Below are 41,428 nucleotides of genomic sequence, written 5' to 3'. Positions count from 1 at the left end.
CTGATCCTGCGCTTACGGCAGAATAATATTGATCTAGAATGTACATGCGTTATAATCCTCCACAGGCCGCAGCCTGATTTGTGATCCCCTGATATCTGTCTCTTCCGCCAAGATGTAGTCAGATTTCAGGGGATTTTGCATATAAGGCCCGCCAATTTCGCTACCTTATGTACCCTGAGCATTTAAGGATATGCTCTATCCAATCACAGAAAGCAGACTAATGCTTTCCACGTTTTAATTCCTTATGTGCCATATCAAATTTTGAAAAATTAAGCACGATGGTTGCAAATACTACCGTATTTTTGATTACTTGCAACAAATGGATCGTTAAGGATTTTTCTTTTGAACAATATCTCGTTTATCAATCCTAACAGTAGACTAATTGACATTTTCCACTACTCCGCCACTTATAGTCAAGAAATCTAAAACAAATAAATCAGATCAAAAAGCAATCAATCCAGTGAAGATCAAGATAAAAAATCATCTATTTGCTCTTTAACCTACCAAGTTAAGCTCAAAAAGCAATCAAGTGAAAAACGATTAACAAAAGTTAATTATTCTGTATTTTTATTACCACCATTTAATTGATCTGCCTAAGCCACATTTTAAAGGCATTTAAATCTCTAAATTAACTTAAACAGAGCTTAATAACTGTTTTAAGTGATTTTACGAAATTTATAATTTCAATAAATCATTTTACAACACATTAAATAGCAAATACTATTCTATACGTAAATAAACACATGTTGGCTCGGATAGTAAATTCGTTAATTTCTACGCTTCAATACAGTGTCTAATTACTTTAGCCCGGACTGTACCTGATATTTAAAACTGTCGGATACATTCCAGGCTAAAGTGCAGTCATCGTTACGGAGAAATCAATGCTTGTCTCCTAACATTCAATGCTCGTTAGTTGTGCCTTTTGGGTGCAATTTTGGCGGAGCTTACCCACCATACAATACTGCGCTTTATTATTCTTCTTCAAATACTCTTCTTCAGCTCATCATCGAGGGACATCATGGAACGCTGGTATCTCGCTTGTCATAAAGCCGGTAAAGACAACATATTCAAAGCCCAGATGAGTCTGGAACGAATGAATGTTATGGCTTTTAGCCCCGTAATTCGTAGTCGTCGGCCACGAGCAGATAGACCAGGTCAATTCCGACAAGTAATGGAACAACTCTTTCCAGGGTATCTGTTTATTTTCTTTGATCCTGAAATACAACATACGTCAAAGATCGAACTTTGCCCCGGTATAAGCCATCTGGTTCGTTTCACTGGCGAAATAACTCCTATCCGTGATTCAGTCGTAGATGAAATTATGCAATTACCCGTTTGTAGCCAAGCATTTCGCACTAATCATCCAGGTAAAAATAATTGGGGAAGAAAAATAACACCATTGAATAATCAACAAAGAAAGCAAATTCAATCTCTCGTTGAGGAAAATAATGGATTAACCCGTAATGCCATGTTCTTCGCATTTGCAGAAGCATTACGTTAATAGCCAAGATCACCCGCTTACAAACTTCTGTATTACTCTATTGCCAGTGAAAAATTTAATTAGAACGATTCTGCCACTATGAGAAGTGGCACTATGTTTCTCACACTAATACCCCTCTTTCCAATTTTCCTATGAACTGTCAGCGCATACTGACTTTTAACCTTCTAGTCATCTGGACGGTATTTCAATATTTACGCAACTGCGTAATCGAGGTGATTTTAATGATCCAAAGACAGTCAAAGAATTATTACTTGAGCGCTAATAACCATGTACTTCTTAACGAGCACGCTGTTAATTTAACACTCATGCTAAACCAACCTGTTTCTTGCCGAAATGTACTTGAAGCACTAGTCGAATTATTACCAACTTTAGACAGCACTGTGCTAGCCCAAAAAGTTCTAGATAGTGCCCAAACTCCCCGACGCAGACGGAACTCTACAAACGAGGGAAAGAAAAAATGAAAAAACTCATCACTATCACCTTAGCGCCGGTGATGTTGAATGGGTGTGCAGGAACGGTGCAAACTCCTCCTCCTCCTGTTCCAGCCCAAAAGTTTGTCACGACCCTAATTCAAGAACAATTTCCAATAATAAAACAAGCGCACAGCGAACTCGCTCAAGTCAGTCGAATACAACTTAAACCTAAAACTCCATCTGTTTCTTTAGCTAACAATAAAGTGACAAAGGGCACACCAAATATATCAGCATCTTCATCATTGACAGCAAGACCAGCGGCGGGATTGCAAGCTATGCGTTATATAGGCGTTCCCCCTAAACTACTTGTGCCGGCGAGCGCTGGAAAATCTGAAACTCTTAATCAAGCAGTTATGCTGATACTTCCTGTACACTGGCAACAAAATTATGGGAAAAACATCAAATCAGAATTACATGAATCATTACAATGGGAAAGTAATTCCCAATGGACTTATGTACTCAATCAGCTAATGATGAAGAAAGGCTTAATTGCTACAATAGATTGGACGACTAAACGGGTATCAATTTCAGACACAAAATCATCAGAGCAAAAGATCTCAACATCAACTGAAAAAGCCGCTGCAAAAGACCACACTTTACCGATTCAAAAAGCTAATCAAGAAACGTCTGGCAAAGCCCAGATGCTAAAAACTGTAATCGCACCTAAGCCTATAGTTCATCAAAAAGTATGGCGCATCGAAACCGGAAGTACCTTAAAAGACACTGTATTCAATTGGTCAGCCAATGAGAAATGCGCTACTCCGGGTATAAGCCATTGGACAGTAGCTTGGATAACCTCGGTCAATTATCGTATTGATGCACCTCTTCAATTTGAAGGTAGCTATCGTGATGCTCTTAACAGTTTGTTCACGTTATACGGTACAGCAAAAGTTCCTCTATACGCTGGTATTCGTAATGAACAATGCGTTCTGAGCGTTGATGATAAGGAGGTTCATTAATGTTTTACTGGTTGTTGTCTTTCTTTATTGGTTTTCTCGTAATAGGGGATATTTCAAACAATCTTCCTGCGGAGTTTCAACGACAAGAGAGCAATCTTAACCAGCGTGCAATTCAAACTGTACGTTACATTAATGAGATAAATGATTGGCGTTATAGAAATCCGACTCAAACCGAAGGGACTATCCCTGATAGCAGCTTAAGTTGGGTGACTGTCCCACAATTACACAATGTATTACAAGCCAATCGCATATTTGTATATCAAGAAAATCAACCCGGCTTAATGGCGGCATTACAAACTCAAACAAACAATTCAGCATTAGTTGGTAAAGTTATTAACCGCCGTTTAATTGACAATTTGGGTAATGATATGCAAATCACTGTCCCTACCATTATTGCCGATGGCAGTTTAGTATACTTAAACTAACTTCGAATCTTGTTCCTGCCTTCTTCATTCTAATTCAGAGAACCCTATGAAAAATCGACTTTCCCTGACAGGGATAGCGGCAGCTTTGTGCCTGCTGTTATCCGGTTGTGCGCCATTGGAGCGTATAGACAAAATTGATAACAAAGTAATGTCAGATGAAAAACAAATTGATAAGAACTTACAGACAATAAAAAATGGCTCCGTCGTTCGCAATCTGACGACACAGTGGATCAATCCTTATCCTATAAACGCACAATCAGACGGTAATACACCGATCCCACCTTGTGCTGTTTCAATCAATCGCCCTGGCAATATTACCTTAGCTGAGGTCAGTGCTTTTATTAGTAAACAGTGCCATTTATCAGTAATAGTAACCCCTGACGCCAGAGCCATGCTTACACCAAAAAGCAGTGGTAAAACTGAGCGTATTAGTGGTCCAATACCAGTACCTGATCCAAATGGAATACTACCTCTTTCAATAATTGGGGGAGAAAGTTCTCAACCAATTCAGTCCACTCATGATTCTTCTTCTCTTCGTAGTTTATTTTGGCAAGGTGAGTTAGGAGGGATGTTAGATAATGTCACAACTCGGCTTGGTTTATCCTGGCGTTACGAACAAGGTCGAATTACTATTTTTTACTTGGATACACGCACCTTCCCTGTAAATTTTATGGATAGTAAAGCAGCCTTTGGATCTAAAACTGTTAGTGGAACAACATCATCAGTAGGAGCCACCGGTGATGGTGGTAATGGCGGGCTAAGTGGTGATTCAAATACATCTCAATCTACAGAGATGGAAATTAAATCCAATCTATATGAAGACATCGCCAACACAATAAAATCGATGTTAACACCAAGTGTAGGCCGAATGCATATGTCTGCCGGTGTACTCGTGGTCACGGATACACCAAGAGTACTAGAACAAATCGGTCGTTATTTAGATGATCGTAACAAGCAATTAAACCGGCAAGTTGTGCTGAATGTTCAAGTATATAGTGTTGAAAAACGCCAACAAGACCAGCTAGGTATCGATTGGAAATCCATACTTAATACAAACAGTGTCGGAATGTCCTTAAGCAATGCATTTACTGGTGCAGCTTCCGGATCTTTAAGTGGCGGCATCTCTATTCTGGATGGTAAAGGCGAAGGTTCAACAGCATTTATTAAAGCACTTTCAGAACAGGCCAACGTCAGCGTAATGACCGAAGCCTCAAGCATGACCACAAACTTGTCAGCAGTGCCTATTCAGGTTGCATTACAACAAGACTATGCCTCAAGTGTTACAACTGAAAATACTCCTAACGTTGGTTCATCTAGTAGTATCACAAAATCAACCATTACCACCGGTTTCAACATGACTGTATTGCCATTTTTGATGCCTGACTCATCAAAGATGCAACTGCAGTTTGCTATCAATATGTCTGATGATCCTACGATGCGAACATTTACCAGTGAAAAAACATCGGTAGAACTCATGAGAACTCGTCTCAAAACTTTTACTCAACGAGTGATCATGAAATCAGGTCAAACTTTGATATTGAGTGGTTATCAGTCATTGAGTAATACAGCTAATCGCCAAGGAGTAGGAAGTTTCCGCTTCTTCGGGTTAGGTGGAGGGAGTAAAGGTGAAGACAGTAAAACTATGTTAGTCATTCTCATTACACCAGTTATTTTGGGGTAAAATATGACTCAACAAAACATACCAACATACTACCTGTTACAAACAGACAATGCTTGGTTAATAGCTGGTCTACAATGGCAGTACTTATCTATACGCGGGCGGAGAAACATGCGCCTACGTGCTAAAGAAAAGAAAGCTAATTATTGGTCAGCACGAGCAGCCGGAGATAGCCAAGCACAAGGAACATTATTGGGTACAGTGAATATCACTGATACACAACCCATAAAAAAAAGTGGCCATATCCTTTCATCCATGGCACTCACTGTTCTACCTAATTTACCAGACAATTGTTACGCTGTTTTTCAGCTTTCTGATGAGCGATATTGGTTTATCGCAGTCATTGACAAAAAACTATCCTCGCTTGGTGATGTAGTTGGTGACAAAAGTTCTATTTTGGCGGCAGTAAAAATATTTCTACAAGTAACTCCACCGCCCGAGAATGGGTGGTCAATATATGCACCCTCTAATTTTTTCCACGACATACTTGCAGAAGAATTAGAACTCTCCCCGTTACTCACCAATAAAATCAACATTCGTCGGGCTCGTCTTTATAAAACACATAATCAGCAATCATTGTGGATTTTAGGGAGTACTGCGCTCATTTTATGTGGGGGATACTTCGTCAACAATGCTTGGCAAGTCCATCAATCACAAATGCGCATTGAGGCAGCTCAAGCTGCTCTATTAGCACAGCAGGCTAGCAGAGAAAATCAGCAGAAAATAACCGACAATCTGAAACCATGGAGTTCACTTCCTTCATTTCCCGACATGATGGAAGCCTGTAGCAAAGTTTGGGAAAAAGCCCCTATATCTATAGCTGGATGGATTTTCGACTCAAGCACTTGCAACAATTCAGGGAGCATTACACTGAATTATTCATTGCCACGCGGGGGAACAATAGGTGATTTTACTGTCCGACTTCCTTTGTTCTATAGCGAAATAAAATCAACTTTCAACATACTTGGAGGAGCGAACTCAGCATCATTCACACTGCCATTTTCTCTTGTTCCGCCAGCACACCCTGAATCTTTATTATCCGGGGATCAACAAATCCAAAATTTAACCAGCTATGCGCAACGCATTAACGCGCAACTAAGACTAAGTGAAAGTACCGTCACAATTCAGCCAAACCCAGATGAAGCTAATAACGTGCCGTTTCAGTTTCGCACCTATAATTTTGAATTTATCACTGATATACCTCCGGATCGATTGTTTGCACATTCCCGTTTTAATAGCAATGGGATTAGAGCAATGAGCATAAGGACGTTGCTTAAAAACAACCGATTGGAATACAACATTGAAGGAGTTCTGTATGCAGAACATTAAAATCTGGCTATTAAGTATGGTGCTGATAACTCCAGCAGTGAATGCAACCCCAGATACTGATTCACCATCTTCATCAACAGTTATCAGTGAGCCCACAGAATCCTCTATAACCACACCGACTCAAACTTTAACAACATTCAACCGAACAGAAGCTGGCCGCGCTTTAAATTTGGGGCAGCTTGAATCAATTCAAGCTGAGACTGTTCTTTACGAAGCTCAATTAGCCCGAGCCAAGGCTTTCAGCGAACTACAAAAAAATGGTTATGACCGTTCGTTTGAACTTCCATTTAATCCTGTTTCACCAATACAAGACAGTAATCAAACAGATATTAAGGGAGCAACTCAAGGCACAACCCTACCACAGGTGATTGAAATTTCTGGCAAAGGAAAAAATTTCACCGCATTACTTACTTTAAATAATGGTAATCAGATCACCATCCAGACAGGAAGCCAAATACCGGGTACTGACTATGTTGTTCGCCGTATTAATATCAACGAAGTCATAATAACAGCGCCTAATAAGTCACTAATTTCTCTATCTTTCGCGAGGTAACAATAATGTCCATTGGATATGGTGGAGAACATTTTTACCTAGACAAATCAAATCCAGAACAACCTGTAATTTATGTATCTGAGAGTCATAGAGGTGATCACCGGCTACAATCAACACTTGCTGAAAAGCGCAATAATTATCCAAATTTACTCATTGAGCTAGTTCAACTCGATACACTCAAAGAAATTCAACAAAAACAACCAGTAAAGAATGATAAAGCATCTACTCCTCAAGCAAGAGTCATTGAATACTTTCGAAAAGCGAAGGAATTAGGGGCCAGTGATATCCATTTTCTGATTGGTATGAATAAGATCACCTTAGTACAATTTCGTATACATGGAGACTTAGAAACAATCGACAAATTGGATGAAGATGAAGGTAAAACACTGGCATCCACAATAGTAATGTCCATGTGCGATGTAGCAGAAAAAAGTTTCAATGCAAACAGACCACAAGATGCCCGTATACGTAAAGAATTTCTTCAAACTGCAAAATTATTTGGTGCGCGTTACGCGCATACTCCAGCAGAATTCGGCCTTTATGTAGTCATGCGCGTATTGCCTGATGAAGGGAAGGCACCTCCAACACTTGATGAGCTGGGCTTCCTACCTGAACAACAACTTCTAATTCGCCGTATGCTTTCAACACCAGAAGGAGTCGTCATTCTTTCTGGGCCTACAGGTTCGGGGAAAAGTACCTCCTTACGAACTTTCAGTGAGATCTATCTTAGTTTCACTAACCATCGTAAGCGATTATTAACGTTAGAAGATCCTCCAGAAGGTCTTATTAGGGGCGCTGTCCAGACACCGATTATTGCCGATAAAAATAATCCTGAAATGGTCAGTCGAGCTTGGGTTAGGTCTATCTCAGCATCATTGCGGCTAGACCCTGATGCAATGATTGTCGGCGAAATGAGGGATTCTCACTCGGTGCAATCAGGACTAGCCGCAGCTAAATCAGGTCATCTTGTATTGACCACTCTACATGCTAACTGTTCTGTCGGTATTTTAGATAGATTGACAGATACACTGGATATTCCAATAGGACAAATTGCTGATCCTCAGGTGATGATTGGTCTAATATCACAACGGTTAGTACAGCTACTTTGCCCTCACTGCAAAAAATCCTGGCAAGACGTCGAGGAAACCTTGGAACCAGAAAAAAAGGTTCTCTTAGAAAAATTCTGTGATACAGAAAAGCTATTCTTTCAAAATTCTTCAGGATGCGAACACTGCCACAAAGGTGTTACAGGACGTAAGGTTATTGCCGAAATTATTCGCCCTGATGCTAAATTTATGAGTATTTACCGAAACAAAGGCAAACTGGCCGCACGCAGTTATTGGGTTCATGAACTTGGTGGTATTACTCGTGGCCAACATTTACAGAAATACCTCCATGCAGGTTTAGTTGATCCTATCAAAGCTGATTACATTAGCCCATTAGATGAAGATAGCCTTACCTTGTTACCAAGGGAGGAAATATGAGACTTGATTTTTCAGCGTTAAGAAATCTTCTATCGGGTGTAGGTAAACAATCTGATAAGTTCTCAATCAACAATATTAATGACAGGTTGAGTCGTTGGTTGGCTCAAAAAACATTCACAACCTCAGACCGTTTAACGCTCTACGAAGATCTCGCATTCCTTCTGGATAACAATCTTCCTGTTGAGAAAGCCTTAAATGCAATGATCCTCAGTTATGGAACAAAACGCCCGCCTGTTGTTTTTTGTTTAGAAGATGCACTTTCTGCAATTAGTCAAGGAAAATCGGTTGATCAAGGATTGTCTGAATGGGTTCCCAGACAAGAAGCCGCCATTCTTAGTGCCGGTGCACAAGATGGTAACCTTGCTGCTGCACTCTACCGTGCAATTACCGTAGTACAGGGCATGGACGATATGAAATCTGCCCTCATGTCCACGCTAGCTTACCCAATGCTTTTATTGGGAACAACATTTGCCATGATGAAAATGGTAACCGTCTATTTCTTGCCGCGCCTAGAAACTCTATCAGGTAAAGAAAACTGGGGGGGAGCTTTATGGTGGCTAAACTCAATCTCTGAGTTTTTCGTTAATAACGCCCTTTTACTTGGTGCATTCATTCTATTAATTATCGGCTTTGTTACATGGTCCATGCCTAATTTAACAGGCAACGTTCGTAAACATATTCTTGATAAGATAATGCCTTGGAGTATTTATCGGGACGTCTTGGGAGTAGGATTTTTATTGAATTTTAGTGCCTTGATGAGAGCACAAGTAACAACTCAAGACACCATAAATATATTGAGTAATCATGCACAACCTTGGTTATTCGAGCGGTTAGCTGCCACTCAGAACCAAGTAAGCCAAGGTGATCATCTTGGAATAGCATTACGAAATACTGGTTTCGGATTTCCATCACCCCGTGCTATCGATAAATTGGCATTACTTACCGACGGTGATAACGCCGAAAACATTATCGATAATTTTGCACGAAACTGGCTTAAACAAACCGTTGCTAAAATCAAGAAAACAGCGAAATTACTTTCTAATATCGCATTAGGGACTAATGCTGGTTATATGATTCTCATTCTTTTAGCAACTCAAGACCTCAACAACCTAGTTGGCACTCACTAGTCCAACAATCTCACTTCTACATACACTGGAAATAAAAAGGAAATAATATGAAGCTATCTATTAGTTCGCCTCGACGTGCCATTAATAAAGGTGCTATCACACTTCTTGAAGCATCTATCTATATTGTTTTGGCCCTAGTTGTGTTGGCTGTTGCCGTTACACAAGGAGGAGGATTATTTAACCGTAATGATGCTAGCACCGAATACAATAATGCCGCTGAAATATTAAACAACACCCGTGCAATGACAAAAACATCAGGTACATACAATTTTAGCACCGCAGATGCAATGACAGGGGCTCTAATCCAGTTCGGTGGCGCTCCTGCTAATATGACAATAGTGGGAACCAAATCATCTGGCACTGCAAAATTACAAAACTTATGGGGAGGAGCTGTCACCGTTCAACCTGTAACATCAGCCGGTGGCCAAAAGTCCAGCTTTTCTATGACCTACGCTTCTGTTCCTCAGGAGGCCTGTATCACTCTCGCAACTAAATTAAGTGCAGCTCCTTCTATTGTAATTACGCAAGTAAACGGAAAATCCACTAACGGCCCAATAGCAGCAAATGCCATTGGCGCTCAATGTACTCCTGATAATGGTTCTGCTGGGCAAAATACACTGATATTCACCAGTAATACCTGATCCTCCTTGCCGATAGCAAAATTCTATCGGCATCATTTCATCGGAGTGCATTAACATGCTATGTGCTGTACGACGGTTCATGATATTAATTGTATTCACAGGAATGGTACTGTTATTTATGCCAATACATGCTCAAGCATTCTGTTTTAACGAAGCTGGAGCTCGCTACAAAGTAGATCCTTTATTACTACGTTCAATAGCTACTGTGGAAAGTAATCTTAGCCCTAGCGCTATCGGGAAAAACCGTAACAAAGCAGGTCGTATAACTAGTCGTGATTACGGACTCATGCAAATAAATGAAATACATATACCTCAGCTACAAGCTCTAGGCATTATTAATGATAAACAAGAGTTACTAAATAATACCTGTCTCAATGTTCAAATAGGGGCTTGGGTATTAGCCAAACACCTTAAAAAATGCGGAGTGAATTGGGAATGCTTAGGCTCTTATAATGCAGGGTTTGCTGATAATAACAGTAGCCGGAGGATGATTTACGCTCGCAAAGTGTATTCCGTTTACCTAAATCTTTATGGAGGAGCTAATTAAATTGGTCAATTTAATTATTTGGTCCTCACTCTGTATTGCTATCCCTCTATTTATAACATTAGTTGCACTAATACTGGTTGTCCCGGCCAAATTGTTTATACGAACACACCACGGTTTCCCTCTGACACGTTTACAAATAAATAGCGTTGTAATTGCTTTCACATTTGCCAGTACTTCACTACTTATAATGGGATTACTTTCTAATGTGAATCCAATAGGAATAATAAAATGTTGGGTATTATTAGCTTGGGGGATACCACTGGTTCTTCTTGATATACGAAACTTTTGGTTGCCTTTTAGCTTTACCACCGGATTTTGGTTGACCGGTATACTATTTTCTTTGCTACCAGATAACACTATTCAATTTGCAGAATCCGTTATTAGCAGCAGCGTCATGTTTGCTTTCATGCGGTTCTTTCATTACTGCGTTAACAGAAAACACGCCGAAGAAAGATTCGGGTTAGGTGACGTACATTTAATTGCAGCTCTTTGTGCCTGGATTCCGTGGCAGCAAGCCAATCTATTATGTGGTATTGCATTTATTATGTTTATTGCTGGCGCACTTATTACTAAAAAGCATGCTCAGCCGTATGCTCCTTGGTTGTTCGCACTTCTTGTTATCTTGGCCACGTTCCTTCCCCTGCAAACCATACAAGGTGTTTTATGACAGACTATACAGTCCAATCCTCTATTAATCGGGGGTTATCATTAGTTTCCTTGGCGTTGGTTTTGGCCATCGTATTACTCGCAGCCCCTATAGGGATGCAAAAATATGCTGATTATACTGATCAGCGAACTTGGAATGTGACCGCAGAACATCTCACAATTGTTAGCCAAGGTAGTCGGCGGTACATAAAGGACAACTACAGAATTCTGCTAAATCAAGTAAAAGATGGGAAACCTAAATCCATATCAGGTCAAGAACTGCGTGATAAAGGGTATCTACCCCATGGATTTTCTTTAGCGAATAATAATAATCAGACCTACGTCCTATCTGTAGCCAAAAACCCAGCAAAAAAAGAGAGCATGGTTGCATTTATTCTCACTACTGGAGGTAGTGAAATTCCATTCAAAGGGTTGCGTTTTATTTCCACAGGAATAACAGGACTCGGCGGCTATATTTACCCTGATAATATTGCGAACGGCGCAGGCGGAGGCTGGCAAGTGAATTTATCTAATTTCGGCCTCAAAGGTCAGAGTGGCCACATTGTCTCTTATCTGTCCTCCGAAGTATTAGGTACAGACGCAGAAGAAAGAGATCGTCTTTATCGTTTTAAAGTTAATGGCAGACCAGATTTGAATCGGATGCATACGTCAATTGATTTAAATAATAATGACATTAACAACGGTGGGAAAATTAATGCCCAGAAAGGTAATTTTAATGATGATTTGACTGTAAATAACGATATCAAAAGCAATAATGGATGGATAATCACACATGGTAATAAAGGCTGGATGAATGGCACTCATGATGGCGGTTTTTATATGTCGGATGGAAACTGGATTCGAAGTTGGAAGGACAAAGGTATTTATACTGGCGGCCAAGTCAAAGCGGGCAGTATTGAATCCGATGGCAAAATTCATTCTAAGGGACGAATTTCGACTGATGAATTTTTACAGTTAGGTGTAGCACAAGTTAATAAAAGCTGTAATTCCAACGGCCTTGTCGGTAGGGATTCCGATGGCAATATACTTTCCTGTAAATCTGGAACTTGGCAGTCTACATCACAACTCAACGATGCAGTTTTCTTCTCAAAATCTGCATGGGATGGCGAAACCGTAAATCTTGGAAAACATAAATTTTGTGCGCTTCATCGCGCAGTTTATGATTATACCAACTATCGTGGTTGCCTTGTGTCTCGAAACAACAATGGAGACTGGATATTACAGTCTATAGTCGGTGGTAATGGAGAGGCCAGCTGTGCCGCCGCCTGTATTTAGAGAGAAATAGATCTTAGCAAGAATAACCTACACTAACAATCATTGGTTACTGGAAGTAATCCCTTCAAAAACAATCTCTTCCTTTCTACTTTTATCTGGAACAACTCCAACCTCTACTTGCATATGCAGTAAAATAGGAATACTTCAATGATGAATCGACTGATTATCTTTATTACTTTATCTGTGATATTAGCCGGATGTCAGCAAAAACAAATAGTTTCTCAACACCAAACACCATCTTCACTAACTATCTCAATCCAGCAATTGCAAAAACTGCGTCAGGAATTACACCAAAAAGGGGTTTTAGAAAAAACTAATACTCAGTTCCCTACAAAAATTAACTCTAACTCTCAACTCATTACCGTAAATTGGAGTGGAGATGCTATTGAACTTCTCAGTCAACTTGCTCACCAACGCGGTTTAACATTCGCTTATATCGGTGTTCGATTGCCACTCCCTATCACTGTCAATGAAGAAAACATCTCTTTTGAGCATTTATTGCGTGTCATTAGCACCCAAATAGATTGGAGAGCCAGACTAGAACAAAATCCCGTTGAGTTGCGTCTTTACTTTATGCTGCCGCTGAAAAAAGGAATATTAGCATGACACTAAAAGCACTGCCCCTGTGTCTAGCACTTGTTGCCATGCCAACAATTGGGGCGACAATGGGTACTGCACCACCTGATATCAACGCTTACCTATATCCTCAATCAATTGATAAATATGGTGTGAATGATACGTTATGGCAATTATTGAATGATGCTGGCCAAACAGTTGGATTTAGAGGAGGAAAAGCTCAACGAGCTTGGGAACTACAACAAGAGTTGAATAACCAAAATGATATCCTCAACCGTCTCTATGAGTTTGCTCCATTAATAAACCGACAAGGTTGGTTACCTCCTGTCATAGTAGTATCGGAAGATTTAGCACACATTACCGATAAACAAATTCGCACAGCGAACAAAGTCTACAACATCTTAGTACCAGAACGTTTCGTCAGTAACCCCCCAACTTGGCGACAATATTTACTCTCAGGGCTCACTATCAGTATTGATGTTTCCTCAGAAATAAAACCTAAAAACAGCGCTGAAGAAAAAGTATGGCGTGAAGCGATTAGAAAAGGTTGGCAAGATGGACGTGAAAGTGCAGACCGTGTTTTAGAAAGTAATTTCCATCGATTAACCCGAGATTATGCCGGAATGGTACGTTATTCAACGTTGATTCAACAAGGCATGATCTCACCACCAGTAATCAGCGAAGAACTCCAGTCTGTTACCGGTTCTCGTGACAAATTGATGATAGGCGATAAGGTTCGGGATCTGAAACAACGTGCCGGATTCGAACTGGATAAAAAACGCTGGAAACCTGTTATTACCAACTCTCAGAAGTAACTCACAGGACGAACAATGACTCCTTTAACACACTACGATTTCAGTCGAGGTGGGTTGAACGCTGATAATCTACGAGGCTTCTTTGTTCATTGCTACCGTCACGGTGTATCTGATATCCATATACAAAGTGGTAATCCTCTCATTGCAGATCACTATGGCCGCAAAGTCATTTTAAGCCAATTTAGATTAGAACATTCCAATCTGATACGACTCATTGATGAAATTTATTCTCCTGAAATAAAAGCACAAATACAAAGCGGAAATGGTGTTGACAGAGCTCTACAGCTGGAAGGTGACAGTAACGGTCGATATCAATTAGCTCGAGGTGAGCGCGTCAGATTCCGTTCTAACTTCATACAAGGCACAATTGGTAACCTCAATACTGCAATCGCCCTAACACTCCGAGTTATTCCCTCTTTAATTCCAACACTTGATAGTCTGGACTTAGAAGAAGATCTGCAAAAAAGTCTTCTACCTCTGAACGGCCTTGGATTAGTTTGTGGTGAAACAGGCTCTGGAAAATCAACACTTTTAGCATCGACCTATCAGCATTACGGGGAAACACATCCTGACGGGAAAGTTGTGACTTATGAAGATCCCGTTGAGTATTTACTTGGTGGGCCTAAGTGGGTTTTACAGCCTCAACAATGCCAAATAGGTCGGGATGTTAAGAGTTTTGCCGATGGATTGCGCTTATCATTGCGCCAAGCACCAACTGTTATTGGTATCGGAGAAATTCGTGACTTAGAAACATTGCAAGCAGCAATGACATGTGCGCAATTCGGTCAGTTAGCACTCAGTACCCTTCACGCTTTTTCGCCTGGTCATGCATTTTCACGTTGTTGCATCATGGCTCCCGAAGATTCCCGAGAACAAATTGCATTCGATTTACTCAATGCTCTTCGTTATATCGTTGTGCAACGTTTGATACCAACTACAGACGGAAAACGCACGGCAGTACGCGAATACGTAATATTTGACGACGAATGGCGGAGATCATTATCTCAACACCACTACACTCGCTGGCCTGAAATGATTAACTCAAGTTTACGCGACAGTAATAGCCGAATTGTTGATCGGACATGGCAATTGTTCGTCAACAATCACATTGATGCACAAACTGCAGAGAAAATCATGGGATGGCGGGAATTTTCGGATAAACAAAAGGCTGCATAATGAAAAATGATTACAGTGATTGGTTAGATGCGGGAAGACCAGTCACCATTTATGGCATTCCCGTTTTAGCCTTTCTAGTTTTTCTATTGTTATTCATATGGCCAACGCAAATTACCTTTTTCATCTGCTGTTCTCTGATCATTTTATACAAGGTACTCGCCATATTCGGTTACACCCCAGCTGTGTTATTCCAGAGGGTTCACCACTGGCTACGTGGAAGAAAAATCACGGGACGTCCTTGGTGGTATCGAAAATTCTTTGAATAGGACATGTAATGAAAGCAACTGAACCTACCTATCTAGTAATTCCTATAGAACAACTTCCAGAAGCAAAAAGAACAGCTGGAAAACTGGAAAATGGCCAAAATGCTCTAGAATTCGATGTCAAAAGAAGACTGTGGTTAGCTCGTACTGGGGCAGATCTTGATAAATTATCGAAATGGCATGTAGACACCACGTTAGTTGCAGAAAGTGATCCTAGACAAGATTTTGGAGACTTCATTCGTGCACATGGAGGCGAACTAAAAGGCGATCCTGTCATGAATGGAAAAATACAACGAATTAGTATGTTTGATGATAAAAAGGGGGCAAAATCAGGTGTCTATGTAGGACATGAAGATGGTTTCCCAAACGGATGGTTTACTAACCATCGCGGTGATCAAGAGCGAAAGACATGGTCCCCAAAATCAGCTAGGCCTGACCCTACAACACTCGCACACCAAAGAGCCATCGCTGCTCAGGAACAGTTAGTTCGAGACAGAGAAAAACGTATTCAACAAAACTACAAATCCAAAGAAGTTACTGCTCTGTATAACAAACTCTCTCAGGCTGGACACAATCATCCTTATCTATTACGTAAAGGAGTCAAGGCTGAAAAAGGGGTATATCAGGACACCAAAAATAGTCTAATTATCCCTCTTTCAAATGTCGAGGGTAATATCCGAACACTACAAACTATCTACCCTGACGGAAATAAACGCCTCACAACAGGTGGAGAAAAAGAAGGTAATTTCTTTGTAGTTGGCGGCACCTTAAAAAATGGCTCGCCTATCATATTTGCCGAAGGCTATTCAACCGCAGCAAGTGCTGCAATGGCGATTCAGCATCCGGTAGTTATGGCCGTTGACTCCGGTAACTTAGTTAAAGTTGCTCAAGCTATACATGAACGTTATCCCGACAGCCCAAAATGGTTTCTAGCCGATGATGATATCCCAAAACCTACACGCCCCGGTAATCCAGGCAGGGAAAAAGCATCTCAAGCCGCTGAATTAACTGGGGGGCATTATATTCTTCCCGCATTTACGGACGAAGAACGCCAAAAAGGTCTTACAGATTTTAATGATCTTCATAAATCTAGAGGGATTAATGCTCTAAAACATCAGTTGCAGCCTGTAATTACTGCTATACAAGCCTCTTCTCGCATGGAGCCAATAAAAATGGTTGATACCCCGACAGAAAACCAATCCGAATCAACAAAAATACAGAACGAAATATTAGAATCAGATAATTCAGAATCCCCTCCAAACATTGATATTGCGCCTGAGTCTTCCATCTCCAACGATGATTATGCAGATTATAGCCACATCATCGAAAATGTTATGGAACAGGAACAGCAAGAACACCAATTCGAAAACATCGCATCTGAATTGCCAAAACAAGATGTCTCTGAATCTTCTGAAATGTTAGAGCCGGCAACAGCTGAACTGGTTCCAAATGAGCATGACGCGCCAATTAACGGCGAAAATATTGCAAATATTGCAAATATTGCACCACAAGAAACGCCCCTTGGTGAAAATGAACCATCCAATGTTGTTAGTGAGTTAGTGTCTGCAGACAACAAGCAGGACGTACCACAAACTACTCCAACGGAAATTCAACAAGCCCAGAACGTAGAAACAACAGAGGTTACTGGAGCATCTGAACAACTGCAGCCCGAACTGTATCTCGAGAAAGAAAAAATTGAAGCGGCAGATGAAGACGCTAAAGAATGGTTGAATTCTCGCCGACCTTCAATCGAAGAAATGATATCGGAAGATAAAGCACATTCTCACAATATAATACGGGATTCAAAAATAACAGGTTTGAAAAACCAAGAAACGACAGCTGCAGAGTTAGCAAAAGAAGAGGAAAAATTAGCAACTAATGTAGAACCAGTAAAACAGAATGAACAGTTAGAAAATGCGATTCTTATCGAAACATCACTCCAATTAGCACCAATAGACCTTGATGCTTTAATGCAACAAATCACACATGAAATAGCCAATGATGGCCGTTCTGTAAAATATCTGCTCAGTGGTGAAGATGCATTTGTTGACCATAGTAATCGTATCGTGATGGCAACTGATCAATCTAGTAAAAATGATTCTATGATACTTGCCGCCCTTCTTGTCGCACGGGAGCATTATCGCAGTCGTATCGAATTGACTGGCAGTGATGAATTCAAACAACGAGCCATTAATCTCATCGCAGAATATAACCTCGATGTAAAAATGAAGAATCCGCAGCAACAACTAATGCTGGACGAAGCAATAAAGAACCTTGCTGACGAACCTACTCCAAACGATACACCGATCCCAGTAGGTAGCCCGGTTGCTAGTATTGTTACTGAACCCAACGAAAAATCAGAACCCGTTTCGACTGTTCCATCATCTGGATTATCGCCAGAGTTGCCACTTGAGTTACGCCCAAGTGAACCTTCCCAGGAAAATCTTCAAGATGCCAGCCACAAAACTATTGTTCCATCATCAGAATTACTAGCAGAAATACCACCTGAACTACGCCCGGCAGTTCTTACTCAAGCTCCCCCACAGAATGCCAGCCGTAAAGAAAGTCAGGCTGGTATCACCGGAACTATATTGGGCTATGGTCCTGCCAAATATAATTTTGACCCTTCTGAAAGTAAAAGCTATTACGTGCACCTACGAACTGCACAAGGTGAACGATATATCTGGGGTAAAGACTTAATGAAAGTCATGCCTGAAAGTGGATTAAGTAAAGATGATGTTGCCACGCTTAAATGGCTTGGCAGTGAAGAAGTCACTGTGTTGGCCAAAGTAAAAGACGATCAAGGAAAAGTTGTAGTCGAAAATGGGGTAGAAAAAACACATCAAATTACTACTCATCGTAACCGGTGGGAAATAGCTTCGGCGATTGATTCTAATCTGCTTGTCAGTAATGAGCGCCAATCAGCCCCCCCTGCCAGTCTTATGGCCTATGATATGAATCACTTTAAATCCATACAAGAACAAGTAATTCAGCTGGCTACAAAAGCAGGCGTAACTGTGCCAGACCTACCATCACCAGCAAATGATCTACTGTGGTTTAAATCTAATGGTGAAGGTTCACAGCCTCCGGCAATACGCCCAACCGATATGAAATTACCTGCCCACACTCAAGATGCAGGAACCGTACTTATGAAAGCCATGAATAGTGAAGATCAGCTTAAATTGCTTCTGGTGAAAGGACTGGGCGAATACATACAAGGTGTAGTTCATTATCAAGGTGAATACCATTCCGTTTTAGGGAAGCTGTGCACTCGAGAAAATGGCAGTTGTTATTTATCACTCAATTCAATAACTCCTGATGGCCCAAAAGTCATTGGTTATGGAAATGCGGTCAATCATGAAGCCGGTGCCAATAACGCCTTTGTATTCAGATTAAAAAATGAAAAAGAACATCTTTATGCCCCATTAGTTGATCCAGCAAAGTGTCCCCCGGATCTGCACAAACAACTCGGGTTTACGAATGACTACATTCCACCGTCGCAAACCTCGCAGACCCGGGAAGACATTGTGGAACATGTTGCTAAGCCTACTCCATCAACACCACGACCAGGGGCGTAAAGGAATCATCATGCGATTACACTATTTTATATTGGCCATGACTATGATCAGTTGTTTTTCGCTTCCTGCACAATCTGCAAATTGCCGTGCTGGGGCAGCGGCTCAAGCAGGGGCACAAGCAGGATATGAGCGAGCTAAAAAAGCAGCTGAATCTTGGTCGCAACGAGAAAACCAGATATCCAGAGAGCTGCAACAGTGTTTGGGAAGTATTAGTACTTCAATTACAGTACCTACATTCCCTGATTTGAGCGGAGTTCTAAATGGGATTAAAGATAGAATCTGCCGAGCAGCGCGCGATAAGATCCGGGATTATATTCCCAGTAAAATTGACCCTTGGGGAGATTTACCACCTATTTTAGGCGGCTCTATAAATACACCAGTGGGAAATTTACCTCCACTTGTGGGGAAAGACTCACGTTCAGTAGGGATGGATATAGGGAAAAGTTTTCCACAAAGCTCGTCATTAACTCAAAGAACCTCTGCAACACCAGCTCCGAAGCGTTCCGTTTCTGATTCTTCTGGTGATTCATATCTCTTCACTCGCTAGTTTCCTCCTTTGAGATTACCGAGAAAATATAAAATCTGGATATTCCATGAAAGAAAAAGAACAGGCTACTACTCCGGCAGCTGCGTCTGATCCGTATGCATCGGCTATTGCTCAGCATAACGCGAATCAACTTAATGTAGGATTTACACGTAAATTACTCACTGCCAATGTTTGGTTCGGCGCTAGCACTTTCGTAACAATGATAATAATCGGATGTCTGGTATACGCGGTATTACATCCTCCGGTGAAATATTTTGCGACCCAAGATGGAAGAGTAATCCCGTTACATCCAACAGATACACCAGCTTATAGTAATGCTGATGTAGTTGATTTTGGCAACCAAGTTATTCGAGAAGCTTTTACACTTGATTTTGTTAACTATCGTTCTCAGATGAATAACCTGATACCTCGTTTCTCTGACGATGGCTTTCAGAGCTACTACACCGCCTTAACTCAATCAAATATCTTATCCGCGATAAAAGACAAAAAAATGAATATGTCAGCAATGACATCTTCTGGTGTCGTCGTCAGCAAAGGAAAGTTAGAAAACGGTGCTTATGCTTGGAAAATTCAATATCCCACAAAATTAAAACTCGTTGGCCAAGTTAATTCCTTGCCTGAACAAAGCTTTGTTATCTCACTACTCATTCAACAAGTTGATCCTCGTTTGAAAAACGCAGGTTTAGAAGTTGGTCAGTTAATTACCTATGAGGCTCCATAATGTTAAAAACTCCACTATCTGGTTTAATCCTTCTGGCAACCTTTAGTAGTTACTCTGCGCAAGCAACTTCGGCACCTACAGCAGCTCAAACCTCTACAATTCAACAAGCACCGATTCCATCGGCAATGAACCCTGAACCTAATGCCCCATTGCCATCGCCGGCATTGTCTTATGCACTTAATCAAGTAGCTCCCTTGACACCAAAGGATGTTTCAGAATTACATCAAACATTTGATCAATTACAACGTAGTGAAAGCCGGGCTCCAGTGACTGCAGTACCACGCATTAGCTCACTCACAGTTAACTTATCTCCTGGTGCATCATTACCTTTGTTACGGACTCTTCCTAATTTTCCAAGCACCGTAACATTTACTGATGAAACAGGAGCACCATGGAATATCGGAGAACTTCCGGTTAACGGAAATCAGGCAGGTTTTGAGATCAAATACTTTCCGAAGAGCCCTGCAGCTATAACAGTTCAAGCTAAGCGTGCTTATGACACAGGCAGCGTCACTGTGTATCTTCAAGGGCTACCAGTTCCTATCGTGATTTCACTCTCTAGTGGAGAAGCCGATAACTCAAACAAAGCACAAATAACAGATAGCCGACTTGATTTGCGTATTCCTTTACGAGGCCCTGCTGCCAAACCACTCCCGATCACACGAGAGAAAATTAGTCTCGAAGATCCATTACTGCAGGCATTCTTAGATGGCATTCCTCCCAAAGAAGCTAAACGCCTTAAAACTGGCGGTGATGTACCAATGACCAGCGTTTGGCAAATGGGCGATGACCTCTATATCCGCTCCCGCCATATGATTAGGGACTCTTTTGTGTCTACGTCGTCCTCTGCTGACGGCACCCGTATTTGGAAACTACCTGTCACGCCAGAAGTCGTATTCTCAGTCCAAGGGCGTAATGCGACTCTCAATATCAATCTGGAGTAACTACATGGCCATTGAAAAAGATGTTGCGAGCGATGGTAAGAAATCTGGGTTACTGATCTTATCCGGTGGGGTGCTTATTTTCGGGGGAGTGTTTATCTTATGGGGTTATCTTAACAAACCTGCCCCGACCCCTTCTAATATCAACTTAAGCAAAGTGGCAAACAACGCATCTGTTAAAAGTATTGAAACTAAACAATATCAACAACTACAGAGTCAAGCCAACAAGTTGGGTTCCCAGACGGCGGACGTTAATGGAACTAGTTTTGTTGCCTCATTGAAAATGAGCGATGTTAAATACGAAACATCTTCTATTGCCCCTCAATCTGTAGAACTCAATACACATCCAAGTGAACCTCAACAAGATTCAACGCCAACATCTGATGGTATTTCTGAGGATAAAAAAACAGCCCTTAAAGGTTATTTAAAAGTTCTAAATGAGCGTTGGAAACCAGGGGGAATGCAATTGGCCAGTGTATTTGGTCAAGAAAGCGAAGGAAATGGTTCAAATCAAACCAATACATTTAGCACTTGGACAAGCGGGTTGCCCGGTAATGAACCGTTGGAACCTGCTAAAACAGCAATGGAGAAAAACACACCACAAAATAAGATCATTGTACCGCCAAACACTCGTAGACCCGGTGTTATTGATACTGCTATTGATTCTGACAACCTTAATTCAATTGTTTTAGCCCATATCCCCGCAGGATTCTTAGAAGGTGCAAGGTTCAGCTCCAAAGGGGTTCAACTGGCCGGAAATGGTGTTGTGATTCATCTAACTCACATGACATTAAAGGGGGTTGAATATCAAGTAGATGCGTATGCATTACAAGACGATACACTTCAATCATCAGTTGCAAGTGAAGTTAATAATCGCTATTTCAGCCGTATTATTTTACCAGCGCTTGCTAGCGGGATTGGGGGTGTTGGCCGGCTCTACAAAGATCAAAACACACAAATTCTCTCCACACCAAATGGAACAATCACTGGTGGAACAGGCAAAGTTAATAGTTCTGCTGTTGTCGGAACCGTTATTGGAGGAATTGGTGAACAAGCAGGCCAAGTCATAGCTAGCGATGCTGCCAAACTCCCCATGAAACAAGTTAACGTTCATAAAGGTCAAGTGGTTGCAATCCAATTTATGAAAGGAGTGTATGAGAGTGATCGCGTGAATAAATAACGCCTCCATACTCACTGAACTTAGAATAGCCTCAGGAGAACATTAATGAGCTCTCGTTTCGATTTAGATACCCCCCCGACAACAGCTTTACCGGAAGATGTGAATGTTGAACCGCCTAAAACTTCCCAGCAAGCTAATAAAACTAAATTAATTACTCTACCAATAATAGGAATAAAATTTACTATCATGCAGTTAGTGATGATGGCAGTTATGTTCCTCGGTCTTATTATATACACCCTTTCCAAGGGCTCCCCACAACAAACAAGCAGTACGCCAAAATTTGCTTCGCAAGAATCTGTAGCAGAACAGCCGGTGTCTTCCTCTCCTGAGGAACAACCATTGTCTTCAATACCACAAGTACCTGTTAGCCAGGAGCATTCAACCAATTCCATATCAGAAAACACCCTGATAGGAAAAGAAACAGGAGAAATTAAAGAAAGTATCAACAACCTACAAACTTATAGTGAAAATAATCGAGAAGGAATCAAAGCACTTGATCAACGACTACGCGCACTTGAGCAACAATTTTCAGCTCAACAATCACATCTATCAGCTCCTGTATCGCCAATAAACTCAACAACACCCAAACCAGCTGCCAAGAAAATTTCCCAAACCGGCAGTAAAAAATCTAATTTCCAGGGAGCTACTATAGCCAGCCTTTATCCGGGGCTTGCATGGGTAAATTATAAAGGAAGCACTTGGGCACTACGTCAAGGAGATCGTATCGGAAACGCTACAGTTAAAATAATAGATATACATAAACGTGAGGTGGTAACTACAGTTGGCATCATTCGCTAAGGATATTTATGGATTTGGTTCAAATGATTGCTAATGCAATCAACAATATAAGCCAAGCCGGTATCGCATTAATGTTAATCCTCGGTTCTTTCACCGGGATAATCACTCTCATGGGACACTTTGGCAACATTGCAAGCAAGGCAAGGCGAGGCCAATTGCAAGATGGGCCGGGAAAAATAGTTGGTGTCATTTTAATAGGTGGATGCCTTATCACGCTACATAGCGTAATGAATGCGACTTCTAACCAGCTGGCATTGGGCAATATCACATTCGGTGCTATCGCTTACGTCTCAGAAGGGAAATATGGCCCAGCTGCAGTAGCTATAAATGCAGTCCTCACATTGCTTCAGTGGGTAGGCATTATTTATGCCTACCAAGGACTACTCCGTCTTCGCCGTTCACTGAAAGATGGGCATACAAGTCTGAGTGCTGGAGATGACGTATATAGTGGTATTACACGTGTAATTATCGGAACAATGCTCGCTGTAAATCCACGATTGATTGATACCATTCAAAACACAATTAAATTTCATTGGTAAATAAAAACGTAATTATGAACATTATAAAATTTATGAAAAACTTCCTACTGTTTGTTTCCGTTAAAACTATTCTTATCGCCGAAACAGCCCGACAATATTTGCTCAGTGCTCTTTTAAGCATTGTAGGATTAATATTGTCTCCTGTTGCAAAAGCCGATGATGATATTGCTGGCATGTTCAACAGTTTGGGAAATGGTGTTATTTCAACAAAATCAACAATCTTGGGAGTATCCCAAGTCGTAGGCATAGGCTGCCTTTTCCTTGGTGTTGGTTTGATGTTTGCCAAAAAAAATCCCCAAAACGCCAACATTAAGGCATGGCATATCATTCTTGCATTTGTATGTGGTGTAGCATTTATCGCTATTGAACAAATAGCTACACGCAGCCAAAAACAAATGGGGTTGTCTCCCGTCTCGATTAGTTAATATTGATAGTCGGCCTAATTAGGCCGACTATTTCTTTTATCTTGTATTAATTCCAATCTCGAAAGCAAAACTATCCAGCCATATTTCTTCGAAATATAGGGAATTTATATGTTAATTTTCTCTATTTCCCGTCATATAACGGGACACTCAATACCAGTTAATCAACAAAAAAAACTGAATGATATAGCTCAAAAAGGTGGGCATTATTGCGAATTCTGTGGTTATGAATCACAAAATAATAGTGTCATATTCCGTGATAATAATCCGTTAAATACGCAGCCCAATAACCTCGCTGTTGCAGATCCCCTTTGTCAATCTTGGCGGCAATTAGACACCATCACAGCGGAAGCTGGCGCTATAGTCTATCTCCCTGCATTAAATCCAGAAGATGTTAATCATCTACAACGTGCCATTGTTCAAGCATTGGACTCAAATGATGAATCCTATCAGAAAGACGCTAAAGCGCTACTCAACTGGCTAGCCTCCTATGAAAAGCCTGTCCAACAGATTTGGGGAACATCTCATCCTCAAGCGTTTGGAGAGGCTATCAAACATATAGCAGATGATCACCGACCGACATTATTGGAACGTTGGCGTCATTTAGCTCTTGTGCTACATCCGGCCCAACTTAAAGGCAAGCTAGCCACAACCAAGTTAGAAACTAGTACCACTTGGTGGGGACATCTATATCGTGATTACTGCTTTCGGAACTAAATATGATTATTGATAAAATCGAAGAAGCCTTTGCTTATTTTTCTCGCTATACGTTAGGACGAGACTTCTCACAGTATTGCGATCTACGAACTGTCATTGGATTAACACCAGATGATAAAGTTCGTCATCCATCATTAGATGCACCCTATATCCACGTCACCGAAAACAACGATTATGCCTCCTGCTTTGAAGTATTAGGTGCATTTCGTGAATTCAGTGAAGTTGAACCAACAACATCAAATGAAGCACCTGCCCCTGATAGTTTATTACGATTCATTTTGAAACTGCGTGACAATTTGACAGGTGACTTCAAATCAATGGGGCACAAATTAAGTATCGTGTTTGAAAGGGACCCTACGCGAGGTAAGGAAGAAATTAGCCGATTAGTTGCTCCACAACGTCAATCGTTCCAAAAATTAGGGCTTGCATTGGATGATCTTGTCGATGAACAGATTACTAAAATGACGCCTTATCTCGCACGAGAACGTGTATGGTTAACGGTATACACCGCAATTGCAACACTCCCAAGTGCGGAAAAAAAAGAAGAAATCCAACGTCAAGATAAACAATTTAAAGATCTTCCCGAAGCTCGCTATGGGCAAAACCCTGTTTATGCAGAATTCGAAGGATTGAAACTAAGGCACGATGCTTTTATTGACAAATTGATGACTGATCTTTCTGATGGCAATGAAGGTATTATGGTACGCCTGCTAGACGCACATAAAGCTGGCTATGTCATCCGAGATGAAATTGAACGAACTAGTACAGACAAAACTTGGCAACCATTACTGCCTGCTGATCGCGTTATCCCCCATGGAAAAATGCGCGGTGAAGATATTAGTGCTTGCCTTGCCCCTCACCTCAATTTCCAGTATTGCGACACAGAAATAAAATCCTCAGGAAATATTGTTAAAGTTGATGGGCTATATCATGGCCAACTAGCTATGACGTTGGCCCCCCAACGTCCAGAACCATTCAGCCAGTTATTTAAGAAAGTTCCTCGCCAAATCCCATGGCGTATACGTTTAGATCTTATGCCTGGAGGAGGGAAAATGCTAAGCAATAAGAATAACTTGCTAAGTTTTGTCGCGTTTATTCCTTCCTTACGCAATATTTATCAGTCTATATCTTGGTTGTTGGAACAAGACAAAAAAGATCCCGTTTGCATTATGAGCATTACTGCTAGCACATGGAATGAAGATAAAAGCAGAATGAAGCGTAATCTCACCTTATTACAAAAGGCGGTTCAATCGTGGGGAGTCTCTAGTGTCACTCGAACATTCGGGGACCCTATTAGGGCATGGATGAATACATTGCCATTAGCATCCAGTTTCAGCGCACCTACTCTGATGTTTCCACCATTATCCGAAGGCCTAAAGTTGATGCCACTACAACGGCCCGCAAGCCCTTGGGGGAACGAAGGTAACGTAATATTTCAAACGATTGACGGAAAACCCTATCCGGTGCAATTAGCCAGTAGCATCCAAGAAAAACATACTGAATTATTAGCCGGTGCCCCAGGTTCTGGCAAATCACTATTGGCCAACAGAATGCATGTAGACGGGATATCTGCAGGCAGTACAGAAATTCCATTTATGGCTATGGTTGATAAGGGTTTCACTGCTCAGGGATTCTATGATTTGATGAGGGATAGTTTACCCCCTGATCAATTGGATAAAGTCATTAGCATCATTTTGCGCAATGATGCTGAACATTGCCGTAATCCATTCGATATATCCCTAGGTCTGAAATACCCAATCAGCACAGAACGTGAATACCTGCTGAAAATGTTGAGCAGTTTATGTATTGATCCACAAATCAACATGCCCCCCGATGCTGCCGCTTGCAGGCAAATCATATCTATGGCCATAGATATTGCCTACAAAAAAAATAGCGATACTGAACCAGTACGCTATGGCCCTTCACTAATCCCAGAAGTGGATAATGCATTGAAAGAAAGCGGCTGCCTTTCTGAACATGACTCACAATGGTGGGAATTGGCTACATGGTATGAAGTTCGGGACATGCTGTTTGATAAAAATTATGTGTATGAGGCTTCACTTGCACAAGCCCAAGCAGTACCAGAACTCAATGATTTACAGGGTGCACTTAACACAGAACAAATGCGAACAACATTCGCACAGGTTAATCGCCCAGGTTCTGATGAGTCTATGTTGCATTATATTTCACGTTGTTTCACACAGGCGCTGTCTGATTACCCACTGATTTCTGGTCGTACCCGATTTACTGTCAGCCCTAACACACGAATTCGAGTTGTTGATGTTAACAACGTATCTGGTGATGATTCCCCAGAAGGAAAAATTCGCACAGGTATTATGTATCAATTTGCACGCCATCTTGCCGGTGCAAACGATTTTTACCTACCTCAATACCAAAACGAATTATATGCCAATCTAGATCCTCGCTATGTTTCTCTACACAGAAAACGCATCGAACAACTAGATCAAGAAAGTAAACTCATATTTATGGACGAACTACACAATATCAAAGGAATAGAAACATTGTGGGCCGCTCTGCAAACCGAAGATCGCGAGAAACGTAAATTTGGTGTCCGTACTGTTTTCGCATCTCAATATCTAGATGATTACCCTCAACAGCTTTTGGAGTCGGCTAACTCTTTATACCTCATGCGTGTACGTCCCAGCGATTTCAAGGTATTGGAAGAAACATTCAATGTCCCACGATCAACACTGAATAAGTTACTCAATACTACACGGGGTCCTGCACCAGATGGCAGTGGCACTACATTTCTGGCTGTTTTTCAAACCACAAACGGAAATATTGCTCAGCTTTTAAAAAATACAGTAGGACCACGTCTTTTATGGGCTCTCAACTCTACCCCAAAAAATCGGGCTCTTCGCAACATTCTATATGAAACTCTAGACGGAAAATTAGCTAGAGAACTGCTTGCCACAGCTTTTCCTAGCGGTTCAGCCGAGAAGCATATTGATATGTTAAAGAAAAAAGCCAATCAAGATGATGAAGATGGTGCAATCAGGATGTTAGCTAACGAGTTAATATCCAAAGCTGGATACATTCAGGGCAATTCAATTTAACACCCTAAGGTCAAAACCTTCCTTACTTATCCTGGAAATATAATGAAATACTATCCACCGATCACTCATAGGGTGTCCCTACTCTCTAGTTTGATACTTTATTTTGTCCTACCTAATCAATCCTTGGCATATCCTGTAGAAGTCACGGCCAGTGTCCCCATTGCAACACAAGTTACCCCAGCCCTTGGAACAATGAACGGCACTTTAGGTAAAATCGCCACAACTCAACACCAAATTGGCGCGGCCATTAACCAAAACGGTAGTAAGATTGCTATACAGATTGAGCAATCCGCACAAGCACAGCGTGACCAAGATATTTTTGCTCGTCAGACAGATAAATTAGAGCAAGCACGGCGAACCTATGCCGTTCCAGATAGCATCTGTACTGAGTCTGGTTCAGGTATGGCATCACAAATACAAGGCGGAGCACGAGCACGGCAAAGCTCGTTAGCCAGTGGTAGCGGAATTAGTCACAGCAAAATTCGCCATAGTGTAACCACACCCACACCGGCACAAGGACAAACGCAATTTCGTACAGCTGCCATTCATGCTGATTATTGCGATGCTGTAGACTTTGCTGCCTACGGTGGAACACCGCTATGTAAAATTGTTTCTGAATTACCTGGTGGTGATAAACGCTTAACATCATTATTGGATGGTGCAGGTAAAGATGGAAAATCTCCCGATCTTACTTTTGATCAAAAGCAGACCGATGCGGCCATAGCTTACGTATTGAACAGTACCTCTGCATCAGCCGGCAAGCAATTAAGCAAGGGGGAAGTCAAAACAACCTCAGGGCAACAATACGTGGGATTAATGACACAATATGAAGCTATCAACTCTGCAGCCCGCGAACCAATGCTGGCTATGGTGGCCGCAAGCCAATCCAATGAAGCTACACGCGATGTACTCAAAGAAACGCTTATGTCACCTTCCGCATCTGCATATTTCAATCAAACTGCATCAGGCGAAGCTAAACGTACCGGCTTAATGTCTGAAAGAGAATTTGAACAATTTGAAGTCGGTAGGCGTTATGCCAACACAAACTACCAAACGGACTTGCAGCAGATGGAGGGTGATAATTTAATGCGTGAATCTGTCCGAACCCAATCACTGCAGAATTGGTTGTTGCTGGGTATAAAACAGCAATTGCAGAAAAATAACATTCTACAAGGACAACAACTTTCGCTTAAAGCAACTGAATCCTACCGCCCTCAGTTACAGATGAAGATGCAACAAGTGAATTCAGGAGCTATACGCCCATGACTGATAAAACTGAAAAAAAATCCATTAATTGGGGCCACCGAACTATAAAAGGTATTTATTACTTTTCTAACGTATTCTTACCATTATCTGAGGTACGTTACACTGCGTCAAAAATAGGCCCATCTTTTCTTAATAATATCAAACGAGTAAAATATCTACGCCCTTCTTTTCAACTTGAAAGAAAACTTCGACAACCAATACTTAGCTTTAATGAAGCAATAATCGCCAGCGGTATGACAATTGAAACATTGAAGCAATGTTTTCTGCGTCGTAAAAAGTTATGTTTGTTTTTAGCTGCTATTCCGTCATTGTTAGCCATTAGCATCATTTTTGTGGTGCTGTTCAGTGGGCTATACACGCCATTATTATTGATAAAGACTCTCGTATTAGCTCTAGCCTTACTCTCTCTAGCTGCATTATCGTTTTTGCAAGCGTTGATATGTAGTTGGCGATTATGGCAACTAAGTCAGCATCGGGCATCACCTATTGAACGGGGGGGGGTTTCGGATTTTTTATCTGAAAATTCGTGGATTAAAACAACACTAAGCCTTAAATAATAAACGCTATAACGCCCAACAGTACACATATACATTCTGCCCCCATTCCCAGATATATCAGCTAACATCAGCACCTTATACGAGACTTCTATGAACACCATTCGAAAATTAATGGCTAGCGTATGTCTTTACTTGTTCACTCTCAACGCTTGGGCGAATTCATCGATAAATTTTGACACTATAGAACAAGCGGCCAAGCGTTCCAGTGATCTTTCACGTCAAACCTTAGTCATGATATTTGGTGACGTTGTAACAGATCCGTTTTCAACTAACTCCAGCATGATTGGAGAACTATTCTTTGTTTTTAACGGCATAGTAATGATCCTTGCCGTTGTTTGGTTCATCATCGTAGTATTAAAACATTTAGTAAAAGCGGGGCAACACGGAAAAATATTCAACAATGGAAAGTCTATGGCAGGCCCAGTAACTACTGCTGCTGGCTTCCTCACCTTGGTTCCCACTGTCTCGGGATGGTCAATCGGACAACTAATTTTTTTATGGGCAGCCTCAACAATGGGCATCGGGAGCGCAAACGTTGCTACAGATCGCATTGTTGATTTGCTTGAATCTGGATACTCATTAGTTGTGCAACCTACCGCCCCACAAACATTAAGCTCAGCCCGTGCTATTTATGAAATGAATTTATGCATGTACGGCATCAACAACGAACTAAGCACTATGTATCAGCAGTTTGGGCAAGGAGGCACCCCTCTTATGAGCATAAAAAATACCACAGATGGGTTTGAGATTGGAAATGGTAATGCTCTATGTGGTTCAGCCCGATTACCTGAATCTATAAAAGACAACACCATGAGTTGGCTATTTCCAGCCTCTGTTGATACTGATCGAATTATTGACGCTCAACGTAGCGCAATGAATGAGATGCAAAATAAATTATCACAATCTGCTTCCGAGTTTGTTACCGCTCTGCTTAATAAAAAAATGAATGGTAGTGGCACACTGCCTGATGCAGAGACGAGCATACAAAAAGCAGCACAAACTTATGAAAATCGCATTAATCAAACATTGAAAGCTCAAGGACCATCAGACGAACTAGCTTCTGTATTATCTGCTCAGTTAAAAAAGAATGGTTGGTTGGCTCTGGGTTCGTGGTATCAAACATTTGCTACCGCAAACAATAAAGTTAACGAGGTAGTGCAACTAAAACCGATCATTACCGGTATATCTGGATTAGGTGACTTAGGTGCCGGGGATACCTATAAAAGCATCATGACAGCCTACCAAACACAGTTACAGAATTCACCCTACACACCACCATTGGGCACGCAGAGTCCCAAAAACACACAACAAGCAACTGATGCCTCAGATCCTTCTGCCGTATTTGTTGAAATTTTTAATTCACCAGGGCAAAGACTATCAAACTATATAGTGCAAAATATTGGCAATGGCGATTTTAATCAAAATGGACAGATTAACCCTTTATTAAAAATGAAGAATATAGGTGATTACGTTCTTATTTCCACTGAAAGTATTTATACAATATTTGCCGCAGCAAAGATCGTAAGTGAAACAGCAGGAAATAACTTTCTTTTAAATATTGCATCACTTGGCTTAGTACAGGCTGCACCTGCAATAATGAATTCAATTACTCCATTAGTGCAATTTGTTTGTCTATTATTGTTTGGTATCGGATTCAGCCTATCAATTTACCTGCCATTCATACCTTTCATATATTGGATTGCAGCCTTTGCAAATTGGATCGTTAGTGTATTAGTAGGTGCTACTGGTGGTTCATTATGGAGTGCTACACATATTGGTGTTGGGGATGAAGGTGGCCACCGTTCATCATATGGCTATATATTTCTTATCGATGTTATGATTCGCCCAATGTTAATGGTATTTGGATTTGTTTTTGCCAGTACCGCAATCGTAGCTATTGGAACATTCTTGCATATAATGTTCGGTGCTACGATTGCTAATGTACAGGTGGATTCTATAACTGGGTTAGTTTCGTTGGTTGGTATATTAATGGTCTATGCAAGAATATGTACTACTACTGTTAGTCGAGTTTTTGCATTACAAGTGACTATGCCTGATTATATCATTTCATGGTTAGGCGGCCGAGAAGCAGCTAGCATTCTTGGGGGAATGGCTGAATCCACAAAAAGTATTTTTGCCGGTTTTAATCGTGGACTTGAACGCAGCCCGGATGTAAAATATACAAAAAATAATAATGCCCCAGAAGGGGATGGTATAAAATAAATAATATCATGCCTTATATAGGAGATATCCCATGACATTTATAAATAGCATAAGGAAGTCATACGTTCCTGTGGTATTCGTTTTACATCTAATAATAGCTCCACTCTGTATAGCGATTATTGGTAATTATTTATTCCATATGGATTTTTTTAACCCCATACCTTACTTTGCTGCTATGGTAATAGCTGCTTTTATATTGTCCAATCGTTTTGTTTTTTCAAGAACAGCATCAAAATTAAATAATATAAAAATGTCTTTTGAGGATGAAAAATTCTCTCCACACACAGAGTTAGAATATTTTGATTTAGCCAATGGAAAATACGTTGGCATTGATAAAGAAAATGGAAGAATACTAACTATATCGCTCTATGATAGAGATAAACCAGTATTAACAGGATATGATTTTTATGACTGGGCTGGTTACGATATACAAGGATACAATCTAACGCTAAAGTTCAATAATATTTTTCGGCCATACTTTAACATCAATAGCAATGCTAAAATAAAACCATTCTGCCATAGGTTGGATGTATTATTATCACCATCATTTAGCCCAAAAATAAAAACAGATAGTTCATTCTATGAGCTTGTGCAGAAAAAAACTAAATTCTTTTGATTTTTCTGTAGAAAGCACATTCTTCTAAAAGAACGTTTTATCAGCGTTCTTTTTTATTTTCTGATAATCCATTCTTGGTGTAATTCTACTTTTTCATAGCGTGTAGCTCAGTCTACACGCTATTTCTTCTTCGGAGCGACAATGTATTCAAAAACGACACAGCCGCCACAGCAAGGCCAAGAGCTGGGCCTTATGTTGCTATTAGTCTTTTTCCTATTCTGTTTTTTAATTTGGATATACCAACCCCCTATTATGTACGGATGTTGTTGGCTCCTCTATCAACTTTGGATGCTTTGTGATTTCCCCAGAATTCATGGTTATGTCGCAGAACGGCTTAATTTGTTAGCCTGGGCTTCCAATAGAATTAATGATCTTAGTTGGAGTGAATTTATTAGCATTATGAATAAAACAGCGGGTATTCTGATGCTTCCTTTAAGTGTCATCGTCACCGGTAGTTTGTTTGTAATCCGCAATCATCCAAGTAACCGCACCCGTAGGAACATTGATGTTTATTCACTGCCACATATCATGGCTCAATTTTCACCCTCGATTATTCCTGCTCTTTGCTACGGTGATAAGAAAACACAGCTGCTTAACGTTGATCCTCCTGAACACCGAAGCGCTCAAACTCCTGACGAATTTGCTTTGCAGTACCAACTTATTATTGGAGAGCGTTTAGAGCGAGAGAAGACCCGAGAAGTATTCATGAAACAATTGGGAAATCCATTAACTGGGTTTTCTTCTTTCAATAACTATGAGCGAGCCTTATTTGCAGTATTCGGCCTACAATTTTTTTTGAAGGATCGAAAAGCGGCTGAAAAATTACTGGATGACCTTAATCGCTCTTGTCTAATCAAAAGCCGGCGTGATAACGGAAAGAAAGGTTATCCAATATTAAACCTCGCCAATAGTGCTTTTAGTCGAGTTACACAGCACCCCGAAGCTAACCGTTGGTTGCGCTATTACAGTACTACACGCACAGCGATATTTGCACTTCATGATCAAGATATGCGTTTACCCGGTGCTCGATTTCGCTGGCTAAAAGGCTTAGATAGAACTCTTTGGTATGCTTTAACTTCCTCCGGGCGTCCTAAAGTATTTGTCGAAGGTGCCGGTGTTATTGCCGCTGCTAAATGGGAACGACTCATTTCCGATGTATCCCAGAGATTACAGGTAAGCATACCTCGACCTGAAAATTGTATGGATATAGCTATCGTTGGACTTGAAGAGGATCTTAGAAGTATTGGGGCAATCTTAGAAGAACATATCCCACAGGACAATACAAACACAATAGAACCCGAAGATGAAGACGAAGAGAAAGAAGATCGTGAAATAGTCATACTGCGCTCACACGAACCCATTGAAACTGATACGTCATCCAATTCAATACAACTCAATAGCCAACAAACAGAAAACTCTCCCTCTAAGCAAAGAACTTTTTCTCGCCCGAGAGCTAGACGCCCTTAATCACAGGAACACAATTATGTCGCATTCATATTCTGCATCACTGCAAGGCAATACCCTGTCTGTTATCTCTGATCAGCCATACAAAGATACATCTTTAGTAATTATGGAATTGGGCAAAAACTATCGTTTTTATATCAATGATAGGAATGTTTTTCATGACAATATAAAACAACGCCCAGCAATGATTTATACGGCACAAAGCAACGATGAAGCAAGGATGGTTCTTCATGCTATCAATAAGGAAATAATCCGCAGCAAAAAGCAGGGAGAGAATAGAAGAAAAATCGCTGGTTATAGCTTATTAGTTGGAGCCATAGTTTTAATCATTGCCACTGCGTGGAGAGTAGGAATAACCAAAGGCATTAATCTGGTCCAAAACATTCAACCAATACCTAGTACAGTAGGACAACCTTATTCTACCAGTCCATCTGACAGGCACCCTCCTGTCTCACAACCGGATAATACACTACCAGTTTCTCCAGCCACGTCAAATTTACCAGTAGAACAACCAAAACCGGCAATAAAGACAGAAGAATATGAATACACTGCACAACGATTACGCGCAGCAGCACAAAGCGGGAAATTTACCATCCCTCTATCTTCTGGCCATGCGAAAACATTGTATGTTTTTTCTGATCCGATGTGCCCAAATTGTAAAATCATAGAACCGACTTTAGAAGGATTATCCCGTAATTACAATGTTGAAATATTCCCTGTGTCAATAATAGGTGGCCAGCAAACAGCAAACCTAGTGACACCAATCCTATGCACGCCATCTCAAGAACGTAAATCTTTCTGGAAACAACTATATCAGGCTGATGTTGGTATGAATCCAAATAACCAACAAGCATCCTTAGACTCTTGTGATATAGGAGAACAAGCATTGGCGAAAAACGATGCGGTCTTTAATTTCTATAATCTTCCTGGTACTCCGTCATTTTTGGCCGATGATGGCCGTTATATTCCTCTTAATTCACTGAAAAGTGATGATGCTCTTACGGCTTTTCTCAATTCACCAATCCAATAACACTCACAGAGTTTCCTATGACCAAACCTATTGAGGTCGATTCGCGCCGGGTTCGCCGGCCAATCGGCTATACCTTTATAACTGACGCACTTTTATCTCCACTAGGTATACAACTTTTCATGGTTGCTGGGTTAATTTTTGGCTGGTTGTATCCCATCAGCCTATTACTCAGCATCCCAGGATTACTTCTCCTGATCGTTTTATTTAGCGATCAACCTTTCCGTATGCCATTACGTATGCCCAAAGACATTGGAGGCATGGATTTAACCACAGAACGTGAAATGCCTAAATTTCGCAATGGCGCCTGGGGACTATTCCGCTATGTAGTACGCATACGCAAATATATGCCTGCAGCCGGTATCTTGTGTCTGGGATATGCTCGAGGGAAAGCCCTAGCGCGAGAGCTTTGGTTAACGTTAGATGATTCATTACGACATATGTTACTTTTGGCTGGTACAGGTTCCGGGAAAACAGAAGCCTTGTTATCGGTCTTCTTGAATGCAATCTGTTGGGGAAGAGGGATCTGTTACTCTGATGGTAAAGCTCAGAACACACTAGCATTTTCCATATGGTCACTTGCCCGTCGTTTCGGGAGAGAAGACGATAATTATGTATTGAATTTTATGACTGGCGGTACTGATAAATTCGAAGCTCTTCTAAAGAATACCAAAACGCGGCCACAATCAAACACGATCAATCTATTTGGCACAGCAAATACGACTTTCATTATTCAGTTGATGGAATCACTGCTACCAACTGCAGGGAGTAGTGATGCTGGCTGGCAAGACAAAGCTAAATCCATGTTGACCGCTGTTGTTTATGCTGTCTACTACAAATGTAAGCGAGAAAATCGCAGAATCTCTCAATCAGTCATACAAGAGTATTTACCTTTAGCAAAACTAGCCAAGCTCTATCAAGAAGCGAAAAAAGACAATTGGCACAAAGACGCTTATGGCCCGTTGGAAAGTTATTTTAATACTCTGGCAGGGTTTCGTATTGAACTCATCAATCGCCCCTCAGAATGGGAACAAGGTGTATTAGATCAGCATGGTTATTTAATCCAGCAGTTCAACCGTATGCTAACCATGTTTAACGACATCTATGGTCATGTTTTTTCTCGCGATGCTGGCGATATAGATATAGAAGATGTACTACATAATGACCGTATCTTGACAACAATGATACCGGCGTTAGAACTATCAAAAAGTGAAGCAGCAAATATCGGCAAGCTATACATTTCTGCTATCCGAATGACCATGGCCAGAGACTTAGGTTGTGAGCTTGAGGGAATGATTAACGATGTACTCATTGTCAAAAAATATGCCGGCAAGTTCCCATATCCAATAGCCATGGATGAATTAGGAGCCTACTTTGGCCCTGGCATGGATAACTTAGCCAGCCAAATGCGTAGCCTCGGTTATATGTTGATAGTCTCCGCCCAAGACATTCAAAGATTCATAGCTGAACACAAAGGCGAATACATGACAGTCAACGCTAACCTTCTCACTAAGTGGTTTATGGCTCTACAGGACGAAAAAGATACTTTCGAGTTGGCCAAAATAACCGGTGGCAAAGCGTATTACTCCGAACTTGGTGCTGTGGAGCAATCTCCCGGTATCTTTACGCCGAGTTACGAAGATGCAAACAGCAGTTATATTAGAGAAAAAGACCGGTTAAGTCTTTCTGACTTAAAAGATTTAAGCCCTGGTGAAGGGATGATTTCATTTAAGAGTGCCTTAGTACCAAGTAACGCAATTTACATACCTGATGATGAAAAGATGACATCATCCTTGCCGATGCGTATCAATCGGTTTATTGACGTGCAATGTCCAACAGAAACAGAGCTTTTTGCCCAAAATCCAAATTTGCAGCGAAAACTTCCGCCATCAACACAAGAAGTGGATGAAATTCTACAACTTCTAAGTATGCCCACTTCCACTACAGCGATGATGGGTATTATGGACCCTGTTCTTAAGCGGGTTGCAGCTGTAGCTTTTGATTTAGATAACCGTGCTGACATTAGTTATACCCCAGCCCAAAGAGGGATATTGTTATTTGAAGCAGCAAGAGAGGCTTTACACCAAAATAAACGCAAATGGCGGGCCATACCAACACCACCCAAACCTATCCATGTATCGAAAAAAACAGCTCAAAAATTAGCGAATACGGGAGAAGATGTGTGACTGATACGTTAATGTGTCAGTTAGACTCAATAACAGTTACGCTATAATGCACTATAGGACAATTCTTGGATATGGTCATATCCTACACTGGGCAATGTAAGTTATATATCCAATGTAGATAAATAAGATGCTTAAAATATTCTTAGTGAATAAGCTACAACAGGCTTCCATCTATCAAATAAGATTTAAGCAGCTACACCTAAAAAACCAACTCCCTGATCAAAATTATTAAGGACTCGTAGGCATGAGTGACAATAACCTGAATTATCGACGAGGTTATATTGAATTAGTCAAACTATGCACGTTGATGCTTAACACGATAGCAACCGATGTTAAAAACGGTGATACTACAATCATGATTCAATCTTCTGAACAGAAATTAAGCACACAAGATGTAGACCAAATTATCGAAGAAAGCAGAATATTGCTTCATTCTATTTCACCATCAGAATCATTCGATTTAGCAGAACATGATGCTTTATTTAGCCGATTAATGAACTTATTTAGTACACTCTATGGCAACGATCATAATGCTTGGTTGAGTTACCAACCTGAGTTTGAGAAACGAAGAAAAATGCAAATGAATTGATAGTAAAAGCCGACTTTTTGGGGTCAGTTCATTTAAAGTCGGCTTTTTTTTATCAATTTTTTGCCATTACATAGGATTATAACCAGAATTATGTTTGGATCTTTCAGATAATATTGTTCTAGTTTCCTCAGGATTCTGCTTTAGGAAATCAGTTGATTGTGGCTGAGTCTCAGTATCATAACCTGCCATTATCCGCTGTTTTGGATCTGTCAGTGGAAGTGGTTTATCTCCACCGTCATTGAACCATTCAACCATTTCACAAGCCTGGCCAACAAAAGTCGGTTCACCAGAAAACATCAAATTCTCACCGCTTTTATTTTCAGCCAACGCCATTCCTCCGGCAATATGTTCTCCACCATTAGCATGATAATCATTGATCTCAATACGGCAGCCCTTATCCTGCAATTGAACTACGCCATCACGAGAATATTGTATCGTTCCGTCTTTAGTGACCGCAGTTGAATAACCATCAAGTTTAAACGCAGGAGTATCATCAGCCACAGCACAAACAATGGCATTAGATGAAATATTGCCAGTCCTAACATCTCGTTTCATCCTATGAGCCCAACCACGTAATTGAGCAATAGCAGCCTGATCTTGTTTCAGTGCTTGTTGCGATACCCATTCCTGATAAGACAACCGGCGATTTGCAGGATCAGCTTTAAATGCTGCCCGTTCATTGCGAATATCAATCCTCAATGCAGCCATAGCCTTCATCCGCTCAACTTCAATAATGTTATATGTCAACTTGCGTAATAGTGGATCATGGATAGCAATACGAGCGTGGCCTTTACGCCAAGCAAAGTGTTTAAATTCGTTTTGGTAACGTAAACGAATCGCTTCCCTATCCATTTTTGGCTTAATCCATTCTGCCTTATAATCTTTATAACGAGATTTCAAACCCTCTCTTGCCGCAGCTCTTTTCAGCCTTCTTTCCAAACGAGCATCCATATCACGAACATGCAAAGTAGGTTCATAACGATACTCGTGCACAATGGCATTTTTCACAATATGAGTATCATCTGTTGTATAAATTCCTACTTCATTCAGCGGCTGAAATTGGCCAATATCCTTTTCAAGACAACCTAATGTTAAATCAGGATGGACACTACTTGCTTTAACAGGTGGTAATTCTGGATTATCAATAGAGTATATTGCCAACCCTTTTCCTTTAGGTTTTAACTCCAATCCAGCACGAACTAAGATACGATGAATATCACTCCAAGACATATTGGGATCTGACATAGCTTCATCAATTTTGAAACCACATTCAGTGGTTGCATAAGTATGAAGACTTTCAACATCAGCGTAATATTCAAGAGCTTTGGCCCCAGCAGGAACTGGCTGATTATCGCGTTTTACACGTACAATTTCTTTGTCTTCATTAACGGCAAAGAATCCGTTCGTATACGTCCAATTATACTTAAGCTCAAGTTCCCTAGCTGCATATTGCAAACGAATTTTAGTAAACGAATCATTTGCGGTTTTATATGTTATAGGGTGAATACGGTTAGCTGAAACATGACAATGAATATTGTTAGTATCGGTATGAATGGCAGCAACATATTGATGATCCGCCATCCCAAGTGCATTCAAGCTATGACGAACACTTTCAAAAATTTGTTCTTTTGATGGATTATCTTCTGTTGGCCATGACAGAACATAGTGAAGAACTGGATCTTTGCAACGTATGTTTTGCAATGCAATAGCATTCATTTCTATTGCCGCTGTTGCAATGTTAAAACAGTTCGTCTCGCACATCACATTATCAAACAAAACCTGAGTATACCCAGTTGGATCTGCATGAATGGTCTGTTGAATATCCGACTCACCATTTCGGTTTATGTAATTAATTAGTTGGTTGAAAATTTCATCCTTAGAACGAGGACGACGCCAGCCTGGATGTTCTGGTTCAATTGGAGTATCTGGTTTATCTTCATCACGGATAACGACATAGGCAATGAGCTTGAGAAAGCTACTTTTGCCATCACGTCTTTTCTCCGGAATCCGAATAATCATAATATAAAATTACTCCAAGCCAACTTTCAAAATTGCTTTCTGAATAGAAACCAATACCTCAGAATATTCTTTACTTAACACCCCTTCTCCCTCTTTAAACAAGTGCTTTTGCAAACCACCTAGACGACGAAGTTCCATAATTAACTCAGCATCACATTTTGCTTCCATCCTACGACCCAAAGCACTGCGTAACATAAAAGCTCCGATACTTAGACCTGCTACTTCTGCCTTTTTCCTGACAGCTTCTTTCTCTTCTGGGAAACAACGAATACTAGGAAGCAAAGCAGTTCTGTTCCGATTCTCGCTTCTACTCATGGTGTATTTCCCTCTTAGTTCTGTCAGAAATAGTCTCGCTGGGGTGTCGGGGCTTTGCCCTGACCAAGAGTTTTTAGCAATGACTGCGTGCAGGCGGTGCTACAAAACACATCTGGTCCCGTTTTTGAATAACGTAATCTAGATTATACTTTATGGGTGTCTTGTTGTCATTACTTCAAATACTGGTTATATGGTTTATTGAGGTGATTTTGATAGGTATACTGTATATGACATAAAAAACATATATTCTTTAACAAAGGCGATTTATGGCTACTAAGAAATTTTTACCAATTGAAGACGTTAATTTAGCTAAAGAAAAGCTAAAACAAATGCCAGACTTAAACAAACAGAGGATGACTCATCGTCAAGCTCTGGATGAAATGAAAGAGGAATTACTAGAATTAGCGCTCAACAAAGGATACAAGATAAGTGAGATAAAATTAGTACTTGAAGAACTTGGAATAAGTGTTAATGTAAAAAACATTAATGATGTTATTTCAGAAAATAAAAAACAAAAAAAATCACGAAAATCAAATAAAAAAACCACGATTCCCGATGAAAAAATCAATACACAAGGTTCATCAGAAATGATTGCACCTCAAAACAATCCATACTAATGCGCCTAGACCAAATTAAAAATTAAATTTTATATAAATAAAAGCGGCAAAATTCGCCGCTTAATATTCATTACCCCAAAATATTTTTCATTTTTTCCGCTAAACTCCACATGGCATTGTTTAGCTTTATATCTCCAGTTATTCCATTAACTGACTTTGTTCTAGTTCTCTTACCTTGAACAGTTTTACCCCTAATTCCGCCTTTTATAATATTCTCTTGTACACGTTGATAAGTTGTCCAAAGGTCATTTTTATTATCTTCCCGTCTACGAGGTTCTAAAATGTCTTGTGGTAGCACTGGTATATGATCATCATACTTATACTCTAATATGCTTTCAGCAAAGGCGAGCTGTGCATCTTTGCTAATCTGAATGTCTTTCATCTCATCACGAGAATCATTTATTTTTCCAAACATATCTACGACCGAATAAGCACCTTCTATAACTTTCCCGACAACATCACCTTTATGAGGAACGCGGATATCTCCAAATGTTTCACCACAAACTAAGCCATTATTACAAACAAAACGAAACACACCGGG

Annotated in this window: 38 protein-coding genes (1 of these 38 running past the window's edge); 35 read left to right on the top strand and 3 right to left on the bottom strand. The window is 40.6% G+C overall.

Annotated features, from left to right (window positions below; translation table 11 throughout):
• The first annotated feature begins 1,018 nt into the window (after window positions 1–1,018).
• The 34 genes from AC5JQI_RS19640 to AC5JQI_RS19475 all read left to right on the top strand — a co-directional run bounded on the left by AC5JQI_RS19640 (window position 1,019) and on the right by AC5JQI_RS19475 (window position 37,936).
• Window positions 1,019–1,501 carry a transcription termination/antitermination NusG family protein gene (locus AC5JQI_RS19640; protein ID WP_493914785.1) on the top strand — a complete coding sequence of 161 codons (483 nt, stop codon included), beginning with the start codon at window positions 1,019–1,021 and terminating at the stop codon, window positions 1,499–1,501.
• Between the two features lie 457 nt (window positions 1,502–1,958).
• A complete protein-coding gene (locus AC5JQI_RS19635; RefSeq protein WP_493914784.1) occupies window positions 1,959–2,933 on the top strand; it encodes a TcpQ domain-containing protein in 975 nt (324 codons plus the stop codon).
• Window positions 2,933–3,358, top strand: a complete 426-nt coding sequence (pilM, locus tag AC5JQI_RS19630) for a type IV pilus biogenesis protein PilM (protein ID WP_493914783.1) — start codon at window positions 2,933–2,935, stop codon at window positions 3,356–3,358. The genes AC5JQI_RS19635 and pilM overlap by 1 nt, the downstream gene beginning before the upstream one ends.
• 46 nt (window positions 3,359–3,404) lie before the next feature.
• Entirely contained in the window at window positions 3,405–5,039 is a 1,635-nt protein-coding gene (gene pilN, locus AC5JQI_RS19625; protein WP_493914782.1) for a PilN family type IVB pilus formation outer membrane protein, read from the top strand.
• A 3-nt stretch (window positions 5,040–5,042) separates the two neighbouring features.
• Window positions 5,043–6,365, top strand: coding sequence for a type 4b pilus protein PilO2 (gene pilO2 / locus AC5JQI_RS19620; RefSeq protein ID WP_493914781.1), 1,323 nt, complete (start codon window positions 5,043–5,045; stop codon window positions 6,363–6,365).
• A complete protein-coding gene (gene pilP, locus AC5JQI_RS19615; RefSeq protein ID WP_493914780.1) occupies window positions 6,352–6,918 on the top strand; it encodes a type IV pilus biogenesis protein PilP in 567 nt (188 codons plus the stop codon). Before pilO2 ends, pilP begins: the two co-directional genes overlap by 14 nt.
• Before the next feature lie 5 nt (window positions 6,919–6,923).
• Window positions 6,924–8,402, top strand: a complete 1,479-nt coding sequence (locus AC5JQI_RS19610) for a GspE/PulE family protein (protein ID WP_493914779.1) — start codon at window positions 6,924–6,926, stop codon at window positions 8,400–8,402.
• Window positions 8,399–9,529: a type II secretion system F family protein gene (locus AC5JQI_RS19605; protein ID WP_493914778.1), complete on the top strand. Its 1,131-nt coding sequence runs from the start codon at window positions 8,399–8,401 to the stop codon at window positions 9,527–9,529. Before AC5JQI_RS19610 ends, AC5JQI_RS19605 begins: the two co-directional genes overlap by 4 nt.
• Window positions 9,530–9,576: 47 nt before the next feature.
• The gene (locus AC5JQI_RS19600) at window positions 9,577–10,170 is read left to right on the top strand and encodes a type 4 pilus major pilin (RefSeq protein ID WP_493914777.1); all 594 of its coding nucleotides are present in this window, start codon (window positions 9,577–9,579) and stop codon (window positions 10,168–10,170) included.
• 118 nt (window positions 10,171–10,288) lie between these two features.
• Window positions 10,289–10,717 (top strand): lytic transglycosylase domain-containing protein, encoded by a 429-nt coding sequence (locus tag AC5JQI_RS19595; RefSeq protein ID WP_493914776.1) that lies wholly within the window; start codon window positions 10,289–10,291, stop codon window positions 10,715–10,717.
• Window position 10,718: 1 nt separating this feature from the next.
• The gene (locus tag AC5JQI_RS19590; protein ID WP_493914775.1) at window positions 10,719–11,384 is read left to right on the top strand and encodes a prepilin peptidase; all 666 of its coding nucleotides are present in this window, start codon (window positions 10,719–10,721) and stop codon (window positions 11,382–11,384) included.
• Window positions 11,381–12,658 carry a shufflon system plasmid conjugative transfer pilus tip adhesin PilV gene (pilV, locus tag AC5JQI_RS19585; RefSeq protein ID WP_493914774.1) on the top strand — a complete coding sequence of 426 codons (1,278 nt, stop codon included), beginning with the start codon at window positions 11,381–11,383 and terminating at the stop codon, window positions 12,656–12,658. Before AC5JQI_RS19590 ends, pilV begins: the two co-directional genes overlap by 4 nt.
• Before the next feature lie 147 nt (window positions 12,659–12,805).
• Window positions 12,806–13,264, top strand: coding sequence for a DotD/TraH family lipoprotein (locus tag AC5JQI_RS19580; protein ID WP_493914773.1), 459 nt, complete (start codon window positions 12,806–12,808; stop codon window positions 13,262–13,264).
• Complete coding sequence (locus tag AC5JQI_RS19575) at window positions 13,261–14,049, top strand: type IV secretory system conjugative DNA transfer family protein (RefSeq protein ID WP_493914772.1); 789 nt, start codon at window positions 13,261–13,263, stop codon at window positions 14,047–14,049. Before AC5JQI_RS19580 ends, AC5JQI_RS19575 begins: the two co-directional genes overlap by 4 nt.
• A gap of 15 nt (window positions 14,050–14,064) precedes the next feature.
• The gene (traJ, locus tag AC5JQI_RS19570) at window positions 14,065–15,225 is read left to right on the top strand and encodes a plasmid transfer ATPase TraJ (RefSeq protein ID WP_493914771.1); all 1,161 of its coding nucleotides are present in this window, start codon (window positions 14,065–14,067) and stop codon (window positions 15,223–15,225) included.
• Entirely contained in the window at window positions 15,225–15,491 is a 267-nt protein-coding gene (icmT, locus tag AC5JQI_RS19565) for an IcmT/TraK family protein (protein WP_493914770.1), read from the top strand. The genes traJ and icmT overlap by 1 nt, the downstream gene beginning before the upstream one ends.
• 8 nt (window positions 15,492–15,499) lie before the next feature.
• Window positions 15,500–19,066 (top strand): LPD7 domain-containing protein, encoded by a 3,567-nt coding sequence (locus AC5JQI_RS19560; RefSeq protein WP_493914769.1) that lies wholly within the window; start codon window positions 15,500–15,502, stop codon window positions 19,064–19,066.
• A 10-nt stretch (window positions 19,067–19,076) separates the two neighbouring features.
• Entirely contained in the window at window positions 19,077–19,613 is a 537-nt protein-coding gene (locus tag AC5JQI_RS19555; RefSeq protein WP_493914768.1) for a hypothetical protein, read from the top strand.
• Window positions 19,614–19,659: 46 nt separating this feature from the next.
• Complete coding sequence (locus tag AC5JQI_RS19550) at window positions 19,660–20,334, top strand: DotI/IcmL/TraM family protein (RefSeq protein WP_493914767.1); 675 nt, start codon at window positions 19,660–19,662, stop codon at window positions 20,332–20,334.
• Window positions 20,334–21,278 (top strand): DotH/IcmK family type IV secretion protein, encoded by a 945-nt coding sequence (locus AC5JQI_RS19545; RefSeq protein WP_493914766.1) that lies wholly within the window; start codon window positions 20,334–20,336, stop codon window positions 21,276–21,278. The genes AC5JQI_RS19550 and AC5JQI_RS19545 overlap by 1 nt, the downstream gene beginning before the upstream one ends.
• A gap of 4 nt (window positions 21,279–21,282) precedes the next feature.
• Window positions 21,283–22,455 carry a conjugal transfer protein TraO gene (traO, locus tag AC5JQI_RS19540; RefSeq protein ID WP_493914765.1) on the top strand — a complete coding sequence of 391 codons (1,173 nt, stop codon included), beginning with the start codon at window positions 21,283–21,285 and terminating at the stop codon, window positions 22,453–22,455.
• A gap of 45 nt (window positions 22,456–22,500) precedes the next feature.
• Window positions 22,501–23,253 (top strand): hypothetical protein, encoded by a 753-nt coding sequence (locus AC5JQI_RS19535; protein ID WP_493914764.1) that lies wholly within the window; start codon window positions 22,501–22,503, stop codon window positions 23,251–23,253.
• Between the two features lie 8 nt (window positions 23,254–23,261).
• Window positions 23,262–23,792 (top strand): conjugal transfer protein TraQ, encoded by a 531-nt coding sequence (gene traQ / locus AC5JQI_RS19530; RefSeq protein ID WP_493914763.1) that lies wholly within the window; start codon window positions 23,262–23,264, stop codon window positions 23,790–23,792.
• 14 nt (window positions 23,793–23,806) lie between these two features.
• Window positions 23,807–24,217: a DUF6750 family protein gene (locus AC5JQI_RS19525; protein WP_493914762.1), complete on the top strand. Its 411-nt coding sequence runs from the start codon at window positions 23,807–23,809 to the stop codon at window positions 24,215–24,217.
• 108 nt (window positions 24,218–24,325) lie between these two features.
• The gene (locus tag AC5JQI_RS19520) at window positions 24,326–24,931 is read left to right on the top strand and encodes a hypothetical protein (protein WP_493914761.1); all 606 of its coding nucleotides are present in this window, start codon (window positions 24,326–24,328) and stop codon (window positions 24,929–24,931) included.
• Between the two features lie 2 nt (window positions 24,932–24,933).
• Window positions 24,934–28,008, top strand: coding sequence for a putative type IV secretion/conjugal transfer ATPase (locus tag AC5JQI_RS19515; protein ID WP_493914760.1), 3,075 nt, complete (start codon window positions 24,934–24,936; stop codon window positions 28,006–28,008).
• Between the two features lie 42 nt (window positions 28,009–28,050).
• Complete coding sequence (gene traW / locus AC5JQI_RS19510; RefSeq protein ID WP_493914759.1) at window positions 28,051–29,274, top strand: conjugal transfer protein TraW; 1,224 nt, start codon at window positions 28,051–28,053, stop codon at window positions 29,272–29,274.
• Complete coding sequence (traX, locus tag AC5JQI_RS19505; RefSeq protein WP_493914758.1) at window positions 29,271–29,831, top strand: conjugal transfer protein TraX; 561 nt, start codon at window positions 29,271–29,273, stop codon at window positions 29,829–29,831. Before traW ends, traX begins: the two co-directional genes overlap by 4 nt.
• 90 nt (window positions 29,832–29,921) lie before the next feature.
• Window positions 29,922–32,054 (top strand): DotA/TraY family protein, encoded by a 2,133-nt coding sequence (locus AC5JQI_RS19500; protein WP_493914757.1) that lies wholly within the window; start codon window positions 29,922–29,924, stop codon window positions 32,052–32,054.
• 31 nt (window positions 32,055–32,085) lie between these two features.
• The gene (locus AC5JQI_RS19495) at window positions 32,086–32,670 is read left to right on the top strand and encodes a hypothetical protein (RefSeq protein ID WP_493914756.1); all 585 of its coding nucleotides are present in this window, start codon (window positions 32,086–32,088) and stop codon (window positions 32,668–32,670) included.
• Between the two features lie 141 nt (window positions 32,671–32,811).
• Window positions 32,812–34,137: a secretion/conjugation apparatus DotM-related subunit gene (locus tag AC5JQI_RS19490; protein ID WP_493914755.1), complete on the top strand. Its 1,326-nt coding sequence runs from the start codon at window positions 32,812–32,814 to the stop codon at window positions 34,135–34,137.
• A 16-nt stretch (window positions 34,138–34,153) separates the two neighbouring features.
• Window positions 34,154–35,164: a DsbC family protein gene (locus AC5JQI_RS19485; protein WP_493914754.1), complete on the top strand. Its 1,011-nt coding sequence runs from the start codon at window positions 34,154–34,156 to the stop codon at window positions 35,162–35,164.
• A gap of 17 nt (window positions 35,165–35,181) precedes the next feature.
• Window positions 35,182–37,347, top strand: coding sequence for an F-type conjugative transfer protein TrbC (gene trbC, locus AC5JQI_RS19480; protein ID WP_493914753.1), 2,166 nt, complete (start codon window positions 35,182–35,184; stop codon window positions 37,345–37,347).
• Window positions 37,348–37,591: 244 nt separating this feature from the next.
• A complete protein-coding gene (locus AC5JQI_RS19475; RefSeq protein WP_493914752.1) occupies window positions 37,592–37,936 on the top strand; it encodes a hypothetical protein in 345 nt (114 codons plus the stop codon).
• Between the two features lie 66 nt (window positions 37,937–38,002).
• Here AC5JQI_RS19475 and traI read toward each other — a convergent pair whose 3' ends face one another.
• Window positions 38,003–39,955 (bottom strand): TraI/MobA(P) family conjugative relaxase, encoded by a 1,953-nt coding sequence (gene traI, locus AC5JQI_RS19470; RefSeq protein ID WP_493914751.1) that lies wholly within the window; start codon window positions 39,953–39,955, stop codon window positions 38,003–38,005.
• Window positions 39,956–39,964: 9 nt separating this feature from the next.
• Window positions 39,965–40,270, bottom strand: a complete 306-nt coding sequence (mobA, locus tag AC5JQI_RS19465) for a plasmid mobilization protein MobA (protein ID WP_493914750.1) — start codon at window positions 40,268–40,270, stop codon at window positions 39,965–39,967.
• A 266-nt stretch (window positions 40,271–40,536) separates the two neighbouring features.
• On the opposite strand from mobA, the gene AC5JQI_RS19460 reads away from it, so the two are divergent.
• Window positions 40,537–40,887, top strand: coding sequence for a molybdopterin-guanine dinucleotide biosynthesis protein MobC (locus AC5JQI_RS19460; protein WP_493914749.1), 351 nt, complete (start codon window positions 40,537–40,539; stop codon window positions 40,885–40,887).
• 70 nt (window positions 40,888–40,957) lie between these two features.
• Here AC5JQI_RS19460 and AC5JQI_RS19455 read toward each other — a convergent pair whose 3' ends face one another.
• Window positions 40,958–41,428, bottom strand: partial view of a DUF932 domain-containing protein gene (locus AC5JQI_RS19455; protein ID WP_493914748.1) — the 3' portion only. 348 nt of this gene lie beyond the right edge of the window; 471 of the gene's 819 nt are visible here — the last part of the coding sequence; its start codon lies beyond the right edge, outside the window — the gene reads right to left on this strand; its stop codon occupies window positions 40,958–40,960.

The organism is Xenorhabdus sp. XBWT, assembly GCF_059072735.1.
Note: the sequence above shows the minus strand (reverse complement) of the source record. Positions and strands in the feature narration are given on the sequence as shown.

Coding starts and splice junctions, on each gene's coding strand:
- AC5JQI_RS19640 (WP_493914785.1), top strand. CDS start 1,019: ATGGAACGCTGGTATCTCGCTTGTCATAAAGCCGGTAAAGACAACATA.
- AC5JQI_RS19635 (WP_493914784.1), top strand. CDS start 1,959: ATGAAAAAACTCATCACTATCACCTTAGCGCCGGTGATGTTGAATGGG.
- pilM (WP_493914783.1), top strand. CDS start 2,933: ATGTTTTACTGGTTGTTGTCTTTCTTTATTGGTTTTCTCGTAATAGGG.
- pilN (WP_493914782.1), top strand. CDS start 3,405: ATGAAAAATCGACTTTCCCTGACAGGGATAGCGGCAGCTTTGTGCCTG.
- pilO2 (WP_493914781.1), top strand. CDS start 5,043: ATGACTCAACAAAACATACCAACATACTACCTGTTACAAACAGACAAT.
- pilP (WP_493914780.1), top strand. CDS start 6,352: ATGCAGAACATTAAAATCTGGCTATTAAGTATGGTGCTGATAACTCCA.
- AC5JQI_RS19610 (WP_493914779.1), top strand. CDS start 6,924: ATGTCCATTGGATATGGTGGAGAACATTTTTACCTAGACAAATCAAAT.
- AC5JQI_RS19605 (WP_493914778.1), top strand. CDS start 8,399: ATGAGACTTGATTTTTCAGCGTTAAGAAATCTTCTATCGGGTGTAGGT.
- AC5JQI_RS19600 (WP_493914777.1), top strand. CDS start 9,577: ATGAAGCTATCTATTAGTTCGCCTCGACGTGCCATTAATAAAGGTGCT.
- AC5JQI_RS19595 (WP_493914776.1), top strand. CDS start 10,289: ATGCCAATACATGCTCAAGCATTCTGTTTTAACGAAGCTGGAGCTCGC.
- pilV (WP_493914774.1), top strand. CDS start 11,381: ATGACAGACTATACAGTCCAATCCTCTATTAATCGGGGGTTATCATTA.
- AC5JQI_RS19580 (WP_493914773.1), top strand. CDS start 12,806: ATGATGAATCGACTGATTATCTTTATTACTTTATCTGTGATATTAGCC.
- AC5JQI_RS19575 (WP_493914772.1), top strand. CDS start 13,261: ATGACACTAAAAGCACTGCCCCTGTGTCTAGCACTTGTTGCCATGCCA.
- traJ (WP_493914771.1), top strand. CDS start 14,065: ATGACTCCTTTAACACACTACGATTTCAGTCGAGGTGGGTTGAACGCT.
- icmT (WP_493914770.1), top strand. CDS start 15,225: ATGAAAAATGATTACAGTGATTGGTTAGATGCGGGAAGACCAGTCACC.
- AC5JQI_RS19560 (WP_493914769.1), top strand. CDS start 15,500: ATGAAAGCAACTGAACCTACCTATCTAGTAATTCCTATAGAACAACTT.
- AC5JQI_RS19555 (WP_493914768.1), top strand. CDS start 19,077: ATGCGATTACACTATTTTATATTGGCCATGACTATGATCAGTTGTTTT.
- AC5JQI_RS19550 (WP_493914767.1), top strand. CDS start 19,660: ATGAAAGAAAAAGAACAGGCTACTACTCCGGCAGCTGCGTCTGATCCG.
- AC5JQI_RS19545 (WP_493914766.1), top strand. CDS start 20,334: ATGTTAAAAACTCCACTATCTGGTTTAATCCTTCTGGCAACCTTTAGT.
- traO (WP_493914765.1), top strand. CDS start 21,283: ATGGCCATTGAAAAAGATGTTGCGAGCGATGGTAAGAAATCTGGGTTA.
- AC5JQI_RS19535 (WP_493914764.1), top strand. CDS start 22,501: ATGAGCTCTCGTTTCGATTTAGATACCCCCCCGACAACAGCTTTACCG.
- traQ (WP_493914763.1), top strand. CDS start 23,262: ATGGATTTGGTTCAAATGATTGCTAATGCAATCAACAATATAAGCCAA.
- AC5JQI_RS19525 (WP_493914762.1), top strand. CDS start 23,807: ATGAACATTATAAAATTTATGAAAAACTTCCTACTGTTTGTTTCCGTT.
- AC5JQI_RS19520 (WP_493914761.1), top strand. CDS start 24,326: ATGTTAATTTTCTCTATTTCCCGTCATATAACGGGACACTCAATACCA.
- AC5JQI_RS19515 (WP_493914760.1), top strand. CDS start 24,934: ATGATTATTGATAAAATCGAAGAAGCCTTTGCTTATTTTTCTCGCTAT.
- traW (WP_493914759.1), top strand. CDS start 28,051: ATGAAATACTATCCACCGATCACTCATAGGGTGTCCCTACTCTCTAGT.
- traX (WP_493914758.1), top strand. CDS start 29,271: ATGACTGATAAAACTGAAAAAAAATCCATTAATTGGGGCCACCGAACT.
- AC5JQI_RS19500 (WP_493914757.1), top strand. CDS start 29,922: ATGAACACCATTCGAAAATTAATGGCTAGCGTATGTCTTTACTTGTTC.
- AC5JQI_RS19495 (WP_493914756.1), top strand. CDS start 32,086: ATGACATTTATAAATAGCATAAGGAAGTCATACGTTCCTGTGGTATTC.
- AC5JQI_RS19490 (WP_493914755.1), top strand. CDS start 32,812: ATGTATTCAAAAACGACACAGCCGCCACAGCAAGGCCAAGAGCTGGGC.
- AC5JQI_RS19485 (WP_493914754.1), top strand. CDS start 34,154: ATGTCGCATTCATATTCTGCATCACTGCAAGGCAATACCCTGTCTGTT.
- trbC (WP_493914753.1), top strand. CDS start 35,182: ATGACCAAACCTATTGAGGTCGATTCGCGCCGGGTTCGCCGGCCAATC.
- AC5JQI_RS19475 (WP_493914752.1), top strand. CDS start 37,592: ATGAGTGACAATAACCTGAATTATCGACGAGGTTATATTGAATTAGTC.
- traI (WP_493914751.1), bottom strand. CDS start 39,955: ATGATTATTCGGATTCCGGAGAAAAGACGTGATGGCAAAAGTAGCTTT.
- mobA (WP_493914750.1), bottom strand. CDS start 40,270: ATGAGTAGAAGCGAGAATCGGAACAGAACTGCTTTGCTTCCTAGTATT.
- AC5JQI_RS19460 (WP_493914749.1), top strand. CDS start 40,537: ATGGCTACTAAGAAATTTTTACCAATTGAAGACGTTAATTTAGCTAAA.